Genomic DNA, 56,819 nt, shown 5'->3' on the forward strand with positions numbered 1-56,819 from the left:
GGTGTTCCGGTGCGTCGCGAGGGCGTCGTAACCCGCTTTGACTTTCGTATGCGGCGCTGACGCACCCTGTCTGTGCGCGACCGCGCGTCGCGCTTGATCCTTGCGGGCAGGGCGGTATCTCTGTGCCGGTGTCCTTCGGAGCCGTCATGTCCAGTCAGCCCATCCCCGTCCTGCGCAGTGCGGGTGCCGCCTACAGCTTCCTGTATGCCCATTGGCGCCGCTTCCTGCTGGCCGCTGCGCCCTTCACGCTGGCCTATGCCGTTCAGCTCTGGCTCGCCCAGAAGGCGCTGGGTGCGCCACTGTCCGGCTTCTGGCTGACCCTTGACGCCACGGCGATGATTGCCCTGACGGTGGGTAGCCTCGCCTTTTCGGCGATGAGTTTCCGGCTGGCGGTGCGCGGCGAATATGCGGGCCAGTGGGGTTTGCGCCTCGGCGGTGATGAGTGGCGATTGTTCGTGGTGGCGCTGCTCAATGCGGCCCTGGTGCTGATCGTCGCCCTGTTGACCGCGATGTTTGCCTTTGTCGTCTTCAGCACGATTGCCGGTGGTGCCATCGAGCAGGCCGGCATTGATCCGGAAGCGGCCGGCGTCGATCTGCCGACCGCCATGAGCTACATGTCGACCGCGGACTGGGTTGCCGCCTGGGTGGTCAACGGGATCGCCTTCCTGCTGGTCGCCTGGCTGGTCGCCCGCTTGTCGATGTCCTTCCCGGCCAGTTTCGCCCAACAGGCTGTGCGGGTGCTGTCGGTGTGGACGCTGAGCGAAGGCCAGGCCTGGCGGATTCTGGGGGCCATGGCGCTGGCGGCACTGCCCTTGATGCTGGTCCAGATCGGTCTTTACGAGCTTGTCTGTCTTGCCCTCGACGCACGCCCCCTGATGACGCCCGTGACCGTCGGCGACGAAGTCATGACGTCGGGCGGGTTTGCCCGGGCGCCGGAATATCTGCGGGTGACGGGGCTGTTCTCGGTCATCAACCTGCCGGTGATGGCAGGTCTCTATGCCCAGTTCTACAAGGTTCGCAGCGCCGAAACCGCCTAGCGGGACGGATCCAGCCCGCTTCCCGGTGGTGCTTTGCCCCGGATTGCGCATGATGGGACCATCATGACGCAAAGGCAGGGGGCTGACATGGCCACGCAGAGCTTTGATATCGGCAAGGGCATCTTCTGGTTTTTCATCCGCTTCGGCGAACGACCGGCCGGCGCGCTCTGGCTGATGCTGTTCCAGACCCTGTGTGTGCTGGCCCTGATGGGCGTTGGCGTGCTGGTGATGGGCCCGGCCTATCTCAACCTGTTCGAGCTGATCGGGGCCGATGCGACCGGCCATCTCGCGGACGCCGAGGCGGCCCGCCTGGTCCTCGACGTCATGATGCCATTCCTCACTTACGGCTTCCTGATTGTTCCGGTCACGCTGTTGCTTGCCGTGATGTTCCAGGCGGCCTGGTTGCGCTTCCTGACCAAGGGCGAGATCAAGCCGGTCATCCCGCTGCGCCTCGGTGGCGACGAGCTGCGCCTGATCGGCGTCAACCTGCTCTACCTCGCGGTGGCGGTCATGGCCTATTTCGGGATTGTCACCGTGCTGGGTCTATTCGGCTTCGGCGCCATCATGATGGCCCAGGATAGTGGCGGTTCCGCTGCGATGGGGATTAGTGCAGGCCTGTTGATCGGCACCGGGGTGCTCGGTGTCCTGATTGGCCTGGTCATTCTCGGCGTCCGCCTGGCCTCGGCACCGGCGCTGACCGTGCTGGATGGCCGTCTGCGCTTCTTCGAGAGCTGGGAGGCCAGCAAGGGCGTCTTCTGGGCACTGCTGGCCAGCTATGTTGTCGTTTATGTCCTGATGGGTCTTGTCGGCGGCATTCTGGGCGTCATCGTTCAACTCATTCTGCTCGCGGCTTTCCTGCCCATGATCATCGAATTCGTCGACCTGGCCGACCACGGCCAGATGGCGGACCCGGACGCCGTGCTCGCCAGCCTCCAGTCCAGCTTCACCGAGCCGGGCACGATTGTGGCGATGATCGCCGGTTTTGCGGTGCTCTACGCGATTCAGGTCCTTCTGGAAGGGATCTGGCATTCGGTCGGTGCCTATAACGCCGTGCGCGTCCGCAGCGGCGGCGAGGGCGAGGCGGGCGACGCTCCGGTCCTCGGCAAGGATCACCCGATGGGCGCCTCGCCCAGCGAGGGCTGACGGGCAGCGATCATGCCGGCAAACCGATGGGGGACGAACCCCGGTCTGGTTGCTTGCGTCTGGCCATGCTAGAGGCACACGAAGCGCTGGGGAAATTCATGAAAGACATCAATCCGATGAACGCGGTCGCCCTGTTCCTGGTTGTCGGGAAACTGCGGCCGAATTCGACGACCGTGCTGGCGGGCTGGACCTTCGTCTGGTTCTTTCTGGTCAGTCTCCTGCAGCTCACCCTGCAGCCAGTGCCGCCGGCCCCCGGCGCGGAAGTCGGTCCGGCCATGGCGTCCTATTTCGCCAGCCTGGCGGTGATGCTGCCGATCGGATTGATCAGCTGGGCGCTGCCCTTTGCAGCCTGGATGCGTCTGCTGACGACCGGCCAGGGTAATGGCCTCATTCCCTTCCGCTTTGGCGCCGAGGAATTCTGGGCGCTGGCAGTGCTTCTGGCGCTGTTCGCGACCTACCTGGTTGCGATGGTGGTCGTGACCGTCATCGCCGTGGTCCTCGTGAGCCTGGTTCCGCTGCTGGCTTTTCTGGGGATTTTTGTGGTTCCGGCCGTCACCGTGGCGGTGGTCTATATCGGCCTCCGGTTGACCCCGGCAGCCGCGCTCAGCGCAATGACGCACCGCTTTGCCATCACGGCGACCTGGCAGGCCATGAAGGGCCGGATCGGCTCCGTCCTGATGGCCTGGCTGGTCGTCGTCGCGGCCATGATTGCCGCCAGCATCGTAATGATGGCGCTCGGCCTGGTGATCCCCTCCTTCAACCTGCAGCAGGAAATGATGCAGATGCTGACCGGCGGGCCGCGGCCCGGCCTGGCTCAGCTGCTACCCTTTGCCTTCGTCAACATGGTGTTGAGCCTGCCGGTCACGCTGATGGGCTACAGCGTGACGGCCTACTACGCGATGGCGATCAGTGGCCGTGATGATGACTGGATGCGCGCGATTGCCGAGGCGGAAGCCCAAGCAGAGGGCGGGGTCGGGTAGCCAGGCTAACCCGCCTTCTTCCGCAATTCCTTCGCCCGCTCCAGCATCGGGGCTAGGTAACGCCCGGTCCAGCTGCGCTCGACCTTGGCGACGTCTTCCGGTGTGCCGACCGCGACGATCTCGCCGCCGCCATCACCGCCTTCGGGCCCGATATCGATCAGCCAGTCGGCGGTCTTGATCACGTCGAGATTGTGCTCGATGACCACGACCGTATTGCCGGCCTCGACCAGCTCGTGCAGGACTTCCAGCAGTTTGCGGACATCCTCAAAATGCAGGCCGGTGGTCGGCTCGTCGAGAATGTAGAGCGTCTTGCCGGTCGCGCGTTTGGACAATTCCTTGGACAGCTTGACCCGCTGGGCCTCACCGCCGGAGAGCTGGTTGGCCGGCTGGCCGATTTTCACATAGCCGAGACCAACGCGCTTGAGCGTCTCCATCTTGTCGCGCACCGCGGGCACGGCCTTGAAGAAGTCAGCGCCTTCCTCGACCGTCATGTCGAGCACGTCGGCGATCGACTTGCCCTTGAACTGGATTTCCAGCGTCTCGCGGTTGAAGCGTTTGCCGTGGCAGACATCACAGGGCACGAAGACGTCCGGCAGGAAGTGCATCTCGATCTTCACCACGCCATCGCCCTGGCAGGCCTCGCAGCGTCCGCCCTTCACATTGAAGGAGAAGCGGCCCGGCTTGTAACCGCGCGTCTTGGCTTCGGGCAGCTGGGCGAACCATTCGCGGATCGGGGTGAAGGCGCCGGTATAGGTGGCCGGGTTGGAGCGCGGGGTACGGCCGATCGGCGACTGGTCGATATCGATGACCTTGTCGAGCCGGTTGAGGCCCTCGATCCGGTCGTGCGGGGCGGGCACCTGCTGGGCCTTGGAGAGCTTGCGGGCCGCAGCCTTGTAGAAGGTCTCGATGGTCAGGGTCGACTTGCCGCCACCGGACACACCGGTAACACAGGACAACACACCGAGCGGGAATTCCGCATCGACGGTCTTGAGATTGTTGCCGGTGGCGCCGACGACTTTCACGGTGCGCTTCTTGTCGATCTTGCGGCGTTTGGTCGGCACCTCGATCCGGCGTGTGCCGCGCAGATACTGACCTGTCAGGCTGTCGGGATTGGCGGTGACTTCCTCGGGCGTTCCCGCCGCGACGACTTCGCCACCATGGACACCGGCGGCCGGGCCGAGATCGACCACATAATCGGCGGTCAGGATGGCCTCCTCGTCGTGTTCGACAATGATCACCGTATTGCCCAGATCACGCAGTCCGCGCAGGCTTTCCAGCAGGCGGGTATTGTCGCGCTGGTGCAGGCCGATCGAGGGCTCGTCGAGCACGTAGAGAACCCCGGTCAGGCCGGAGCCGATCTGGCTGGCCAGACGGATCCGCTGGCTCTCGCCGCCTGACAGCGTGCCCGAGGCCCGGTCGAGGGTGAGATAGTCCAGCCCGACATCAACGAGGAACTTCAGGCGTTCGCGGATTTCCTTGAGGATGCGTTCGGCGATCTGGCGCTGCTTGGGTGTCAGCGTGTCTTCCACGGCGCTGAACCAGTCACGCGCCTTGCGGATGGACAGCTTGGTCGCGTCGGCGATGTCATGGCCATCGATCTTGACGCTGAGCGCTTCCGGCTTGAGGCGTCGGCCGCCGCAGGTCTCGCAGGGCTGGGCCGACTGGAAGCGGGCGAGGTCTTCGCGCACCCAGCTCGAGTCGGTCTCGCGCCAGCGCCGCTCGAGATTGGGGATCACGCCCTCGAAGGGCTTCTGGGTCTCGAACTTCCTCAGCCCGTCCTCATAGACGAAGGTGACCTTCTCCTTGGTGCCGAACAGAACGATCTTGCGGAAAGGCTCCGGCAGGTCGCGCCAGGCCTGGAACATGTCACCGCCGAAATGGCCGGCGAGGGCCTGCAGGGTCTGCTGATAGAGTTTCGAGGTTGCCCGGCTCCACGGTGCGATGGCGCCGTCCGAGAGCGGTTTGTCGCGGTCCGGGACGACGAGGTCCTCGTCAAACTTGAGTGATTGGCCCAGCCCGTCACAGCTCGGGCAGGCGCCGAAGGGATTGTTGAAAGAGAAAAGTCGCGGTTCGATCTCGGAGATGGTGAATCCGGAGACCGGACAGGCAAACTTCTCGGAGAAGACCAGGCGTTCGGCCTTGTCGTCCGCGTCCTTGCGGTCGGCGAACTCGCCCACCGCAATGCCATCGGCCAGGCGCAGGGCGGTCTCGAGACTGTCGGCGAGGCGGCTTTCGATGTCCGGCTTGATCACGATCCGGTCGACCACGACGTCGATGTCGTGCTTGAACTTCTTGTCGAGCGCGGGGACGTCTTCCAGCGTGTAGAATTCGCCATCGACCTTGACCCGCTGGAAGCCGGCCTTCAGCCACTCGGAGAATTCCTTGCGGTACTCTCCCTTGCGGCCGCGCACGACCGGCGCCAGCAGATAGAGACGGGAGCCGTCCTCCAGCGCCATCAGCCGGTCGACCATCTGGCTCACCGTCTGGCTCTCGATCGGCAGGCCGGTCGCCGGCGAGTAGGGGATGCCGACGCGGGCCCAGAGCAGGCGCATATAGTCGTAGATCTCGGTGACGGTCCCGACCGTCGAGCGCGGATTCTTCGAGGTCGTCTTCTGCTCGATCGAGATGGCCGGCGACAGGCCCTCGATCGAATCCATGTCAGGCTTGGACATCAGCTCGAGAAATTGGCGGGCATAGGCCGACAGGCTCTCGACATAGCGGCGCTGGCCCTCGGCATAGATCGTATCGAAGGCGAGCGAAGACTTGCCGGAGCCGGACAGGCCGGTGAACACGATCAGCTTGTCGCGCGGCAGTTCGACGGAAACATTCTTGAGATTGTGCTCGCGTGCGCCTTGCACGCGGATTTTGTCGAGCGCCATGCGTCTGCCTGTCTCCGGTCGGTCGCGCCTGTCGGTTGGGAATCACAACCGGTCTGGAACGTTAGGGGAACATCGCACGATCTGTCCAGCGCACGACATGATCGCCCTGAAATAGGACGCACACGGGTCCGGGTCCAGCGCCGTACGCGGGACCCCTGACAGCGTTGTGGCAGCAGGGGGCGGGGCCAAATGTGATTGGCCTGAGTCGGTTGGCTGGACTCTCCTCGCCGCCTCCTTTCAAATCGCCCGACTCGCGGTCCGGAATTGACGCGCGGAACAGAATGTGAACACTAGGCGGCCCGCCCGGAGAGGCGAGGCTGCAAGGATGGAGAACGGGCGATGGCGGGAAGCGTCAACAAGGTAATTCTGGTCGGCAATCTGGGACGTGATCCGGAAATTCGCCGCATGAACAATGGCGACCCGGTCGTCAATCTCTCGGTCGCGACCTCCGAGAGCTGGCGCGACAAGTCCTCCGGCGAACGCCGCGAGAAGACCGAGTGGCACCGTGTCGTGATCTTCAACGACAATCTCGCCAAGGTCGCCGAGAATTACCTCAAGAAGGGCTCCAAGGTTTACGTCGAAGGCCAGCTGCAGACCCGCAAATGGACCGACCAGAACGGCCAGGAGAAATACTCCACCGAGGTCGTGCTGCAGCGTTTCCGGGGCGAGCTGACCATGCTGGACGGCCGCAATGAAGGTGGTTCCGGCGGCAGCTTTGGCGGCGGTAGCAGCGGCGGCTATGACGAGATGGGCGGCGGCTCCGGTGGCGGCCAGCGCTCGGTTGACGGACCCAAGGAAGACTTCCGCAATGCAGATCTCGATGATGAAATCCCGTTCTAGCCTTCTCAAGCAGATCGCGGCCGGCGTCCTCGCCACCAGCCTGGCGGGTGGTGCCGGTTTGGCCCAGGACCAGGCCACCGACCCCAATGCCCGGTCGCCCGAGATCGTGATCGTCCCGGTCGGCGAGGATGGCAGCGAGGCCCACTTCGTGGTCGGAGACATGGCCTGGGGTGATGTGCTGGGTATCCTGAACCAGCTCCAGAGCCAGCCGTCCGAACAGACCATCGAGGTTGCGCAGAGCCTTTGGACCTCGCGCGATGTCAATCCGCCCTTTTTCCTGTTTGAACTGGCGCGGCTGACAGCCGAATCCGATCCGACCTTTGCGGTTCAGGCCTATTTCCTGGGCCGGTCGCGGACGATGTATGACGCCGCCCGCTGCCTCGATTCCTCGGCACTGGATGTGATCAACGAAGCCTCGGCCTATGCGGGCGACGTGGTGGTCCAGGTCATCGCGAACCGTCCCGAGCTGACCATCGAGGCGATCGAGCACGTGATCGAGACCGAGGGCGCCTTCGCCAGCGAAGCCTCGCCCTGGTGGGCCTGTTCTTTCGGATCGAGTGCGTATTTTGCAGCCGTGAATGGCGACACGCTGGCAAGCGATGAATGGCTGATCGTCGAGAGCCGCTGGCCGTCGGTGCGCAGTCGGATTGAGGCCAATCTGCAGAACAACCTCACCATGATGCGCGACGCTGTCGCTGCGGCAACGGCGCAATAGCGCATCCGGGTCTCAGCGGGCCGGTCCGAACTGGACGGCAGCCTTGAATCGGTGCGCTCTGGGGCGTGTCCGGGGAGGGCGCTTCGATGAATGTTCTGATTGCCGGTGCCAGCGGTTTCATCGGCTCTCATATCGCGGCCCGCTTTCATGCGCTCGGCCATGACGTCCGGGCTGCAGCGCGCGGCGTCGATGCAGCGCAAAGGCGCTCGCCCTGGCTGGACTGGGTCGGCTGTGATTTCCGCCATGACCGGGTCGAGGACTGGCGTCCACGCCTCGTGGGCGTGGATGTCGTGGTCAATTGTGTCGGCGTCCTCCAGGACGGGCTCGGCGATGACAGCCGGGCCGCCCATGTCGATGGCGCCGCGGCGCTGTTCCGGGCTTGTGAGCAGGCGGGCGTCCGCCGGGTCATTCATCTCTCTGCCGTCGGGGTCGAGGCCGCTGCCCGGTCTGCCTACGCCGACGACAAGCTCGCCGGAGAGGCGGCACTCGCGGCCTGCGACCTGGACTGGTTGATCCTGCGCCCTTCGCTGGTGATCGCCCGCAATGTCTATGGCGGGACGGCACTGATCCGCAGCCTGTGCGGGCTTCCACTGGTGACGCCGGTTGTCGGTGGCGAGCAGGTGTTCCGGCCGATCGGCATGGACGATTTGTGCGAGGCCGTGGTCAGCCTCGCCGAGCCGGCTGCCCCGAGCCGGACCCGGTTCGACCTGGCCGGACCCGAGCGCGTCAGCCTGGCCGAAACGGTGCGGGCCTACCGCCGCTGGCTCGGCTTCGGTGAGAGCCGGATCTGGGCAGTCCCGCGCTGGCTGGCGCGTCCGGCCTTCCTGTTCGGCGACCTGCTCGGCTGGATGGGTATTCGCACCTCGATGCGCAGCAATGCGCTCAAGCAGCTGGACTTCGATGTCGAAGGCGACCCGACGGCCTGGCGCGCCGCGACCGGCGCCACCCCGCTTGGCTTCCATGACTGGCTGGCGGCCCATCCGGCCGGTGTTCAGGATCGCTGGCATGCGCGGCTCGGTCTCGTCCGGCCTCTCGCGCGCTGGGCGTTGGGTCTTTATTGGCTGATGACCGGTGTGCTCGCGCTGACCCTGGCGAAGTCGAATGGACTGGCGCTTCTGGAGGCCGGCGGGTTTGCCGACCCGGTCCAGCTGCCCGTGCTCTGGGCCACCTCGCTGTTTGATATCGCCCTGGGACTGGGCATGCTGGCCAAGTGGCGCGTGCGCGCGCTGGTCGCGATCATGCTCGCCGGCACGGTTGGTTATGTCGTCGTCCTGAGCGTCATGTCGCCCGCGCTCTGGGCTGATCCGCTCGGGCCGATACTCAAACTCCTGCCGATGATGGGGCTCGCCCTGATGATCGCCGCCACCGAGGATGAGCGCTGATGGAGCTCTACCCGGTCCTGCGCCTGGTCCATATCCTTGGCGCCGCCGTGCTGTTCGGCTCGGGCTCGGCCATCGCCTTCTTCATGCTGATGGCCTGGCGCAGCGGTGACCGCGCGGCCTTCGCCCTGGTGGCGCGCCACGTCGTGCTGGCCGACTGGGTGTTCACCGCAAGCGCGGTGATCGCCCAGCCACTGTCAGGGCTGGCGCTGGCGCATGTGGCCGGCTGGTCGTTGACTGCGCCCTGGCTGATGGCGAGCGTCGCGCTCTACCTTTTTATCGGCGCCTGCTGGCTCCCGGTGGTGTGGATCCAGATGCGGGTCAAGCAACGCCTGGCCGAGACCACCGGTGCGGACATCCCGGATGATGTGCATCGGCTGATGCGGGTCTGGTTTGCGCTGGGCTGGCCTGCCTTTGCGGCGCTCATTGCCATTGTCTGGCTGATGATCACCAAGCCGGGTTAGCCCATCAATCAGTCTGCAGGCCGCAGGCGTTCGACCCGATCGGTGGTGTTGCGACCGCTGGCGCTGGAGGCACCGCCGATGGCGTAAATCTCTCCATCAAGGCTGACCCCGCCGAGCCCGTGGCGCGGCGTCAGCATGGCGGGCCCGGCCTGCCACGCATCGGTTTGCGGATCATAGACCCAGACCTCCGGATAGACCCCGCCGCCATTCTCGAAATACTCGCCGCCAAAGGCATAGATCCGGCCGCCGACGACAGCCGCCGCGAGCCCGGCCTGGCCTTGCGGCAAGGGGGCAAGGCTGGACCAGCTGTCCGTGGTTGGATCATAGGCGTCATGATGGGTTTCATTGCCGGCATTGAACCGGCGCCCGCCGATGGTGTGGAAGCGGCCATCGAGCACAACCCCGGCAGCCGAGTTGCGCGGGTTGGGATTGGGCGCCCGGCCGCTCCAGCGATCCGCTGCCGGGTCATAGGCAAAGTGATCGCCGCGATCGCCGTGGTCGGGCCAGTTGGCATTGGTCGGACCGAGTGGCTGGCGCCCGGTGGCGACATGGATCAGACCACCCAGCGAAACGGCGCAGGTCTCGGCGAAAGGCACCGGCATGGGCGCCATCTCGCCCCAGCGATCGGTGGCGGGATCATAGCGGGTCGTGGTGTCGAGCATTTCCCAGATCCCGTCGGCTGACGGCCGGAAGCCGCCGACCGCATAAACGAAGCCGTCATGGCCAACGAGATTGGGGTGGTGGCGCGGCTCCGGGAGGGGCGCCCCGGTCTCCCAGGTGGCGCCCGGCTGGCCGGGATCGGACAGGATGAAGAGCTGATCGCTCACATTGTCGACATTGGGGCCGTCGCGCGCTTCCAGACCACCCGCGAGATAGATGCGGCCGTCCAGCACCGCCGGATAGATCTCCTGCACGCGGCGGGGCAGTGAGGCGCCGGGCTGCCAGCGGCTTCCGGCCTGTGATGTCGACGCCCAGGCCGGTATCGGCAGGCCTGAAGCGGCCAGGGCGGTGATGACCGTCCGTCGTGTTTGCTGCGTCATGTCCGGCTCTCTCCCTGTCGTCTATTCCGCCGGGCAACGCCCGCCGGTGATGCGTTCGACCTCTGCCGCGCTGCCATCAGTCTCGGCGGGCTCCAGGTCCAGGGCGCAGGCGATCAGGCCATAGACATTGACGTTCTCGAAAGCGGCCGGGCGGCTGCCTTCGGGGAAGATCGGGCCGACACCGATGAAGGTCGCGCCCATCGTCTCGGCATGGTTGTCATAGCCGTGGGTGGCAGCGAGGCTGGACAGGTAAGGGCTGCTGAGATCGGCGCTGGAGGCGGTGATCAGCCAGCCCGGATCCGCCACGACCAGCAGGTCCGGACCGCGATCCGGGTGGTCGAGATGCCAATGGGCGGGCATGTCCTGGCGGCGATAGGCCCGGATATGCGGGTCGGCCCCCTCGAGCTCGGCATGGATGCGTTCGACGACAGCCTCATCGCCATAGCCCATGACGAAGGGTTCCAGGCCGGCGCCGTATTGCCCGGCAAATTCCTCGATGAAGAGCCCGTCCAGGTCGGCCAGCGTGTCGAGCGCAACGGTCCGTTCGGTGGAGACATTCACCATGCCGTGGTCGGAGACGATGATCAGTGTCACCCGATCCATCAAGTCGCGGGCCTCCAGACCGGCGATCAGATCCCCGACCAGGCTGTCGACACGGGCCACGGCATCGCCCTCGGCCTCGGTCTCGACGCCATTGGCGTGCACGATGGTGTCGACATGGTCCATGTAGAAGGCGGCAAAGCGCGGCTGTTCCGCAACCGGGGCGTCGAACCAGGCGAGGACCTCGGACACACGCTCCTCATAGGGCTTGTTGTGCTCATAGGGGTGCCAGACCGTCGGGCGCGTGCCCTGGATCTCGACCTCGGAGCCGAGCCAGAACATGATGTGCGAGCGCAGGCCCTGCTGCTCGGCAGTGATCCAGATCGGCTCGCCACCCCACCAGCGCGGGTCCTGCGGGCTGCCACCGGAATTGGAGAAGGTCTCATTCAGGCGCCGGTCCCAGGGCGAGTTGGAGACCATGCCGTGATGCTCGGGGTAAAGGCCGGTCGCGATCGAGTAGAAGTTCACGAAGGTCTTGGACGGCATCACCGGATACATCCGCTCGGGCCGCATCCCGCGCGCCGCCAGGGCGCGCAGATTGGGCGCGTCGTGGCGGTCGATGGCGTCATAGCGCAGCCCGTCGAGCCCGATCATGATGACGATGGGCGGGCCGTCGCCGGTGTCCGGCGCTGGCAGGGGTCGGGCGCCCGGCATGTGCGAACAGGCTGCGAGCAGGCCGGTGAGGGCGGCGAGGGTGATAAGACGAGCGAACATGGACATCCCCGATTGGCGGTCATGGTGACACGCTGATGCCGCTAGTCAGGCAGCGCCGTCACCACAAGGCAAGTATTTGTGACGTTCGCACGTGATCTGGCGGCAGTTGATGGCGAGAGGTGACGAAAATTCATCAATAAAATCAATGTCCGGACGTTTAAATACGTGCGTCCGGACGGCAAATCGGTTCTGCTAAACGCCCAAGGTGTGGCGCTGTGTCGCTGCACCCAGGTCTTGGTGTGCAGGAAGGGCCGGCCCGGATGACGGGTCGGGGTTCGAGATGAAACGGCGTGAAAAACAGAGCGAAACCCTGGAAATCCGTATTGGTCACCGTACCAAGCAGGACTTCATGGAGGCGTGTCAGTCGCATGGCGTGACGGCCAGCGAAGTGCTTCGGGCCTATGTCGAGACCTACCCTGCTTCGCGACATCGCCGCCGGGTGCTCCCCCATCTCAATGTGAATGTGAAGGAGTACACCATGCCTGCCAGTTTTCTCGCTCTCGTGACCGCCGTGGCGGTCGTTTCCGGTCTGCAGACCACCGCCCCGGTCGATGCCCGTGACCCCGACCCGGAGGCCAGCTTCGCCTCGGTCGACCGCGACAACAGCAACGACTTCGACCTCGGCGAGCTCTTCCTCGAGGCCGGCCTGACCGCCGACGGACATCTCGGCCCGGAGCTGCGCGCCGACGTCACCGGCTCGGTCCAGACCGCCCTGGCCGAGCTCGGCATGGACGCCCAGCAGGGCGTATCCTCGCCGGACTATCTCGCCCGGGTCATCGCCAATGCGGAAGAGTCCGCCGTGCTAAGCGTGACGGCCGTCTTCCACATGATCGACACCGATGGCGACGGCCGGGTGACGCGCGACGAGTTCCTGAATTACCGCGTGGAGTGATGGCGCTGACGGACCCGGCCGCGCTGCGGCCGGGTTTGTTCGGGGGGCAGTGTGGGGATGGGGTTTGACCGGGGTCGGGACATGCCCGTCCGGTTTGTATCCCCGTCCGGCTGCCTTTTCCGACAGGCCACGGACCAAAGCGACATGCCTTTCAGCGCGCCCACGCGCCTTCGTCTCCGCACGCTGTCGCGCCGGAGGTGGGACGGAGCGGGATGCCGGTGGACACCGGGGTGTCCGGTTGGCTGGTCTGCGGTGTCCGTGGTGTCCTCGGCATCCCGCCAAGCCTTCCTGAAAAAAAAACGTGGGAGATGTCCCGGGCTATCTCCACCCCGTTTCCAATGCGACCGGTCGATGAGGTCGGTCGTTTAGTGCCCCGCGACCTGGTCGCACGCCCTGCCGGAGCTTCGGGTTGTCAGCCCCGAGGCGCGGACAGGCTCCGCTCGTTTCCGGGCATAAGTGACTGGGCCCGTGCCTCCCGTCCCGAAAACCGAGGGCATTATCGCCCCGGGTGGAGAGAGTGCGGATAAGTTTTCTGATTTTTCCGTGTGCGCCGCACTTCCTCTCTCCCTTGGGAGAGGGCCCGGATGATGGGCAAGTCCCTGTATTTCAGATATAATCCCCCTAATCCGCTCCTTCGGGGCACCGTCTCCCACGGGAGAAGGACGGGCGCGGGAGCGTCGGATAAAGTGCCGAACAGGCAAACTCCCCCAACCGCCCCGGGCGTTTGCCCTTGCCCCCCGCGATTGTTAAGACTTGCTGACAGGAAAGCCGCCTGATTCACGTTTCGATTCGCGCCCGCGCGCGCGGGCTTCGGACGGGGCGGCAATTTTCGTGATGCGCCGTCCGGTCAGTCCGGTCGCAGCGCCAACACAAAAATGAAAAGAGGGCCGCCTTGAGCGATCACGACGACACGCCGACCACACCTGAAGACGGGCCTGAAAACGCAGGCGGTCAGCCGCCAGCCTTGCCGGACGGGGTCGGCAATATCGCCATCGAAGACGAGATGAAATCGTCCTATCTCGATTATGCGATGAGCGTGATTGTCAGCCGCGCCATTCCCGATGCGCGTGACGGGCTCAAGCCGGTCCACCGCCGCATCCTCTACACGATGCACGAGAACGGGCAGACCCACGAGAAGTCCTACCGCAAGTGCGCGACCGCCGTCGGTGACGTGATGGGCCGCTATCACCCGCACGGTGACCAGGCGGTCTATGACGCGCTGGTCCGCCTGGCCCAGGAATGGTCGATGCGGATGCCGCTGATCGACGGTCAGGGCAATTTCGGCTCGGTCGATGGCGATCCGCCCGCTGCCTATCGTTACACCGAAGCGCGGATGCAGAAGGTGGCGCAATCGCTGCTGGCCGATATCGACAAGGATACGGTCAACTTCATCGAGAACTATTCGGCCGAACGTCGCGAGCCGGTGGTTCTGCCAGCCCGCTTCCCGAACCTTCTGGTCAATGGGGCCGGCGGTATCGCGGTCGGCATGGCGACCAATATCCCGCCGCACAATCCGGGCGAGGTGATCAATGGGACGCTGGCGCTGCTGGAAAACCCGGACCTCACCGAAGGCGAGCTGCTAGAGTATATTCCGGGCCCGGATTTCCCGACCGGTGGCCTGATCCTCGGCCGCACCGGCGCCCGCAATGCGGTGCTGACGGGGCGTGGCTCGATCGTGATGCGGTCACGCACGACGATCGAGGAAGTCCGCAAGGATCGCATGGCGATCATCGTCCACGAGATCCCCTACCAGGTGAACAAGGCGTCGATGATCGAGAAGATCGCCGACCTGGTCCGCGAGAAGAAGATCGAGGGTATTGCCGACCTGCGCGACGAGAGTGACCGCAACGGCATGCGCGTCGTGATCGAGCTCAAGCGCGACGCCAATGCCGATGTCATTCTCAACCAGCTGTTCCGCTGGTCGCCGATGCAGACCAGCTTCGGGGCCAACATGCTGTCGCTGGTGGGTGGTCGTCCGCAATTGCTGGGCGCGCTGGATATCCTCAAGGAATTCCTGCGCTTCCGCGAGGAGGTCGTGGCCCGACGGGCCAAGTTCGAGCTCAACAAGGCGCGCGACCGGGCGCACGTGATCGTCGGCCTGGCCCTCGCGGTCGCCAATATCGACGAAGTCATTGCCCTGATCCGCCGCGCCCCCAACCCGGCAACGGCCCGCGAGCAGCTGATGGCGCGGGACTGGCCGGCTATGGATGTGGCGCCGCTGGTCGAGCTGGTCGCCGATCCGCGCTCGATGCTGCGTGACGACAACACGCTGCGGCTCACCGAGGAACAGGCCCGTGCCATCCTCGAGCTGCGCCTCAACCGCCTGACCGGTCTCGGCCGCGAGGAGCTGGGCAATGAGGCCAAGACGCTGGCTGACCAGATCGCCGATCTGCTCGACCTTCTGCGTTCGCGTCAGCGCGTGCTCGACATCATCCGCGACGAGCTGATCGAGGTCCGCGACAATTACGCGACGCCGCGGCGCTCGGAATTCGTCGATGCCGAGTTCGATTTCGAGGACGAGGACCTGATCCCGCGTGAGGAGATGGTGGTGACGGTGACGCATGGCGGCTACGCCAAGCGCACGGCCCTGTCCGACTACCGGGCCCAGCGTCGCGGCGGCAAGGGCCGCTCGGGCATGGCGACCAAGGACGAGGACTTCATCTCGACCCTGTTCGTGGCCTCGACCCATGCCCCGCTGCTGTTCTTCTCCAATCGCGGCATGGTCTACAAGACCAAGACCTGGCGGCTGCCGCTGGGCGCGCCCAATACGCGCGGCAAGGCGCTGGTCAATCTCCTGCCGCTCGAGCAGGGCGAGACCATCACCTCGATCATGGCCTTGCCCGAGGATGAGAGCACCTGGGCCGACATGAATGTCATGTTCGCGACCAATAAGGGCACCGTCCGCCGCAACAAGCTGTCCGACTTCGTTCAGGTCAATCGCAATGGCAAGATTGCGATGAAGCTCGAGGAAGAGGACGATCGCATCGTCAATGTTGTGCTCTGCACCGAAGCCGACGACGTCTTCCTGACCACGCACAAGGGCCGCGCGATCCGCTTCCCGGCGACCGATGTCCGCGTCTTTGCCGGGCGCAATTCGGTTGGTGTGCGCGGTATCCGTCTCGCCGAGGGCGATACGCTGATCTCGATGGCCATCCTGCGCCATATCGACGTCACCTCGCCGGAAGCCCGCACCTATATGAAGCACGCCACGGCGATGCGCCGGGCACTGGGCGATGAGGACGAGACCGTCGACGTCGTGGCCCATGACGGTGATGATGACGGGGATGATGAAGCCGCGCTGAGCACAGAGCGTCTGGCCGAGCTGGGCGCCGCCGAGGAATTCCTCCTCACGGTCGCTTCCGACGGCATGGGCAAGCGCTCCTCGGCCTATGACTTCCGGGTCATGGGACGCGGCAATAACGGCGTTGCCGCAACCGACATCAAGCGGGAAATCCCGCTCTCTGCCAGCTTCCCGGTCGAGGATGCCGACCAGATCATGGCGGTTACCGATGGCGGACAGCTGATCCGCTTCCCGGTCGATACCGTCCGCATCGCCAGCCGCTCCTCACGCGGTGTCCGCCTCATTCGCCTGGCCGAGGGCGAGAATGTGGTGGCCGTCGTGCGGATCCAGGATGCCGGTGATGATGCGGTAGATGATGCAGACGGTGAAGCGGGTGAAACCCATGTCGGTCCGGACGACGGGATCGCGCCGGAAGCCGGCGACAGCCCGACCGAATAGCGCCGGTCGCGAGGCGGGATGATTGATCTCGCCTCGCCCTTCTGCCAGACAGGAGCCGGGCACCGGGGGGTGCGACAGGGGCGCAAAGCCCGGGGAGAGAATGGCCATGAACCGTACCGCGCTCTATCCGGGCACGTTCGACCCGCTGACCAATGGTCATATCGACATTATCGGTCGGGCCGTGAAACTGGTCGATCATCTGGTCATCGGCGTCGCGGTGAACGAGGGCAAGAAGCCGCTCTTCAGCCTCGATGAGCGCGTCGAGATGGTGCGCAAGGAAGTCGCCCACTTTGGCGATGGCGCCCAGATCGAGGTGCGCCCGTTCGATGGGCTTCTGATGCATTTCGCCGAAGAGATCGGGGCCCAGTCGATCGTCCGCGGGCTTCGGGCCGTGTCCGATTTCGAGTATGAATTCCAGATGGTTGCCATGAACCAGCAGCTCAATGATGATATTGAGACCGTGTTCCTGATGGCAGACCCGCGCCACCAGGCGATTGCGTCCCGCCTGGTCAAGGAAATCGCGAAACTGGGCGGAGATGTCTCCGCCTTTGTGACGCCGAGTATTGAACGCCTGTTGAAGGAGCGTCTTGCGTGATCATGCGTTTCACCCTGTCTGCCTCACTGGCGCTGGCCCTGACGGCCGGAGCCTGTGCCCGCGAAGCCGAGACCGCCGGCAGCGAGGCCGAAAGCCTCGCCAGCCAGTCTGCTGCAGCTGTCACCCAGGCTGAGACCGCACCCGCGGCCCCGCAATGGGATCTGCCCGACGAGGCCTGGCGCACGGCGGACCAGGAAGACCTGCTCTATATCGACACCGACCACGGCATGGTCATCGTCGAAATGGCACCGGAGTTTGCGCCCAACCATGTCGAGCGCATGCGGACCCTGGCCCATGAGCGCTTCTATGATTTCCTGGTCTGGCATCGCGTCATCGACGGCTTCATGGCGCAGGGCGGCGGCGCCCGGACCAATCCGGGGCATGCGGCCGATGTGGAGGGTCTGGAAGCCGAGTTTACCGTGCGCCGCTCCGGTGAGCCGGTGGTGACCGAGCTGCAGGACCGCATCATCAATCCGAGCGCCTTGCCGCAAATGGCGAAAGCCGGCTTCTGGGACGGCTTCCCGGCCGGGACCCAGACCGCAGCGCTGGCGGCCATTACCGGCGACGGACAGGTCCAGTCCTGGCTGCTGCATTGCCGGGGCGCGGCCGCGGCTGCGCGCACGGGTGACCCGAATTCGGCCCGGAGCCAGTTCTATCTGACGCGCGGCAATGCCGAGCATCTCAATGCGCAATACACATCCTGGGGTCGCGTGCGCGTCGGCCAGGAAGCTGTTGATGCCATCGCGGTCGGCTCGGCCATGGAAGACCCGGGTTTCCGTCCGGACAATATCCGCTCGATGCGGACGGGGGACGAACTCCCGGCCGAGGAGCAGGTGACCATCCAGGTCGCCGATACCGACAGCGCGGCCTTTGCCGCTTATCTCGACACGCTGCGCGACACGTCTGGAAATCTGCCGGACATCTGCGATATCACCGTGCCGACCCGGATTGTGGACTAGTCAATGAGACTAATTCGTGAGGCAGTGCGGTATGCGTCGTTGATGACCGTATTGTTCACGGTGGGCTTCGCGGGGGTCGGGATCGCCTCTGATCAGGTTGCGGAGTACCTCTTCGGTAATGCGCGAGGTTTGCTAGGGACTGTACAAAGACTGGGGATATTCTCGGTTATTGTTTGGTGCGCGTTCTTTGCTCTCGCGAGCTTGATTTTGAATGATAAGGGAATGAAACGGAATGGCTGAAGAACAACTCGTATTCACGCTTGAAGGCGGCGACGTCACCATCAAGCTGCGCCCGGACCTCGCGCCGAAGCATGTTGCCCGCATTACCGAGCTGGCCAAGGACGGCTTTTATGACGGGCTGACCTTCCACCGCGTGATCGACGGTTTCGTCGCTCAGGGTGGTTGCCCGAACGGCAATGGCATGGGTGGCTCCGGCCAGCATATCCCGGCCGAGTTCTCGCCCGAGAAGCACGTGCGGGGCACCATGTCGATGGCGCGCGCCTCTGATCCGGACAGCGCATCGAGCCAGTTCTTTATCTGTCTGGACGACGTGCCCTACCTCAACAACCAGTACACGGTCTGGGGTGAAGTGATCTCCGGCATGGAGCATGTCGATGCCCTGCCGAAGGGTGAGCCGCCGGCCAAGCCGGGCAAGATCATCAAGGCGAGCGTGGTCGAGGCCTGAGCCCGACATTCCACGAGACAACCTGACTGAAAGGCGGCCCCCGGGCCGCCTTTTTTCTATCTGGCGCTGTTGGATCTAGGAGCGGCCCGGTGCTGCACGGAGCCGGGCGACCAGCGGACGGTGGTCGGAACCGGTGTCGGGCCCGACCTCGATCGCGCGTGTCTGCCAGGCCGGTCCGGCGAAGACATGGTCGATCCCGATCAGCATCGGAGGGAGGGGAGGTGCGGACTGCCCGTTGGCGGTGAACAGGCCTTCGGAGGGCCAGCTGGGCAGGGCGATGGAGCGGCGCTCCAGGCCCAGATCGCGTTCGATCCGGGCGAGGGCGCGTGAGGGCGCTGCGGCGTTGAAGTCGCCCATCACAATCATCCGCTCCTGCGGCATCGTCGCCAGTGCGCGAGCCAGATTGCTGCGCTGGCAGGCCTGGGCCGCGCTGGGGAAGGGCCAGGTCAGATGAACCGAAACGATGATCGCCTCGCTGCCATCGGGCAATTCGACCCGGGCCCAGACTGCGGGCGGCAATTCCCAGTCACAGGGAACGGCGTTCTCGAAGCTGACCCCCGGCGGGTGGGTGACACAGCCGCTGTCCTGCACGGGCAGGCGCGAGAGCACCCTCACCGAGCGGCAGCGGGCATGGTGGGGAAAGGACGCCTCGAGCGCAGCAAGCGTGGCCCGGGCCCGCCCGGTCGCTTCCTGCAGCGCAAGAATGTCCGGGTCCAGTTCCGCCAGCACGCGCGTTGCGTCGGCCGGATCGGTGCTGAGCCCCCAGAGATTGTGCGTGACGACGGTCAGCGTGCCGGCGGTGCCCATGGTATCCGCATCGGCGTCCGCGAGGAGGCCGCCGCTCAGCTTGCGTGCCCATTCCGGCGCGGCCGGAAGCGCGATCATGACAAGGCCCAGCGAAAGCAGGATTGGCACGAAGCGGTGCCGGTTGCGGAGCGACACCAGGGTCACCATCGCTGCGAAGATCATCACCAGGGGCCAGATCTGCCGCCAGGCGTCGAAGCCGCGCCAGAGCGGCGCGAGGGTAATGAAAGCGGCCAGGCCGAGCACGGCGCACAGGGCGAATATGGCAGTAATGGTGTGACGCAAGACCGGAGCTCTCGTTTATTCAGCAGGCTTTCTACACGGGAAAGATTGCGAAGCCGTGTGTCCGAATATAGACCCCGCAGCCATGCGTGTTTCTGACTTTGATTTTCATCTCCCCGAGGAGCGGATCGCCCTGCGACCGGCCCGTCCGCGCGATGCGGCGCGGATGCTCCATGTTGCCTCCAACGGCGTGATCGCCGATTTCGGCGTGCGCGACCTTCCCGACCTGCTGCAGCCCGGCGACCTGATGGTGTTCAATGACACCCGCGTCATCCCGGCCGCCCTCAAGGGCGTGCGCCCGGCCCGTGCGGTGGGCGGCGGAGGGGCCGTCGAGGTCGAGGTCAATCTGCACAAGCGCGTGGATGCCGATACCTGGCGCGCCTTCGTGCGTCCGGCCAAACGCTTGCGCAGCGGCGACCTGATCGCCTTTAGCGACACGCTGTCTGCCGAGGTCACCGGCAAGTCGGAGGGCGGTGATGTCCGCCTCGTCTTCAATCAGTCCGGACCGGCTCTGGATGCGGCTATCGCGACCGCCGGCGAAATGCCGCTGCCGCCCTACATCGCCCGCAAGCGCGGCGTCGATGAGCAGGACGAGGCGGACTACCAGACCCTGTTTGCGACCCATGAGGGGTCTGTCGCCGCACCGACCGCCGGTCTGCATTTCACGCCGGAGCTGATGGCGGCGCTGGATGCCCGCGGGGTCGAACAGACCCGGGTCACCCTGCATGTCGGGGCGGGGACCTTCCTGCCGGTCAAGTCCGACGACACCGATGATCACCAGATGCATTCGGAATGGTGCACGATCTCGCCGCAGGCAGCCACCGCGATCAATGCCGCGAAGGCCGAGGGCCGCCGCGTCATTCCCGTCGGCACAACCGCGCTGCGCACGATCGAGAGCCTTGCGACCGGCCCCGGTGTGGTCGCGGCCGGATCGCGCGATACGGATATTTTCATCACGCCGGGCTCGAGCTTTGCCATCACCGACATGCTGATGACGAATTTCCACCTGCCCAAGTCAACGCTCTTCATGCTGGTCAGCGCCCTGTCGGGGCTGGATGTCATGCAGCGTGCCTACGCCCACGCCATCGCGGCGGAGTATCGCTTCTACTCCTATGGCGATGCCTGCCTACTGGAGCGGCGGTCATGACGACCTTTCCCTACGAGATCCACGCCACAGACGGCGCGGCGCGGACCGGCGTCCTGAAGACGCCGCGCGGCGATATCCGTACGCCGGCCTTCATGCCGGTCGGCACGGCGGCGACCGTGAAGGCGCTCTACATGGACCAGGTCAAGGCGACCGGGGCCGACATCATCCTGGGCAATACCTATCACCTCATGCTGCGCCCGGGCGCCGAGCGGGTGAAACGACTGGGCGGCCTGCACAAATTCTCGACCTGGAAAGGCCCGATGCTGACCGATAGCGGCGGCTTCCAGGTCTGGTCGCTGTCCAAGCTGCGCAAGATGACCGAGGAGGGGGTGAAGTTCCGCTCCCATATCGACGGGTCGGAGCATAATCTCACCCCGGAACGCTCGATCGAAATCCAGGCTGACCTCCTGGGCGCTGATATTTCGATGCAGCTGGACGAGTGCACGCCCTTTGGTTGTTCGGCAAAGGAAGCCCGCGCGAGCATGGAACTCTCCATCCGCTGGGGGCAGCGCTCCAAGGCCGCCTTCGGCACGCGCGACAGCCAGGCCCTGTTCGGGATCGTCCAGGGCTCGGTCTATGAGGGACTGCGCCGCGAAAGCGCCGAGCGCCTGATCGAGACCGGCTATGACGGCTATGCCATCGGTGGCCTCGCGGTCGGCGAGGGCTTCGAAAAAATGTGCGATGTGCTCGATTTCACCACGCCGCATCTTCCAAGCGAACGGCCGCGCTATCTGATGGGGGTGGGCAAACCGATCGATCTGGTCGAAGCCGTCGCCCGCGGGGTCGACATGTTCGACTGTGTCCTGCCGACCCGATCGGGGCGTCATGGCCAGGCCTGGTCGGATTATGGCCCGATCAATATCAAGCGCGCCGAATTCGCCGAGGATGACAGCCCGCTCAATCCGGACATCGACTGCCCGGCGAGCCGGGATTACTCCAAGGCCTATCTGCACCACCTGTTCCGCTCGGGCGAGTATCTCTCGGCCATGCTGCTCTCCTGGCACAATATCGCCTATTTCCAGCACCTCACCGCCCGCATGCGGACCGCGATCGCCGCCGGTGAGTTCGAGGTCTTCCGCCGCGACTTCCGCGCGCGTTGGGATGAGGGCCAGGCCGCCGCGGCCGAACGGGCGGGCTGATGGGCGACGTCGCGATCAGCCGGCTGGAGGCTCCGGCTGTGGATGCAGACATCCAGGCCTTTTCATCCCTGCTACGCGACTGTGTCGAGGCCGGCGCCTCGATCGGCTTTCTCGCGCCCTTCACGGCCTTGCAGGCCGAGGCGTTCTGGCGCGACATTGCCGAACAGCTGGCACGCGGCGAGAGGTCCCTGTGGGCGGCCCGTGATGCCGGGACCGGTACCCTTCTCGGGACGATCCAGCTGATCACGGCCCTGCCGGACAACCAGCCGCATCGCGGCGACGTCGCCAAGCTTATGGTCTCGCCGCGGGCCCGTCGCCTAGGGATTGCCCAAGCGCTTGTTGCGGCGCTGGAAAGCCATGCCCGCGAGATCAGTCTGCGCACCCTGGTGCTCGATACCGTGACCGGCTCGGCCGCCGACGGACTCTACCGCAAACTCGGCTGGGTCGAGGTCGGACATGTGCCTGACTATGCCCTCTACCCCGATGGTACGCCGTGCAGCACAACCTTCTTCTACAAGTCGTTATAGCGTCCGGACCCTATTGGACGTCTTCCTCGACCAGGCCGTAGGCTTCAAAAGCCCGGCGCATCTGGGCCGAAGGGCAGCCGAAACCGTCATAGAGGCCGCGCAGATAGGCGCGGCGACGCTGGGCCATGTCCTGCTGTTCGCGTGCCTCGCGCTCGATCCGGCCGGCACCGCCGAGAAAGCGGACGACGGGACGGGCCGGGTTCAGCCCGACAATGGTTGACCGGTAAAGGCCGCGCGCCCCATCGGCAGCCGCGTCCGGTGCCTGCGAGGCAATGTGGGCGCCATGGCCCATCCAGCTGTCATGGTTGTGGTCCTCTTCCTCGGCGAGGCGTTCCTCCTCCTCGATATCGGGCCCCAGAATCACGGTCAGTCGGGCAATATCCTGCGCGACGGTGGAGCAGCGCCGACGCGAGCCGTCGCCGCCGTAGGGTGTCGGGACGGTATCCTCGCCCTCGTCGACCATGATCTGGCCGGGACGCTGCCGCGGCAGGCCGACCGCATCGCCAAAGGCATCGGTGGTTTCCTCCCGCGCGAAACTGCCCGCATTGCCGGCCGACTCGCGCGTTGAACTGCAAGCGCTCGCGCAAATCGCCACGAGCAGACATGCCAAGAGACTCGATCTTCCCGTCATGGGCTGCAGCTTAATCGGCGATTACGGCAAAATCTCATCAAAAATGCTGAAATCCGCAGCCAAACCCCGATTGACCCTCCGGAATCGCGCGTATAGGTTCCGCGCTCCTCGTACGGGGAGCCGATAGCTCAGCTGGTAGAGCAACTGACTTTTAATCAGTAGGTCCAGGGTTCGAGCCCCTGTCGGCTCACCATTTCAGGACTTTCCAGACATTCCGCGGCGAGGAAAACCGGGTTTCGTGCCCGTTATCCTTGACCCGTGCCGCATACCGCACCAGCTTTTCGGCAAGACTCCGGGGAGGGGCATGATGCGTATCCGAATGATTGCGACGGTTGTGGCGGCACTGGCCGTGGTCGGATGTTCCGGCGACGAGGCAGGCTTTACGCCTGTGGTGGCAAGCGATCTGGTCCGGTCGATTGACCAGGGCGAGCTTGGTGGCTTCGAGAGCGAAGAGGGCGCGGCTGTCTGGATGGCGGTGCCCTATGCCGCGCCGCCTGTTGGCGAGCTTCGCTGGCGGTCGCCGCGTCCCGCGGTCGCGTTCGAGACCCGTATGGCCGCGCTTGAAGCCGGACCGGTCTGTCCGCAGATCACCAACAATCTGAGCGCAGTCGACGGTCAGGAGGTCGGTGAGCTGGTCGGCTCTGAAGACTGCCTGACCCTTGATATCTATGCGCCGCGCAATGCCGCGCCGGGTGACGACCTGCCGGTGATGATGTGGATCCATGGCGGTGCCAATGTCTGGGGTTCGTCCTCGGCCTATGATGGTTCGACCCTGGCGAGCGAACAGAATGTGATCATCGTCGCTGTGCAATACCGGCTCGGGCCGTTGGGCTTCCTGGCGCATCCGGCCTTGCGGGCCGAGCCTGGTATTGCCGACGATGCAGCCGCCAATTTTGCCTTGCTCGACCTGGTCGAGGCGCTGCGCTGGATCAATGGCAATATCGAGGCTTTCGGCGGCGATACCGGCCGGGTCACCATCTTCGGTGAGAGTGCGGGCGCCTATAATATTGCCGGCCTGATGGCGATGCCGCAGGCGCGCGGTCTTTTTCACGGGGCGATCATGCAGAGCGGCGGGACTGCATCCGTGCCGCTGACGATTGCCGAGAATGGTGGTGGAACAGACGCGCTAGCCGGGCTGGCCGCGGCGGCGGCGATCGCCGGGCCGGACGCCGACGGGGCAAGCTTGCGCGCCGCTTCGCTGGCGACCGTCTTCGACGCCTATCGTGATGGCAATAATGAGCTGACCTCGCTGCCGCGCATGATCGAGGACGGTGTGACGCTACGGGAGGGTGGTATTCTCGCGGCGGCCGCAGACCCGGACGGTTTTGCGCCGGTTCCCCTGATCTCGGGCACCAATCGCGACGAGATGAAGCTCTACACGGTGTTCGACCCCACCCTGACCCGGCGCCTTGGTCCGCTGGTCTGGCTGCGCGACCGCGACGCCTATGAGGCGGCGGTGGAGTATCCCAGCCGGATCTGGCGCTATAATGCGGTTGATAGCCTGCTCAACCGGCTCGCCGCCAATGGTCGCTCGGACCTCTGGTCGTACCGTTTTGACTGGGATGAGGGCGGCTCGGTGCTGGTCACCAATACGGGCGAGTTGCTCGGAGCCTCGCACGCCATGGAAATTCCATTCGTGTTCAATCATTTCGAACTGTTCGGCTCCTTCGACAGCGTCCTGTTCAATGATCGCAATGCGGAAGGACGGATCGAGCTGGCCCGGACCATGGGCGCCTATTGGGCGGCTTTCGCACGCCGCGGCAACCCGGGTGATGGCGAGGGAATCGGGGCGGACTGGCCCCGCTGGACCGATACCGGAGCGGCGATGCGCTTCGACACGCGTGATGGCGGTGGACCGGAAGTCTTCTCTCGGACCGAGGGCACGCTGGCGATTGCCTCAGAGCTGGCGGGCGATACGCGCATCGACGCGGCAGCCCGGTGCCGGATTGCTGGCGGGATCACCGGTCGGCAACCAAGCCTGAGCGAGGTCTTCGACGGCGCACTGGATTGCTGAGCACCGTCACGGCCTTTCATCGCTGCATCGCAACAACCGGCTGGTCGCGCTGATCAGGCACGCTATGCTGGCAAGGCCAGCGCATGGGGCCTGGCCGTGATTCGGTGGGCGTGATGGACACACTCCTCCTGCAGGCTGCGATCTATCTCGGTGCCGGCGTGATTGCCGTGCCGATCGCTCATCGGCTGGGTCTCGGTTCGGTGCTGGGCTATCTGCTGGCCGGGGTGGCGATCGCACCGATCCTCGACCTGGTCGGGTCGGATCCGGAGAATGTGCAGCACTTTGCCGAGTTTGGCGTGGTGATGATGCTGTTCCTGGTCGGTCTGGAATTGCAGCCGCGACTACTCTGGGACTTGCGTCTGCGCCTGTTCGGGCTGGGTGGATTGCAGGTCGGTGTAACCACTGCGGCGGTCGCGGCCTTCTGTCTGGTCATCGGACTGGACTGGCGGCTGGCCATCGCCCTCGGCCTGATCTTTGCCCTGTCCTCGACCGCCATCGTGCTTCAGACGCTGGGGGAGAAGGGTTGGCTGCGAACCGAGGGCGGCCAGTCCGCCTTCTCGGTTCTGCTCTTCCAGGACATCGCCGTCATCCCGATGCTGGCCCTGATGCCTTTCCTGGCCTTGCCGGGCGGCGAGGGCGTCGCCGGCGATCTTGCGGCCCATGGCGGGGGGGATACGCCCTTCGCGCACCTGCCGGCCTGGGCCCAGGGTCTCGTCACGCTCGGTGTTGTCGGCGGCATTATCCTGGGCGGGCGCTATCTGACCCGACCGGCTTTTCGCATCATTGCCCGCACCGGCCTGCATGAACTCTTCTTCTCGACCGCGCTCTTTCTCGTCATCGGCATCGCCGTGCTGATGAGCATGGTCGGACTGTCTCCGGCGCTGGGGACTTTCCTGGCCGGTGTCCTGCTCGCCGAGAGTGAATATCGTCACGAGCTGGTCAGTGACCTGGAGCCTTTCAAGGGGCTGCTGCTTGGCGTCTTCTTCATTACCGTCGGTGCCTCGATGGAGTTTGCCCTTCTGGGCGACCATCCGGGCCTGATCATCGGGCTGACGCTGGCGCTGATCGGGGTGAAGGGATTGATCCTGTTGGCCCTCGCCTTCGCCTTCCGGATGAAGGGGCGGGCGCGCTGGCTGTTCACCTTCTCTCTGGCCCAGAGCGGTGAGTTCGGTTTTGTGCTGCTGGCCTTTGCCGGCGGCGTCAACGTCATCCCGGACGCGATTGCCGGCATTGCCGGTCTGGTCGTGGCGCTCTCCATGATGGCGACGCCGCTCATCATGATCGTGTTCGAGCGCTGGGTTTCACCGCGCGTTCGCCGCCCCGCGAGTCCCGAGCGCGAGGAGGATACCATTGAGTCCGAAGCGCCGGTCATCATTGCCGGGATGGGACGCTTCGGCCAGATCATCCAGCGCCTGCTGGTGATGGATGGCTACAAGCCTGTCGTCCTCGACAATTCAGCCGAGCATATCGACGGTCTGCGCAAGTTCGGCATCCAGGTCTATTACGGCAATGCGATGCGCCCGGGTCTGTTGGAAGCGGCCGGTATCGCGCGCGCGAAGCTGCTGGTCGTGTGCACCGATAATCGCGAGCGGGCAGTGGAGCTGGTCCATCACGTCAAGCAACGCTATCCGCAGGTCTATGTTATCGCGCGGGCCGCCAGCCGGGAGCATGTCTACCAGTTGCGCGCCGCAGGGGCCGATCTGGCGATTCGCGAGATGTTCGGGTCGTCGCTGGATGCCGCGCGGCAGTCCCTGGAAGTGCTCGGTGAGACGCCTGCCCGTGCCCGCCGCAAGACCGAAGCCTTCGCCAGGCATGACGAGGAGAGTCTGCAGCAGCTGTTCGAGGTCTGGGACGCCGATACCGATGTCTTCGACAATGAAGCCTATATCGACAAGGCCCGCTCCCGCGTGGTCTCGCTGGCCGAGATCATGGCCGAGGATATCGGTGACCCGGATGAGAAGGCCTCTCGCGACGGCCCCGACTGAGCGCCGGTTTCGAGCGCCTCTTTGCGGACCCGCCGGCAGGTTGCACACCGGTTCGAAATGGTTAACGTGATCGTGGACTGGACAGGGGGACAGGGTGGTTCGACGGCATTTTCAGACGGCCATGTCAGGCGCGGCCCTGGCGCTGGTGACGTGCACGTCGGCTCTGGCCTTTCAGACTGCCAACAGTGCTGCCGACTCTGTCGTTGATACAGGTGCGGAGGCGGCCATCAGCCCCGCGCCGGTTGAAACCGCGCGTCCGCCGGCGGACCTGGCCCGATGGGCGGACCGTATTTCGGGGTGGACCGACGTCCATCGCGAGGCAATCGCCATCAGCCTCTTTGACGCCCCCAGTCACGGCCTGCCCGACCTTGATCACTATGCCCGGGCCATCCTCGACGGGACGCGGTCAGAGAGCGAGCGCAACCGTCTCGCCGGTTTGGCCTATCTGCGATATGCGGGGTGGCTGGAGCACGGCCTGATCGACGCGACCACGCGGGCACCCCGCCCACTCGTCGACGAAGAGGCGGAAGTCCTTGTCCGACGGCTGCAACGGGCCTTCGATGCGGGTGATGCGATCGAGGCGATCGAGGACAGCACGCCGCGTGTCCGCGACTATGACGCGCTGCGGCTGGAGATGATGCGGGTGATGGCGGTCACGCCGATCTGGTCCGGCGTCGCGCCCGGGGCCTCGCTTGCGGTGGGTGACCAGGGCGACCGGGTCGACCAGTTGCGCACCCGGATGACTGCAGAAGGTCTGCTCGACGCCGCCTGGCGCGATGGCGACCCGTTCGACGTGCGTCTCGAAACCGCGCTGAGGCGATATCAGGGCGGTGCCAATCTCGCACCGACCGGGCGTTTGGACCAGGCGACCTTGCGGCAGCTCAACCTGCCGCCGGACCGCCGCATCGGCCAGCTCATGGCCAATCTGGAGCAGCGCCGCTGGCGGACCCGCGATCTCGGGCGTCGGCATATCTGGGTCAACCTTGCCGATTTCCGGCTCGAGGCCTGGGAGAATGGCCAACTCGCCCGCGAGCATGAGGTGATGGTGGGCCAACAGGCCAGCTCGACGCCAGAATTCTCCGAAGACATGCAATATATTGTGCTCAATCCGTGGTGGGGCTTGCCGACCGGCTCGGCCCGTCCACGCTTCCAGTCCTTCCGCCGCAACCCGGCGCTTGTCCGCGAGTATGGCTTCCGGATCTATGACCGCTCCGGAGCGCCGATCTCGGTCTATGAGATCGACTGGAGCCGGTGGGACAATGACTGGCCGTACCGGATGTCCCAGCCGCCGGGACCGACCAATCCAATGGGCGAGGTGAAGTTCATTTTTCCCAACAGCAACAATATCTACATTCACGACACCACAGAGCGCGATCGCTTCGTCAGCACGCGCCGGGACTTTTCCGCGGGATGCATCCGCGTTCGAGATCCCCTGGCGCTGGCGGCATGGGTTCTTGCGGAGCAGGACGGTTGGGATCGCGAGCGAATTGACGAGGTCACGGCCGGGAGCTCTCCGAGGGTCATCTGGCTTGATGATCGCATCCCGGTTCACATCGCGTACTGGACCGTGGTCGGCGACAGCAATGGCGAGGTGCGATACCTCAATGACCTCTATCGACGTGATGGCGTTGTCATTGACGCCTATCTGGCAGCCTACGAATCCGAGTCAGGCGAGGCTATTGCTGCAGTGCGGGGTGGCGCTGGCGTGATCTCTGCCAGTTTTGATTGAAGCCGAACCGTTCCGGCTTAAGGCGATGTAATCTTGCTACAGCTTTTTGACCGGTCATTCAGTGGTCGGAGGCTTGCTGGAATCCGCAGCTCACTGAAATTACTGGCCTTTATGGATTGCAATCTGAGGGAATGATCTATGGGTGTCGCATTCCTGCAACGGGCACAAAATTAAACATCAAATGCCTGAAACGCCCGCCATCAGTATGGCGCTCGCGATCTAATTGTAGTAATCAAGGAATAGGAAATAACTCGTATCGGGTAGATCCTCGGGTTCGACATGCGGTCGAAAACGATCAGTCACACCAAGGGAGCGCGGCTCCCGAAGGGGGAATGATGAAGAAACGGCTTTTTACGGCGGTCGCCGTCGGGGCCTTCCTGGCAGCGGCTCCCGCGTTCGCTGATGAAGGCTGGTATGCGCGTGGCGCTGTCGGTTACGGCGGCCCGGGTGACACGGATGTCTCTGGTGCTTTGAATGGTGAAATCCAGGGCGAGAGCAATTACCGCGAAGCGGTCGCTCTCGGCTATGAATGGATGGATGGCTTCCGCCTTGAAGGCGAGCTGGCCCACCGTTACAATGACACCGGTGCTGTCGGTGGCTTCGAGAACAGTCAGAGCGACTTCCAGATCTGGTCGCTCATGGCCAACGCGATCTTCGACTTCAATCCGAATGGCACTTACCATCCGTATGTCGGCCTTGGCCTCGGTCTCGCCGAAACCAGTGGTACGCTGTCTGGCTGGACCACGGGCACCACGCCCCTGATCCCGACACCGGCTGATTACGTCGTTGTCGATGACAGCGACAATCCGTTCGCTTGGCAGGTCATGGCCGGCATCGGCTGGGATCTGACCCAGCGCCTGACCCTGGACACCGAGTACCGCTACTTCTCCACCGGCAGCTCGGATTATGTTCCGGGCGTGAGCGTCGATGGTCTGGGTGGTCACGAGCTGTGGGTTGGTCTGCGTTATTCCTTCGCAGCCCCGCCGCCGCCTCCGCCGCCTCCGCCGCCGCCGCCCCCGCCGCCGCCGCCTCCTCCGCCTCCGCCCCCGCCGCCTCCGCCGCCTCCGCCGGCGTGTGACGACGTGAGCTTCCCGGTCTACTTCGAATGGGATAGCTCAACGCTGACGGCTCAGGCGCGTGCAGTGATTGCACAGGCGTCCAACCAGCGTGGTTCCTGCGGCGTCACCCGCGTGACCGTCGCCGGCTTCACGGACCGTTCCGGTGCAGCGTCCTACAATGTGGGCCTGTCCGAGCGCCGTGCCCGCGTTGTTCGTGACGAACTGGTTCGCCTCGGCGTCCCGGCCAGCACGATCTCGATGGAAGCCTTTGGTGAGACCCGCAACGCTGTTGCGACCGCCGATGGTGCACGCGAGCCGCTGAACCGTCGTACGGAAGTGGTCATCGTTCTCGATTAATCGTCGAACGATCGCTGAAATGAGTGCGGCCCGGTGTTTGCCACCGGGCCGCATTTTTTTGTTTCGGGTTTCATGCTGGAATTTTCATGCGGGTTTCGGGCTGTGTGCGGGCATGATTGGGCGGAAATTCCGCCTTGCTGAGGACGGGCTTGACCGGGTCTTCCGAGCGGTTCACACCGGCTCAAACCTTCGGCGGCATCGAGGCCGCGAAGCGTCAGGAGGACACTGATGAGCAAGCCGGACAAATCCTATCGCAAGCGCGAAATCGCCGGGCATACGTTGAGCCCCGAGACCCAGATGATGAGCTATGGCTATGACCCCAAGCTCTCTGAAATGTCGATCAAGCCGCCAATCTTCCTGACCTCGACCTTCGCCTTCGCGACCGCCGAGGACGGCGCCGCCTTTTTCCGCGTCACGCTCGGCCAGGCCGAGGAGGGAGACCCGGAGGCCGCCGGCCTGATGTATTCGCGGTTCAACAATCCGAACATGGAAGTTCTGGAAGACCGTTTGGCGCTCTATGACGGCGCCGACGAGGCGGCTGTTTTCTCCTCCGGCATGGCCGCGATCTCAACGACCCTGATGGCGCTGACACATGCGGGCTCGGTGATCCTGCAGTCGACCCCGCTCTATGGCGGCACGGAAAGCCTGATCCGGAAATTCCTGCCCCATTACGGCATCAAGTCGGTGGACTTCTTTGCGGGTGCCCACGAAGACGAGCTGCGCCAAGCCGCGGAAGCCGCCATGGCGCAGGGGCCGGTCTCGGTCATCTATACCGAAACCCCGACCAATCCGACCAATGACCTCGTTGATCTGGCAGCCTGTCGCCGTATTGCCGACATGATCAAGGAAAAGCAGGGCACACGCCCGTGGATCGTCGTCGACAACACCTTCCTTGGGCCGGTCGGCCAGGCACCGATCTCGCTCGGCGCGGATGTCGTGATCTACTCGCTGACCAAGTATATCGGTGGCCATTCCGACCTGATCGCCGGTTCGGCGTCGGGATCGAGCGAGGCGATGGCCCAGATCCGCGGACTTCGCGGCTATCTCGGTACCAACCTCGACGCCCATACCTGTTGGATGCTGCTGCGCTCGCTTGAAACGGTGAAGATCCGGATGGAAGCGGCCGCCCTCGGGGCCCGCAAGGTAGCGGAATATCTCCGCGATCACCCCAAGGTCGGCCGGGTGCGGTATCTGGGCTTCCTCGAGAAGGGGACGCGCGACGGTGACGTCTTCCACGCCCAGGCCTCGATGGCAGGCTCGACCTTTGCCTTTGATCTCGCGGACGAGAAGGCGGCTTTCCGCATGCTGAATGCCCTGCAGGTCATGAAGCTTGCCGTCAGCCTCGGCGGGACCGAAACCCTGATTTGCCACCCCGGCTCGACGACCCACCGCGGTGTTGATCCGGAACTGCGCAAGCGCCAGGGCTTTTCCGATGGGCTGGTGCGTATTTCGGTGGGTATCGAGAACCCCGACGACCTTATTGCCGATCTCGAGCAGGCCCTTCAGCAGGCCTGATTGGCGGCCTCAACCCCCGGCTGACTCAACCTGTCGGCCGGGGGTGGACGGCCCCGTTTAAACGGCTATCACTGGGTCATGCACAGCAAACTGGACCTTAATCCGGACGAACGCGCCGTACTCGACTGGATCGATACGCGGGCAGACGGCATGATCGAAACCGTCAAGGCGTGGTCCGCGATCAACTCGGGAAGCCGCAATGCGGAAGGTCTCGAGATCATGCGGGCCGAGCTCGCACGGGCCTTCGCCGAGACCGGTGGTGAGATCAGCGCCATCGATCTGCCACCGACCACTGTTGTCGATCCGGACGGTACCGTTCGTGAGCAGGCGTTTACGCCATCCTTTCATTGCCGAATTCGGCCCCAGGCGCCGATCCGGATCGTGATGACCGGTCACCATGACACGGTGTTTCCGGCCGGCAGCCATTTCCAGACCACCGAGCTCTGGGATGATGACACGCTGAATGGGCCGGGCGTGGCGGACATGAAGGGCGGCATTCTCGTGATGCTGCACGGTATTCTTGGACTGCAGCGGTCGCCATGGAAGGACGAGATCGGCATTGATGTGCTGATCAGTCCGGATGAGGAGATCGGCTCGCTGGGTTCCGGTCCGATCCTCGCAGAGCTGGCCGCCGGCGCCGACATTGGCATGACCTATGAGCCGGCCCTTGCCGACGGATCACTGGCGGGCGCCCGCAAGGGATCAGGCAACTGGTCGCTGAAAGTGTCCGGCAAGTCGGCCCATGCCGGACGGGAGCATCATCTTGGCCGCAACGCCTTGGCCGCGGCCTGCCAGTTCGGGCTTGGCTTGGACCAGCTCAACGGCAAACGTCCCGATGTGACGTTCAATCTGGCTCGCATTGACGGTGGTGGCCCGCCGAATGTTGTGCCCGACAATGCCGTCGTTCGCTTCAATGTGCGGGTGAAAACGGAGAATGACCGGGTCTGGGTCGACGCTGAACTCGAGCGCCTCGTTGACGAGATCCGGGTTCGCGACGGTATCGAGGCCGAGTTGCACGGGGGCTTCACCCGCCCACCCAAGCCTATGTCACCGGCCAATGCGAAAATGTTTGAGTGGACGAAAGCGGCCGGATCAGCGCTGGGACTCGATATCCGGTGGCAGGACACCGGCGGCGTGTGTGAGGGCAATAATCTCTGGGCAGCCGGGTGTCCCAATGTCGATACGCTCGGGGTGCGCGGTGCCGACATCCATTCCGATCGCGAGATCGTCAAGCTGTCCAGCTTCAGCGAGCGAGCGAAACTTTCGGCCATCATGCTGATGAAGTTTGCGCAGGGCCAATTTGATGCGCGTGAAGCGCGGGCGCTGGCCAAGGGCCAGGGCTGAAGAGTGATCGGGGAGAGATCATGCTGATCGTACGTGCGGCCAAACGGTCGGATCTGGATGCGCTCGTCCGGCTCGCAGAGGAAGCCGGAACGGGCTTCACCTCGCTCGCCGTGCCGCCGGAGGTGCTCGAGGAGCGCCTGGTAAAGTCAGAGGCCGCGTTCGCCGGTCCCGGCGAAACCCAGACAGAAGATACCTACCAGCTGATGCTGGAAGATACGGAAACCGGCCGGATTGTCGGCTGCTCGGCCGTGAAGGCCATGGTGGGCGTCTCGAAACCCTATTGGGATTTCAAGATCATGACGCTTGCTCAGCATTCGACCGAAGCCGACCGCCGTTTCGACATGGACGCGATGTTGCTGGTCAATGACTTTGCCGGCGCATCCGAGGTCGGGACGCTGTTCGTGTCCGAGGCCGGTCGCGGCAGCGGGGCCGGTCGACTGGTTGCCCAGTCTCGCTACATGCTGATTGCGGCCGGGCCGAACCGGTTCGGCGAGAAGGTGCTGGCCGAGCTGCGCGGCGTCGTCCACGACGATGGATCCTCGCCCTTCTTCGATCATGTCTCGCGGCCCTTCTTCCGCATGGACTTTGATGATGCCGACCGACTGTCAGCGGCGACCGACAACCAGTTCATTCTCGACCTCGGGCCGCAGCATCTGATTTATGTCGATCTGCTCCCGGAGCCGGCGCGGGCTGTCATCGGCAAGACCCACAAGGACGGCGAGGGCGCCTATAATCTGCTGAAGTGGGAAGGGTTCCACTATGACCGCTATGTCGACATCTTCGACGGCGGGCCGCTGGTGTCGACCTGGACCGAAAACATCCGCACGCTTCGCGAAAGCCGTGAAGTGACGGTTCGGGCCGCGACCACGACAGGGGGCGCAGACGGTATTCTCTCGTCAGATCGTTTCGACGACTTCCGGACCAGCTATGCCGAGGTCGTGGATGACGGGGATGTTGTCGGCGTGTCCTACGACACCATGCAGGCACTCGATTTGCGCGAAGGCGATCGCGCCCGTTTCTGGCGACGCAAGAGGTAGGATCATGAATTTCATCCAGGGTGACTGGCATACGGGCAATGGCAGCGAGCTGATGTCGCACAACCCGGCCGACAACAGCGTGGTCTGGTCCGGGCACACCGCAACACCGGCTGATGTCGATGCGGCGTTCAAGGCCGCCCGTCAGGCGTTCTCCGCCTGGGGCCGTCGCCCGGTGGCCGAGCGCATCGCGATCGTCGAGCGCTACAAGGCTGAACTCGAGGCACGCAAGGCCGATATTGCCGAACTGATCTCCCGTGAGACTGGAAAGCCACGCTGGGAGGGTCTGGCCGAGGCTGGCGCCATGATCGGCAAGATCGACATCTCCGCGAAAGCCAATGCCGAGCGGACATCAGGCCATGAAGCCGAAACCGCGTTCGGCTATGCACGTCTGGCCCATAAGCCGCTGGGTGTGATGCTCGTCCTCGGGCCGTATAATTTCCCCGGCCACCTGCCCAATGGTCATATCGTTCCGGCGCTGATTGCCGGCAATACGATCGTTTTCAAACCGTCGGAGATCACGCCCGGTGTGGGCGAAGCGATGGTGAAGGCCTGGGACGCCGCCGGTCTCCCGGCCGGCGTTCTGAACCTGGTGCAGGGCGCCCGCGAAACCGGGGCTGCCGCGCTGGACCATTCCGAGCTCGATGGCGTCCTGTTCACCGGGGCCTGGGGAACCGGCAAGTTCATTCACGAAAAGTTTGCGGGCCGGACCGGTATCCAGCTGGCGCTGGAGATGGGCGGCAATAACCCGCTTGTGGTCTGGGACGCGGCTGACGCTGAGGCGGCGGCCCGTATCGCGGTGCATTCTGCCTATGTCACAGCCGGTCAACGCTGTTCCTGTGCGCGCCGCCTGATCCTGCCCGAGGGGGCATTCGGGGAGGCTGTCATAGCGGCCATCATCCGCATCGCTGGCCAGCTGACCATTGATCGCTGGGACGCGGATGAAGAGCCCTTCATCGGTCCGCTGGTCTCTGCCCGGGCCGCCCAGTCTGTGCTGGATGCCCAGAGTGACCTCGTTCGTCGCGGTGCCCAGCCTCTGCTTGAAGTCGCACGGGTTACCGAGCTGGGCGATGCCTTCGTCCGACCCGGACTGCTCGACGTGACCGGCATCGATGCCCCGGATGAAGAAGTCTTCGGGCCGCTTATCCAGGTCACTCGCGTGGCCAGTTTCGATGAGGCGATCGCGGCGGCCAACAAGACGGCCTATGGTCTGTCGTCCGGTCTCGTGTCTGACGACGAAGCCCTGTGGGACCGCTTCTGGGTCGAGAGCCGTGCCGGCATCGTCAATTGGAACCGACCGACCTGCGGCGCGGCGTCGAACATGCCCTTCGGTGGACCGGGTCAATCCGGCAATCTGCGGCCGAGCGCCTATTACGCCGCCGATTATTGCGCCTATCCGGTTGCGACGCAGGCGGCTCGAACGCCGGAGCGCATGGCCGTCAAAGGGGTTGATTGAGCATGTTCGCGCAGGAAGCCAATTTTGATGGCCTGATCGGGCCGACCCATAATTATGGTGGTCTCTCTGACGGCAATCTGGCGAGCGCCAGGAATGGCGGGCTGGTCTCCTCGCCGCGCCAAGGCGTGCTGGAAGGTCTGACCAAGATGAAGCGGCTGGCCGATGCCGGGCTGGTTCAGGGCCTTTTGCCACCACACGAGCGCCCCTTCCTGCCGCTCCTACGCCGCGCCGGCTTCTCCGGCAGTGACGCCCAGGTCGTGGAGGCGGCCTGGAAGCAGGCGCCGGGCCTGGTGCGCAAGGCGAGCTCTGCCTCGCCGATGTGGGCGGCAAATGCGGCGACTGTCTCACCCTCGGCCGACACAGCCGATGGCCGTGTTCATTTTACGCCGGCCAATCTCCTCACCACGCTACACCGCTCGATCGAGGGTCGGCAGACGCAACGCAGCCTGTCCTGGGCCTTTGCCGACACCTCCCGGTTCTCGGTTCACGATCCCTTGCCGATGCAGGCGGATTTCGCCGACGAGGGCGCGGCCAATCATGTCCGGCTGTGCGCCGAGCAGGGCGGCGAAGGGGTCGAGATTTTCGTCTATGGCCGGTCTGCCGGTGAGAGCTGGGCGGGGGCCTTCCCGGCCCGGCAGACACTGGAAGCGTGTCAGGCCGTGGCCCGGTCGCACGGTCTCGATCCCAAGCGCTGCGTCTTCCTGCGCCAGTCGCAGGCCGCCATTGATGCCGGTGCCTTCCACAATGATGTCGTGTGTGTGGGAACCCGGACCACGCTGTTCTTCCACGAGCTTGCCTTCGAGGACAGGCATGGCGCCCTCGAGGCCATCCGGCGGGCTGCCAACGGTCTGTTCGAGCCCGTGTTCGTCGAGGTCCCCGAGGCCGAGGTTCCGATCGGTGATGCGATCACCTCCTACCTCTTCAACTCGCAGCTTCTGGAGTGGCCCGGTGAGGATCGCCTCGCGCTGATTGCCCCCAAGGAAACCGAGGAGACCGAAACCACGCGGGGCTATTGCGCGGCGATGGTGGCCGGCAACGGGCCGATCGGCCGGGTCGAGTTTGTCGATGTCCGTCAGTCCATGCGCAATGGTGGCGGACCGGCCTGCCTCCGGCTGCGTGTCGTGCTGACACCGGAAGAGCGCGCCGCTGTTACGCCGGCCGCGTTGATGACGGACGCCTTGCATGATCAGCTGACCGTCTGGGCTTCAAAGCATTACCGCGATCGGCTGTCTCCGGACGAGCTGGGTGACCCCGCCTTGATGGTGGAGTCGCGGGCGGCGCTGGATGCGTTGACGCAAATTCTTGGATTGGGTCCGGATTTCTATCCATTCCAACGCGTCTGACGGCAGGGATCCGGGCGGAATAATCCTATTCTGAACTGGCCTACACAAACACAATTTTCGTGATAGTTTGCCGCCTTCAATTCGTCGGGGAGGACGCATTTGTCTGAGGTCAGGTCTGTTTCTGTCATTCTGGTGGACGATGATCCGGACGAGCACTTCCTGTTCCGGGCGGATCTTGAGGACGCTGGAATTGATTTTACATTCAATGGCTTCACGCGTCCCGAGGATGCGCTGAAGCATTTGGATGGGCTTGGCGGAGGCCCTGTCCTCGTGCTCTGCGATCTCAGCCTTGCCGGAAGCGATGCGATCCGTTTCATCGCGGATACCCAGTCACGTCTCGGGGGCGGCGCCATTGGCGTTTATTCCGGCGCCCGCAATCCCGAGATGGAAGAGAAGTGCCGCGCGGCGGGCGCCTCCTTCTACATCGTGAAACCGGTATCCCGGCAGAAACTGGTTGATGCACTTGCCAAGACGGGAACCGTCCGCCTCGCTGAAGTGGCGGAGGGACGGGTCAGCCCGGTCCTGAGCTGAGTTCAACTCGGCCGGGCTGTCCTCAGACAGCCTCAGCCTTGCCCGGCAGGCCGCCTGCCTTGGCGTATGCCTGGCTCCCGCGTGAATAGACCTTGTCACGATCGGTGAGATCCGACGGCTTGTACTCGGACAGGCCGGGAAGACGCTCGTATATGGGGGCGAAGTCGGCGTAGGTGGCCTCCATCAGCTCCTCATAACTGTCGATGACAAAATAGCTCTGCTGGAAGTCGTCATAGCGGTAGTCGGTCCGCATGATGCGCTCGAGATCGAAGTGCAGGCGATTGGGGGAGCGGGCTTCGAGGCTGAAAATCGATTCGGCCCGGGAGGAGACGATCCCGGCGCCATAGATCCGGCGTCCTTCCGGCGTGTTGATCAGCCCGAATTCCACCGTGTACCAGTACAGCCGCGCCATGTGCTTGATCGCATCGAACTGCAGTGAGCGAAGCCCGCCTTCGCCATAGGCCTGCATGTAATCCGCAAAAACCGGTTGGGTGAGCAGCGGCACATGACCGAAGACGTCATGGAAAATGTCGGGCTCCGGCAGATAGTCCAGTTTTTCGCCATCGCGAATGAAACGGCCGGAGACAAAGCGGCGGTTGGCCAGGTGCTCGTAGAAATCCTTTTCCGGTATCAGGCCCGGCACGGTGACAACGGTCCAGCCGGTCAGCTTCTCGAGCTTCTCATTGACCCGGCGAAAATCCGGAATGCCGCCCTCATTGAGATTGAGCATGTCGAGGCCGGCAAAATGCTCGGGTGCCGCGCGTCCCTTCAGGACTTTCATCTGGCGCTCGTACAGCGTCGTCCAGATGGCGTGCTCCTCGGCAGAATAGCGGTCCCACTTCTGGTCAATGGTAAAATCGGCAGCGGGGCTTTGTTCCGCCACCACAGGATCATTCACGGGCATGGGTCGGCTCCGGTCGCGCCTGACGGCGAGTTAGTTTCATATGTAACTATCATAGGGCATTTCGGCCGCCGACCCAACAGCAAGCTCTGACGCTTGCAGCCTTTGGTGCACGAAAAACGCCGCCCCCTTTCGGGAGCGGCGTCGGTTTTCAAGCCGGTATCGACCTATTGCGTACAGAGGACGTCAACGAGGGGCGCGCACTGTCCTGACGTGCAGGCGCGGTTGTCGCCAAGGAACCAGGTCCGGGCCCGATTATAGCGGTCGACGCTGTAGTAGGCGGCACGCCGCATGCCCGAAGCCTGGCACATGCGGTCCGCGGCGCTCTGGTCGCAGCCTCCGCCATAGCCGCCGAGGCAGCGGTCCACCGCATAGCCGTTGATCTCCGGGCGGGCGAAGAAGAGGCTGTTTACCCCGCGGACGCCGCCACGAATGTCGCCACCCGGGCCTCCCGGCCCAGGATAACCGCCACCCGGTGCGCCCCAGCTGTCATCAACGCGGCGCAGCGAGGTGATCCGGTTGCGCAGCCCGAGGCGGGATAGATCGCTGACTTCGCCCTCGACGCGTTGACAGCTGTCGGTGAAGCCTTCGTCGTCGCAGACGATCCAGGTCTCGCCGCGTGCCACGACCAGGCTTTCGGCGCGGTCATTGAAGCCGAGGCGGCTCAGATTGCTGATGTCAGAGTCGACATCCACGCGTTGCCCGCCAAAGCTCACGCCATCGTAGAGGAAGACACCGGACCGCGGCACATTCCCGCCGCCGCCCGGACGCCCGGGCCGACTGGGACGACCGTCATAATCGGGCTCGGCAGAGCTGATCTGGCCGCCCATGCCACCGCCTATATTGGCGATGTCACCGCTGACTTCCATGCAGGCGCCCTCGAAGTTGGCGTCCTGGCAAACAATCCAGGTCCGCCGGCCGCTATGACGGACCGAGCGCGCCTGGTCGTTGAATCCGATCTGCTGGAAATTGGTGATGCTGGAGGTGATCGTCACCGACCGACCCGTGTAGTTGGGACCGGAGAAAAATGTCAGGGACGGACCGGAATTGCCGCCGCTAGGCCGCCCGGGGCGTCCGGGGGCACCGGGCACGAGCGGCCGCAGGGAGGTGAGCTGGTCATTCATGCGGCCCATGCTGGCCTGGTCGGACGAATGGATCTCGCAGGTGCCGTTGTAATCATCGTGCTGACACAGCTCCCATTCGCCAGAGACGATGCGGAATGAGGAGGCGCGATCATTGAAACGCACGGAATCCAGATTACGCACATCGCCGGTCACCCGGACCTCGGCGCCGCGGAAGTTCGTATCCGCATAGAGGATGATGGACTGGGCCGCGGCCTGTCCTGCCAAGCCTGTCAGCACAAGGCTGAGTGCGGCCTGTCCCAAACGCTTCATATTCATGTCTGTCTCCCCTTGTGCGGGTCTCGAAATAGATGTCCCGACCCTGTCATGATGTCCCTGAACCCAGACCGGACGCCGGGTTCATCGGTCATTCATCCGGCGTCTATTGCGGGTCACCGGCCGGCTCTTCTGCCGGCTGCTGGTTCCGGTTGCGCCGCTGGTTCAGCAAGCCCCGCAGGAGTTGTTCGGCGGGATCGGGTTGGACTGCCGGTTCTTCCCCGGCTGGCGCCGCATCACCTTCGCCCTCCGGACCGATCCCGATGGCATTGAGCAGCCCGTCACGCAGGGCATCCCGGGGATTGGTTGTTCCCTGGCTGCCAAGCGCATTGCTCAGGGCGCCCTGTAGCAGTGCCTGGCCAACAGCCTCGGTGTCAACGCCGACCGAGACGGTGTTGAAGCCGCCGCGCAGACGAATCGGAACCGTGATGCCGCGCAGGTCGCGTTCGCCGCCCTGACCCTGGATCGAGGCCACGGCGCGCGGTTGAAGCCGGTAGTCGAGCGTCTGTGCGGCCAGGTTCACGGTCCCGGCGCCGGTCACGCGCAGGAGCGGAGACAACATCAGGAGATCCTGCTGGGACACTTGCCCGTTCGCCACGGTGAAGCTGCCGGTGAGTGCCGAGAAATCGGTGGTTTGCTCTTCGCCGGTGGTGGCGGCGTCGGCATCAGCCGTCTCGCCGTCAGTCTCGCCGCCGCCGACCAGACGGCTCACATTGCGGATGGTCTCGGCAATGTTGATGCCCACGATGGCACCATCCGCGAAACTGAAATTACCGCTGCCACCGAGCGAGTTCATGATCGCGGACTGTGATTGCCCGGCCGCCAGCAGGTTGATGGTGAGAGCACCGGTTCCGCGCAGCTTGTCGAAACCGGCAGCCGCTTCGAGGAAGGGGCCGGCATCGAGCCCGGTCAGTTGGGCCTCGACGGAATAGCTGGGCTGGCGGCCACGATTATTGGCCACCACCGTTGCACTGCCCTGGCCCTCGTAAAGCGCGATATTTTCCAGCCTCACCTCAAGCCGGCTATTGCGCAGGTTGACGCGCAAACGGGCATTGCCGATTTCCATCGCCTGAACGAGGAGGCGGTCGACAGACAGGCTGAGGTCGGCATCCACGATCCCGAGACCGGCCAGATCAATCGGTGCCTCACTCCAGGGCGGGATCCCGCCGGACGACGTTGGGGCCGCGGTGTCGTTTGCGGTTGGCAGGTAGGGGTTCACATCCAGTTCTGTCAGGACCAGTCCACCGCTGATCATGGGCCGCTGGCCGGCCAGGTTCACGGCGAGACTGCCCGAGCCGGAGATCGCGTCCAGCGCCAGCGTTCGGGCATTCAGGCTGATTTCACCCGGGGCGCCGCTCAGCTGGCCAGCAGCGCGAAAGCGTTCCAGATTCTCTCCGGCGGGCAGGGGCGCGCCGGCGAACGCCGCCAACGCACGAACAGAGGGGATTGTGGCATCCAGCTCACCATCATAGGCGATTGCTTCGCCGGCGAGGATGCGGCCGGCAAAGCTCAGATCAGCAAGATTGCCGCCGAGGCCCACCATGACCGGCGTCTCGCGGCCTTCGAAGAAGTCGCGGATCGAACCGATATTGGCCGAGAAGCTGAGGCTCTGGCCGTCAGCATTGAGGGCCCCGGTCACGCGGGTTTCGGTATCGAGCGAGGGTAGGGCCACCGACAGGTCGAGCCCGGTAATGGCTCGCGACTGGCTGCCATCGGTGAAGTAGAGCGCACCGTTCTCGATGCGGACATCCCCGAAGCTGGCCTCGATCGGCAGAGCGCCTTCGCGGCGGACAAAGCCGGTGCCCTCGGTTGACGGCGCGGCGGCGGCAGCATCCGGCGGCGTGAAGGTCCAGTTATTACCGCGGCGATTCTGTGCCAGCCGGATCGTCGGCTCGACGAGGACGAATTCGGTGATCTCGACCCGACGGCTGAGAAGCGGGATGAGCCGGACGCCGACCCGCATCTCCCGCATCTCGGCGAACGCGTCCTCTCCGAAGCCCTCGGCATTCGCGATCGAGACATTGCTGGCCCGAATCTGCAGTTGCGGGAAGATCTGCAAGGCGATGTCGCCGTCCAGCGATACCTCACGGTTGAGGGCGTCGCGGGCGGCGGTCTCGACCGGCTCGCGATAGGTCGAGGCCGGAATCACTGCGGGCAGGATGAAGATCGCGGCGACCAGAAGGACCACTATCAGACCGAGAGCGAGACCGAGGCTTTTCATGGGGAGGCTCCGAAATAGCTGAAATATCAAACTGGCAGGCGTCTTCGTCATTTTCTTGGCGAGACGCGAAAAACACTCTGGGGTAAGGTATCGCTGATTGCGTCAACACACGAGGGGGGAATTGCGATGTCCACAAAACCACCAGCTGATCTGGTCCGGCGCCGGGAGTTGATCATGGGTCTGGCGGCAGGAACCGTTCTGCCTTTCATTGCCGGTTGCGCGGATAATGCGGCCCTGGGGAGAAGCCAGCTCATGCTGGTCTCTGACGGCCAGCTGGCCCAGCTCTCCGAACAGGCCTGGCAAGACAGCCTGCAGCGCGAGCGTGTGCTGCGCGACCCGTCCTATCAGCGCCGCCTGCAGCGGGTCGGCGACCGGATCGTGCGGGCATCCGGACAGAGCCAGCTCAATTGGGAGTTCGTCGTTTTCGACAGCGACACCGTCAACGCCTGGGTTCTGCCCAATGGCAAGGTGGGGTTCTACAAGGGCATTCTCGACATCATGGAGACTGATGATCACGTCGCGACCGTGATGGGGCACGAGGTTGGCCATATCGCCGGACGCCACTCGGCCGAGCGGGCCAGCCAGCAACTGGCAGCGCAGATGGGCATCGGCCTTCTGGCCAGTGCCATCGGCTCGTCGGGGACCGAATATGCCCAATACAGCCAGGATATCGGCGCCGCGCTCGGCATGGGCGTGACCTATGGCGTCATCCTGCCCTATTCGCGCGAGCACGAATATGAGGCCGACCGGCTGGGTGTCGATTACATGGTCGGTGCCGGTTATGACGCGCGTCAGGCGGTGGATTTCTGGGTCGGTATGTCGTCGGCGAACAACCATCGCACGGCCGAGTTCGCCTCGACGCACCCGTCGGACGAGAACCGGATCGCCGCGATGCGCGCCCATATCCGTGACCGCGGCTACGCTGCATAGGCGGGTGTCGGGCCTGTCGGGACCTTGTGCAGGACGTGTGCAACACGCTCTGCAAAACGCCTGACAGGGTGGTTGCCAGAGGGGGGCGGGGAGGCTAGTTTCCCGCGCCTTACGAGCTGATCGGATGCGAAGTCCGGACACGCATCGTGATACCGAGTGCCGCCTTAGCTCAGTTGGTTAGAGCGCTAGATTGTGGATCTAGAGGTCTCCCGTTCAATCCGGGAAGGCGGTACCATTTCCCCAGGTTTCTGAGCAAAGAAAAAGCCGACCCGTTTGGGTCGGCTTTCCTGTTTCCGGCGTCTTCGGTGACAGCGCAGGACCGTCGGGTCAGCGCATTGTGCCCGCATCGGCGTCTGCGGCTTCCGCCGCTTCGGCGCGGGCCGCGATCAGGGCGCGCGCCTCGTCATTGCTTTCGACGGCTTCGATGGTGTCGAAATAGCAGCGGTCCTCCCGGGTCTCGACATATTCGAAATGCGGGTTGTGGATGGTGCTGAAGTTGCGCAGGCTCAGGCCGACTCCGGCGCTGCCGCGCAGCCCGAGACAGCGGCGCTGGAGCGTCACCAGATAACGGCGGCTGGCACCGGCGCGCAGGACCAGGTGCTGGCGGTCGAGCACGGCATATCCATTAACGTTGCGGATGCGTAGCGGCGTGTCTCGGCTGGCCGTTTCCCGGGGCGCCTCGGCGGCCGGTTCCGTGGTTGCCGCGGGATCCGTCTGCTGCGCCGCGACTGTCGGCACGGCTGTCATCGCGACCAGGGTCGCGGCGCCGAGAGCGGCGGCAAGGCTGTAACGAATCCGGGATCGATTGCGGGATCGATTGCGGGATCGATTGCGGGTCTGGCGTGTCATGCGTCGTCTCCTTCTTCGTCGTGCCCCGGTTCGAGGCTTGGTGTCGGTTCAGACGTCCCTCGTAACCAATATTGGTCTTTCGAGGGTGTGACGCAAGCGCGCTGCGAGCGGCGTTAACGCCGGGTTAGCCACGTTTCTGCGAGTCTGCGCAGGCGATTCGCATGCCGTGAGTCGCCAGCAACCGGCCGTCACGCCCGCGGAGACAGATGTGGTCAGCCCCGTCGATACCAGCAGCCAGGACTTCACCATGCGGGCCATTCGCCAGGCCGCGCAGGAAACCGGTACGGATTTCAACTTCCTGGTTGATACTGCGGCGCGTGAAAGCAATTTCGATGTGCGGGCTGAAGCGCGGACATCGAGTGCGGCCGGCATGTTCCAGTTTATCGAGCAGACCTGGCTCGGGGTTCTGGCCCGGCGCGGCGCCGATCATGGTTATGGCGACGCCGCCCAGGCGATCAGCCAGGATGCCAATGGCCGGTTTGTGGTCGCAGACCCGTCCCGGCGCCAGGAAATCCTCGACCTTCGCTTTGATGCGGTCGCGGCCTCGCGCATGGCCGGCGAGCTCGCGGCCGAGAATAACCGCGTGATCGAGTCGCGGATCGGCCGTCCGGCATCCGGCGGCGAGCTCTATGCGGCACACTTCCTTGGAGCCGGCGGTGCGGCCGAGCTGATCAGCGCGGCCCGGGATCGTCCGGACCAGCGTGCCGATACGCTGTTTCCCGCAGCAGCCCGCGCCAATCGCCCGATCTTTTTCGACGGGAACCGTCCCCGGTCGACCAGCGAGGTCCTGGCTGTCCTGACCCGTCAGGACAGTCCGCACGGCCAGTCCGGTGCGGGGGCGCGGCAGATGGCAAGTGCCACTGCTGTGCAGGCCGTCGGCGACATGCTGACGACACCGATCCCGAGCCTTGCGGAGGGCGGATATTCGGGGCCGTCGCCGGTGATCCAGTCGGTCGCGGCGATGCGCTCCAATCTGCGAGTTGGCAATGGCGAGCTCTCTCCCGCGCTGGTGGAGATCCTTGCTTCCCTCGAGGCGCCACGCAGCGCTCGTGGGCGGAATTCGTAAACCCGGCCCTGTCGTCGGCAAGCTTTCGTTAAGCATGTTTCGTCAAGATTTGGCCGAATGAACAACCTTTGAATCGGAAGCCCGATGAGTGTCGTTGCCCTTCGTAATCGCCTGACAAACGAGGATATCCGCCGTCTGGTGAAGGGCGAGAATGATGAGACGCGGGCGATGGCGGCTCGCAAGATCTGCCGTCGCATGGATTCGGCATCCCTGACCGAAGCCGAGCGGACCGCCGCGCGCGACATTCTCGATGTGATTTCCCGCGATGCGGCCGAGCTGGTCCGGCGCGCGATGGCCATCACGCTGCGCCAGTCACCCAATCTGCCGCGCGATGTCGCCCGCAAGCTGGCCGAGGATGTCGACAGTGTCGCAACGCCCGTTCTGGAATCATCGCCCGTCCTGACCGATGAGGACCTGTTGTCAGTCCTGCAGTCGGCTGACACGGCAAAGCGTTGTGCCATTGCCGGTCGCGAGCACGTGGCGCCAATTGTCGTTCACGAGCTGCTCGACAGTCGTGACGAGGCGGCGGTCTCCATCGCGGCATCGAATAATGGTGCCGAATTCGATGATGCCGCCTATCAGCGCGCTTTCGCGGAGTTCTGCGAGAGCAGTGGTGTGATGGATGCCTTCGTGGCTCGCTCGCACCTGCCACTGAGCGTGACAGAGCGTCTGATCGCCCATGTCAGTGATGTGGCCCTCAACCGCCTTGTGAAATCCCATGCCTTGCCGCCGCAGCTCGCCGTCGAGCTGTCCGAGGGCGCGCGCGAGCGGGCCACGCTTGATCTCGTCGACCAGGCCGGCCTGGCGCATGACCCCAAGCATTTCGTTCAGCAATTGCGGCTCAACAGCCGGCTGACGCCCTCGCTGATACTGCGGGCGCTACTGCGCGGGCACATTGAATTTGTCGAACATGCCTTTGCCGAGCTGGCCGGTGTGACTCACTCGCGCGCCTGGCTTCTGGTCCACGATGCCGGACCGCTGGGTCTGCGGGCGGTCTATGACCGGACCGGCATGCCGTCACGGCTCTACCCGGCGGTTCGGGCCGCGCTGGATGTCTATCACGGCATGGAGGTCCCGCAGGATGAGGCCGGGCGGGCGCAGTTCCGCCGCAATTTGGCCGAGCGCGCGATTACGCGCTTCCAGGGAATCCCGGAAGAAGACCTCGACTATGTCCTCAGCCGCTTTGACGAGGATGACGGATTGCAGAAGGTCGCCAGCTAGTCGCAGCCCTTTCGATCAGACACGAAAAAAGCCGGTGCAGGACACCGGCTTTTTTGTATCGGGTCGGGTGACAGCCTCGGGCGGTCAGTCGTCTTTCCAGGGCTCGGAGAAGGCCGTCGTCTGCTTTTCCAGCTCGTCCGCGAGCTCGGCGGCGACGCGGTCATTGTCATCGCGGATATTCTGCGACAGCGCGGCCCGGATGGCGCCGACATGGGCGAGGGCGAGTCCGAGCGGAGCCTTCTGCCGCTTTTCCGGCATGTCGATCATCTTGGTCAGCGATTTGGCCAGTCGCGTAATGATCGGAAACTCATACGTGGTGCCGAGGCCGCGCAGGTCGTGGGCGCGGACGAAGAGGGCCTCGCCCTCGTCGCCTTTCAGCCCGGTCTCGCGAACGAGCTTGGCCGCCGCCTCGAGCTTGACCACTTCTTCCTCCAGCCATTGGCCGAAGTCCGAACGCAGATCCTTCAGCGCTTCTTCCGCTTTCTGGATCATGTGCAGGTCGCCTTGGCTGACCGGGCCGCCAACCTTGATCTGCAGCATGTTCGGGGCGGAGATGACCTCCACATCCTTGTTATTGGCCATGAGACGTCCTCTTAGCTGGCAGTCGCGAGCGGGGCATCAGGAGCGCCGACACGTGCGTGGGAAGTGACACAGAGCGTTTCGCGCAGGGTCTGTGCGAGATTGGCTGCCGTGAAAGGTTTGGTCAGAAAGGCATCGACCCCCGTCTGGCGGGCCTGTCGAATGCGATCGTCCTCGGTATAGGCTGAAAGCATGATCACCGGCAGGTTCGGTGCCGGGCTGGCATGGCGGTCGCGAAGCGTCCGCACCAGATCGATCCCGTCGCGGGGCTTCATCTTCCAATCCGTGATGAGCAGGTCGACCGGCTTGGCCCGGAGCACATCCAGCGCGCGCTCGACGGTATCGGTCTCGATGACCCGGCCGCAGCCGAAGGCCTGCAGGGAAACCCGCAGCGCGCCGCGAAGGGCCGCGCTGTCGTCCACCAGCAGAATGGTGAGTCGCGATAATGTCTCGTCCAGCGCGAAGTCGCTCATCTCGGGCTCGGCTTGCTCGAATCTGTCGTATCGGAAGACTAGCGCGGCTTGCTTAACGCCAGCCTAAATCCGGTCAGTTTTCAAACTGCTCGACCAGAATGCGTTCGGCCAGGTCGCGGCCCGGGTCGAACAGCATGGTGAGAACCACGTCCTGGGCTTCCACGACATCAACCCGAGCGACTTCCCGGAACTCCTGATTGTCGGCAACGGCCGAGACCGGCCGGCGTGACGGCTCCATGATTTCGAAGCCAACCTTGATGTTGTGAGGGAGCAGGGCACCGCGCCAGCGTCGCGGCCGAAAGGCGCTGATCGGCGTCAGCGCAAGGACCTTGGAGTTGAGCGGCAGGATCGGACCATGGGCGGACAGGTTATAGGCGGTCGAGCCGGCCGGCGTGGCGACCATCACCCCGTCCGCCTGAAGCTCCGCCATCCGGCTCTTGCCATCGATGGTGATCTTGATCTTCGCCGTCTGACGGGTTTCGCGCAGGAGCGAGACCTCGTTGATGGCCAAGGCCTCGAACGGTTTGCAATGGATATCCTCGCCGATGGCGCGCAGCGGGTGGATCCGGGCGCGTTCGGCCCGCGCCAGCCGCTCGGTCAGCCCGTCTTCGCGGAACTCGTTCATGAGAAAGCCGACAGAGCCGAAATTCATGCCGTAGACGCGTGCGCCGGTCTTGATCGACAGGTGGAGTGCATCCAGCATCAGCCCGTCGCCGCCGAGCGCGACAATGATCTCGGCTTCTTCGATGGGGACATGTCCATAGACCTGTTCCAAGCGCGCTTTCGCGGCTTTGGCCTCAGGTCGGGGGCTGGCAAGGAAGGCGAGGGAGGCGGTGATGGCGGGCTCGAAGGAAAACCTGATGAAACAGGTTCTTATTCAAGCCCTCGTGCCCATCTGGCGCAAGACCTTCGCCGCTTTTTCCGGACCATACATGCGGAAGACATTCGCGGCGGCGGTCATGGCGTCGCCCTCGAGCGCCTGATGGATGCGTCCGGAGCGTTGCAGGGTCTTGTGGATAATCGGATAGGCGGTGCGGTCGAGTTGCGCCGCCTGGCAGGCCATGGCGGCGGCCCGGACACCATTCATCGCCAGGGCGACACGCCATTGCGAGGCCTTGATGTCGCAAAGGGCGGCAATCGCGTGATCGAACACAGCTTCCTTGCCAGCCTTGAGGGCGTCCATCGCGAAGCGACCGGTGAGTTTTCCGGCTTCGCGCGCATCCTGCACGATCCGTGCGGCTTCCTTGTCGACATTCTCGGGGGTCGCGCCAAGGGCGGCTTCGACGGCAAGGTTCTCGACCTTCGCCTTGTCGAGACCGAAGCGCCGATACAATTCCTCGCGCCAATTCTCAGGCAGCATGATGCACAGCTGGGTCGCATAGTCGGTAGACAGGTCGTGCCGTCGGGCCAACGCCTCGCGCAATTTCGGGTGCTCGCGCGCGACGTGCAGGCAAACATTGAGCGTATGCTCTGAGATTTCAGCGGTGTCGTTGTTGGCTAGGGCGCGCAGCACGAGGGCCTCGCCCGGTTTTGCCAGCGTATCGGTAACGGGCAGACACAGATTGGCGCGCATGGCGAGGTGACGGCGATGCTCGATCGTCCCGGTCTCTGCCAGCTCGATCATGTCCTTCTGCGTCAGCTGTTCGCTTTTCTCGATAATGATCGCGGAAATCTCGATCTGGTCGAAAGCGAAGTGCTTGATCGCAGCATGTGGCGCCCAATCGCAGGTTGCCAGCTTCTTCGCCATGGCCACTTTTGTGTTGAGATCAGACTTGCTTGACAGGGTGATCAGCAGGTCGCCGGCGATCGGTTCGGCACTGTCGGAGAGCGGCTGCGCCACGCACATCTCCGTAACGCCCAGCGCGATCTGCTGGCGTTTCTCGGGGTCGCGGACAGTCGCGAGAAGGTGGAGCGCTTCAGCTGGTTTTGCGGCCATGGGTCTTGAATTGTGATCAATTAGGATGACCTGTATTGCTGACACAAACGCCTTGAAAACTTGTTAATTGGCACCCGCTCCCGGAGGTGTTCGAGCCATGGAAGACATGATATCAACATCATATCTGGAACGCTATTCGGGTGTGCGCGAAAGAACGCAAGCCTTGGTAGCGGGTCTGTCCGATGAAGACATGCTGGTCCAGACGATGCCGGATGTCAGCCCGACCAAGTGGCACCTGGCGCACACGACATGGTTCTGGGAAACGTTCTTGCTGCGCGAATATCTCGATGGGTATCAGGAGTTCTCGGGCGAATTCAATTACCTGTTCAATTCCTATTATGACGGGATCGGCGAGCGGCACGCCCGCGCCGAGCGCGGCTATCTCAGCCGACCATCCCTGCGCGATGTCATGGCTTACCGGGCCCATGTTGATGACGCGATGGCGCGTTTACTGAGCGTTGACCAAGACCTCACAACGCAGGCGCTGACCCCCCTCATTGAGCTGGGCCTGGCCCATGAGGAGCAGCACCAGGAGCTGATCCTGACTGATATCAAGCATGTGCTGTCCCGCCACCCGTTCGCTCCGGGAGCCTTTGCCGCGCCGTCCCGCGGGCAGCCGGAAACCGCCGGCCCCCCGGGATGGGTCGAGTTCGCGGGCGGGATTGTCGAGATTGGTGCGGCGGGCTCCGGCTTCCATTTCGACAATGAAGGTCCGCGTCACCAGGCGATCCTGACTCCCTTCGCGCTTGCCGACCGGCTGGCAACCAATCGCGATTACGCTCAATTCGTGGCGGACGGCGGATATCAGACCGCCACGCTCTGGCTGTCCGAGGGCTGGGCCCGTGTCCAGGCGGAAGGGTGGAGCGCTCCGTTCTATTGGCGGCAGGGCGAAACCGGTTGGGAGGAGTTCACGCTGCACGGCCAGTATCCACTCGATCCTGATGCACCGGTGCTCCATCTTTCCTATTACGAGGCCAGTGCCTTCGCTGAATGGAGCGGTGCCCGTCTTCCCGATGAGCGGGAGTGGGAAATTGCGACCTTGGGCCTGCTCGACGGTGAGGGACGTTTCGCGGCGCCGGGTGCCTCCGCCCATCCCGATGTGGCGGCACAGGCCGCGCAGCCGGGCCGGGGATTGCGTCAGATGTTCGGCGATGCCTGGGAGTGGACGCGCTCGGCCTACTCGGCCTATCCGCGCTATCGCCCGGCCGCCGGCGCGGTCGGCGAGTACAATGGCAAATTCATGTGCGGCCAGTATGTGTTGCGCGGCGGATCCTGCGCCACGCCGCCGGGGCATGTCCGTCGCACATACCGAAATTTCTTTCCGCCGGACGCCCGCTGGCAATTTTCCGGTGTTCGACTGGCCAAGGACATTTGACGGCGCGGGCCAGAGGTCCGATCCTGCCGAAAGTTGGCGATAACAAGACAAACCATGGGGAGACCATCATGGACGATCAGGCAATCATTTCGGTCAAGGACCAGGTTTCGGCCGAGGAGTGGAAAGCGCGCTGCGATCTCGCGGCGCTGTACCGGCTGGTGCGCATGCATGGCTGGGACGATCTGTTTTTCACCCACATCTCGATGCGTGTCCCCGGGCCGGAGGAGCATTTCCTGCTGAACCCGTTCGGCCTGCTGTATGAAGATGTCACGGCGTCCAACCTCGTGAAGGTGGACTTGGACGGCAATGTCCTTCCGCCGTCGCAGTACGGAATCAATCCGGCCGGGTTCACGATCCACTCGGCGATCCATGCTGCCCGCCATGACGTAGCCGTGGCCCTGCACCTGCACTCGGATGCAGGGGTTGCGGTCGCTGCGCAGAAAGGGGGGCTGCGTCCGATCTCGCAGCTCGCCATGAATGTCTTCAATGATGTGAGCTATCACGATTATGAGGGCATTGCGCTGGAATCCGAGGAGAAGGAGCGGCTGGTCGCCGATCTCGGCGACAAGAATCTCATGATCCTGCGGAGTCATGGAACGTTGTCGGTTGGCGATCACCCTTTTAGCGCGTATATTCGCATCTATCTACTGGAGCGTGCCTGCAAGATCCAGGTCATGGCCCAGGCGGGTGGAGCGCTGATCGAATGGGACGAGACGATGCAGGATCGCGTCTTCGGGCAGTCCGGGGAGATCTCCTCGAACGAGTTCTTCAAGGAAATTGCCTGGGCCGCGATTCTCGATCGCGTCCGCCGCGAAAGCCCCGGCTTCGACGTCTGATCCAGTCGGCCTGCATGGCCGGCCTGTCGGGAGTGGTCCTGACGGCGCCGGCCCATGCCGGCGCCTGGCCGCAACCGCGCGGCGAGGGACTGCTGATCGTCACGACCCTCGCAGACCGGGCTGACCGATCCTACGACGCCGACCGTCAGTCAATCGATGATGGCTATTTCCACAAGGACGAAACGGCGGCCTATGTCGAATTCGGGCTGACCGATGTCGACACGCTGGTCGCCCGCCTGGCCTGGCAGGATGTCCGGAGGCTGCGCGGCCCGTCCTATGATCACGCACAGGGTCTTTCAGCCAGCGAGCTGGGTTGGCGGCGTCTGATCTGGCAGGGTGAGCGGGCCGTCCTGTCCGGGCAGCTGACCGCCTTGATTCCCGGTCAGGGCGAAAACGTCTCGAACCAGGCCTTTGGCTCGGGTGACATGGCTGGCGAGGTTCGCGCCCTGGCCGGACGCAGTCTTGGCCAGCGCGGCTTCGCGGAAGCGCAACTCGCATGGCGCTGGCGTGAAGGTCCTTGGCTCGATGAGGCCCGGCTTGATCTCACCGCAGGATGGCAGCTGACCGAGAGCTGGCAGGTTCTGGCCCAAAGCTTTTCGGTGTGGAGTATCGAGGACGACCAGCCGGGCCTTCGCAGCTTCGACCAGCACAAGCTGCAGCTCTCTCTCAGCCGCGCAATCGGACGCCAGACACTCCAGCTTGGCGCGTCGATCACTCCCAGTGGCCGCAACGCGATCGAGCAAGAGGCGGTCTTCCTGTCAGTCTGGCGCCGTTTCTAGCTCCCAGTCGTTGGCCGTCAGCCCTCAGTCGTCGCTTGTCTGGACCGCAATATAGGCAATCACGTCGCGGCGATCTTCCGGGTCGCGCAAGCCGACAAAGCTCATCCGGTTTCCGGCGACGAGGGCGCGCGGGTTCTCGATCCAGGCGTCCAACGTCGCAAGATCCCAGACCAGGCCGGCGTCCGAGAGCTGGCTGGAATAGCTGAACTGGGCGTGACTGGCTGCGGGCTGACCGATGACCCCGTAGAGGTTCGGGCCAACAGAGTTGCGGCCACCCTCATTCAGTGTGTGGCAGGACTGGCAGCGGCGAAACTGTCGGGCTCCATTGCTCAGATCGGCATTCACATAGTCGCCGCCAAGGCTGGCCAGAATGACGGACGCATCTGTGTCCCCGTCATCATCGCCTTCACGGTCGTCATCATCACGGTCTCGGGACGACGACATGGAAGCCGGGCTCGCGGCCGCCATGCTTGTGTCGGTTGATGCCGGGCTGGCGGCGTCGTCATTGCCGCAGCCAACAAGTGCGACCGAGGCGAGAAGGACGAGAAGGGCACGTGTCATGGATCATCGCTCCTTGGCGGACCAGTTCGGATTGGCCTGAGGTTATACCGCTGCAGGTCTGCTTCAACATGCGGCACGATGACACCATGATGCAAAACCGCGACGCAGCGGGTCACCTGCGCAGCCCGTCCCCTCTTTTTTGCTTGTCTCCCACAACACAATCGCGAACAAGGATCGTCAGGGACCCAACAGAGGCATCGGGACAGGATGCATGACCGCGCACGGCTGTCGGCCGTCATGATATGTGGAGCCGGTCATTCCGGCTCGACCCTGCTGGGCATGGTGCTCGGTAGTCATACCGACACCTTTTACATGGGCGAGGGCGGCAAGGCCCGGTATCTCGGTGACGAGAAGAAGCCGCTTCGCAAGCGTGTGTGCAAGATCTGTGGTGAGGACTGTCCGGTCTGGGCCGGCTTCCAGTGGGATGGCAGCACGCCACTCTATGCCAAGGTCGCCGCGCATGTCGGCAAGTCGGTCATTATCGACTCGACCAAGGATGAGCGCTGGATCGAGACCCGGGCGGCGGAAGTGCGAGCGGGCGGCGGTATACCTGTCCTTCTCCTGCTGAGCCGCGACGGACGTGCCGTGGTCAATTCCCGGCTGCGCAAATATCCCGATCGCGACCCGGCAGAGCAGGTCCAGGCCTGGGTCGACAAGATGGCGACCTCGCAAGCCCTGTTCGACGCTTTCGACGGACCCAAGATGCGGATCCGGTACGAGGACCTGGCCGAGAACACGGAGGCGACGCTTAAGGCGCTCTGCGATCTGATCGGCCTCGACTACCAGCCGGCTATGGCCAATTTCGCCGCGGTCGAGCACCACGTCCTCGGCGGCAATAGCGGAACCCAGTTTATCGCAGCGCGGTCGCGCTATGAGGATCCGGACGAGGCTTTTGTCAGCCTCGGTTCACGTACCCGCGATTACTACGAGAATCATTCCGGTGAGATCGAGCTTGATCTGCGCTGGATGCAGGAAATGAAGCCCGAACATCGCGCCTTGTTCGAGCAGATGGCGGCAACGGCCAATGCGCCGTTCCGTTGGGGGGACTAGACAATGGCGAAAGTAGACCTGGTATTCCGTCAGATCGACGAGCGCACGCGGGACGTGGCGCTCCAGCTGGCGATCGAGAATATCCAGCCCGATGCAGTGCATGTCATTGACGACGTCCGGCCGTTTACCGAATGCGTCGCCCAGATGCTGCGGATCGAGCATGACTGTGACTATGTCGTCTATGTCGACGCGGACTGCCTGATCCTCGAGAACATCCGTCCGTTTATCGACAGCTGCGATGCGCCTTACGTCGACGCCTATGTCTCCGACCGTTTCCGTGGGCGCCTGCACTGCGGCGTTCACATCACCCGGATCGACCTTGTTCGCGCCATGGCGGCGGTCGAGGTGCCGGAGGATGATCTGAAATACGTGCTGCGTCCGGAATCCCGGTTGAGAAACCTGGCGATGAAGCCGATGGGGTCGGCCAAGCAGTTCCGCAATTTCGACATCCTGCATGATCACTTCCAGGCCAATCACCACATCTTCATGAAATACGCGCTGCGTGAATTGCGCAGCCGGACCAAGGATCAGCGCCAGCGCCTGACCCGCTCGATGAAGAAGTGGGTCACCAAGGAAGGCGAGTTCTGCGATCTCACCATTGCCCGCCACGCGGTCGAGTATGCCCGCCGGATGGTGCCGCTCACCGCGACCCCTGACGAGGTGCATGACTTTATCGTGGCGCTGCCGCGGCATGCCGACGCCGAACTGTCCCAGCTCGGCCTGGCCGGCGAGACGCCCTTCACGCGCGCTGACCTGGATCACTGGCTGGCCAGCAATGCCGACCGGATCCGCTATGGCCAGAAGGCTGACAAGCCCAAGGTGTTCGGGCTCGGTCTGTCGCGCACGGGGACCCGCAGCCTGACCTCGGGCCTGCAGATGCTTGGCTTCGACTGCAGTCACTACCCGATCGATGAAGACACCTATATCGAGATTGCCAACGCCCAGTATGACCTGACCCTGCTGCGCTATTTCGATGGTTTGACCGACATCACCACGATCCCGATCTACCAGCAGCTCGACAAGCAGTATCCCGGCTCGAAATTCATTCTGACCGTGCGCGAGAAGGAAAGCTGGCTCGGCTCGGTCTCGCGGCATTACTATAATCGCCCGGCCTTCAAGGACGTCGAGGATCCGGACGAGGAGGTGCATCTGCGCATGCGCCAGTTCCTGCGGGCCGCGGTCTATGGCTGTTACAATTTCTGCCGCGACCGCTTTTCCTGGGTCTATGACCAGCACGTTCGCGACGTCCAGGCTTATTTCAAGGACCGGCCGGAGGATCTCCTGGTCATCAATATCTGCGACGGTGAAGGCTTCGAGCGGCTTGCGCCGTTCCTGGACCGACCGATCCCGGCCGAAGGCTTCCCGCACAAGGGCGCCGTCCTGTCTCGCCGCCTTGCCGAAGAGGCCGAGGCCCAGAAGGCCCGGGTCGCCTGATCCTTCATGCCCGATCCTGATACGGCCATCGCAGACGACCCGGTGCCGCCCTGGCGGGATCGGGTCTCTGCCGCGGCCCGCACGCTGGCCATCATCGCCCGGACACGGCCGGGCCTGACGGCAGCCATTGCCGCGCTCACCATCATTGCTGCACTGCTGCCGCCCGCGGCCCTGTTCATCTCCAAGCTCCTGATTGACGCTGTCGTGGCGGCAATCGATACCGGGCTTGATGCCGACCGCATGGTGGCCCTGCGCTGGGTCGTCGTGGAGGCCGCACTCCTCGCTGTCCTGCTGGTGGTCCGCCGGCTGTTGCTGTTCCAGAAGGCACGCCTGCATGCCGAGCTCGGTTTCGCGGTGGCCCGCCTGATCCTGGACAAGGCCAGCCGTTTCTCGCTGGCCCGGATCGAGCTGCCCCGGGTCCAGGAAATGTTGATCCACGCCAAGCAGTTTGCGGCGGCTCGGCCCTATGCCCTCGTGGTGCGCGGCTTTGATGTCCTGCAGGCTGCGGTGACGCTGATTTCGATCACCGCGCTGCTGGCCGCCAGCGCCCCGTGGCTGATCATCCTGATGCTGCTCGGCGGGCTCCCGGCCTTTATCGGCAATCTGCGGTTTTCCGGCGACGCCTATCGTTTCTACACCGCCCGTTCGCCGCAAATGCGCGAGCGCAACTATCTCGAAAGCCTGGTGACCAATGAGGCCGCGGCGCGTGAGCGTCTCCACTACGGTCTGGGCGATGCCCTGCTGGGCCGCTACTCCGGCCTTTTCCGTGACATGTACCACGGGGACCAGAAGCTGCAGGGTCGTCAGGCCGTGATCGGTTCTCTGCTGGGGGTGCTCGGTTCGGCGGTCTTTCTCGGCGGCAAGCTCTGGATTGTCGCTGTGACGATTGCGGGGCGTTTCAGCCTGGGTCAGATGACGATGCTCATCGGCTTGCTCAAGCAGGGGCAGAATGCGGTCAACGCCTTGCTGGGCGCCTTCACCGGCAGCTATGAGGACATCCTCTATGTGACACGGTTGTTCGCGCTGCTCGACCTGGAGGAGGGGCGGAACGCCGGGACGCTGATGGCCGGCCCGGCGCCGGGTGATGGGCTGCGCTTTGACGCTGTGAGCTTTACCTATCCCGGTGCGCCGGGCCCGGCGCTGGATCGGGTCAGCTTCCACCTCTCTCCGGGCACGCGCCTCGGGCTTGTGGGCATCAATGGTTCGGGCAAGACGACCCTGGTCAAGCTGGCCGCCGGTCTCTACCAGCCCGACGCGGGCCGGGTGTTGCTCGACGGGCTCAGCCTGGCGGAATGGGAACCGACCGCCCTGGCGCGCCGGATCGGTGTGATGTTTCAGCCGCATGTGAATTTCAAACTCTCGGTCCGTGACAATATCGAGGCGGGCATCGGCCTGTCGTCGCTGTCGCCGGACGCGATGGAACGCGCGCTGGCTTCCGGGCTGGCGACCGAGCTTGTGGGCTCCCTAGCCGAAGGTGTCGAAACGCGCCTGTCAAAACGGTTCGCCGAAGGGGTCGAGCTGTCCGGTGGCCAGTGGCAACGCCTCGCCATGGCGCGAGCTCACGCCAACGAGGACGCCGATATCCTGATCCTCGACGAGCCCACGGCGGCGCTCGATGCCGAGGCGGAAGCGGCGTTCATGGCCGCACCGCTGG

Annotated in this window: 49 protein-coding genes and 2 tRNA genes (2 of these 51 cut by a window edge); 37 read left to right on the top strand and 14 right to left on the bottom strand. The window is 64.2% G+C overall.

Annotation, left to right across the window (positions count from 1 at the left end; all coding sequences use genetic code 11):
- The 4 genes from AAA969_RS03570 to AAA969_RS03585 all read left to right on the top strand — a co-directional run.
- Nucleotides 1-60, top strand: the 3' portion of a protein-coding gene (locus AAA969_RS03570; protein WP_338243719.1) for an energy transducer TonB. 1,113 nt of this gene lie to the left of the window's left edge; 60 of the gene's 1,173 nt are visible here — the last part of the coding sequence; its start codon lies beyond the left edge, outside the window; the stop codon is at nt 58-60.
- A gap of 86 nt (nt 61-146) precedes the next feature.
- Nucleotides 147-1,037, top strand: a complete 891-nt coding sequence (locus AAA969_RS03575) for a hypothetical protein (RefSeq protein ID WP_338243721.1) — start codon at nt 147-149, stop codon at nt 1,035-1,037.
- An 87-nt stretch (nt 1,038-1,124) separates the two neighbouring features.
- A complete protein-coding gene (locus AAA969_RS03580; protein WP_338243724.1) occupies nt 1,125-2,180 on the top strand; it encodes a hypothetical protein in 1,056 nt (351 codons plus the stop codon).
- 98 nt (nt 2,181-2,278) lie between these two features.
- The gene (locus tag AAA969_RS03585) at nt 2,279-3,160 is read left to right on the top strand and encodes a hypothetical protein (protein WP_338243726.1); all 882 of its coding nucleotides are present in this window, start codon (nt 2,279-2,281) and stop codon (nt 3,158-3,160) included.
- Nucleotides 3,161-3,165: 5 nt separating this feature from the next.
- Here AAA969_RS03585 and uvrA read toward each other — a convergent pair whose 3' ends face one another.
- Nucleotides 3,166-6,039, bottom strand: coding sequence for an excinuclease ABC subunit UvrA (gene uvrA / locus AAA969_RS03590; RefSeq protein WP_338243728.1), 2,874 nt, complete (start codon nt 6,037-6,039; stop codon nt 3,166-3,168).
- Nucleotides 6,040-6,378: 339 nt separating this feature from the next.
- Here uvrA and AAA969_RS03595 point away from each other — a divergent pair, with 339 nt between their 5' ends.
- The 4 genes from AAA969_RS03595 (at nt 6,379) to AAA969_RS03610 (ending at nt 9,437) form a co-directional block, all read left to right on the top strand.
- Complete coding sequence (locus AAA969_RS03595; protein ID WP_338243730.1) at nt 6,379-6,879, top strand: single-stranded DNA-binding protein; 501 nt, start codon at nt 6,379-6,381, stop codon at nt 6,877-6,879.
- Nucleotides 6,863-7,594, top strand: a complete 732-nt coding sequence (locus AAA969_RS03600; protein ID WP_338243733.1) for a hypothetical protein — start codon at nt 6,863-6,865, stop codon at nt 7,592-7,594. The genes AAA969_RS03595 and AAA969_RS03600 overlap by 17 nt, the downstream gene beginning before the upstream one ends.
- A gap of 86 nt (nt 7,595-7,680) precedes the next feature.
- Complete coding sequence (locus tag AAA969_RS03605; protein WP_338243734.1) at nt 7,681-8,976, top strand: SDR family oxidoreductase; 1,296 nt, start codon at nt 7,681-7,683, stop codon at nt 8,974-8,976.
- The gene (locus tag AAA969_RS03610) at nt 8,976-9,437 is read left to right on the top strand and encodes a DUF2269 family protein (protein WP_338243736.1); all 462 of its coding nucleotides are present in this window, start codon (nt 8,976-8,978) and stop codon (nt 9,435-9,437) included. The genes AAA969_RS03605 and AAA969_RS03610 overlap by 1 nt, the downstream gene beginning before the upstream one ends.
- Before the next feature lie 8 nt (nt 9,438-9,445).
- Here the strand turns inward: AAA969_RS03610 and AAA969_RS03615 are convergent, their stop codons facing one another.
- Nucleotides 9,446-10,477, bottom strand: coding sequence for a Kelch repeat-containing protein (locus AAA969_RS03615; protein WP_338243738.1), 1,032 nt, complete (start codon nt 10,475-10,477; stop codon nt 9,446-9,448).
- A 21-nt stretch (nt 10,478-10,498) separates the two neighbouring features.
- Nucleotides 10,499-11,791, bottom strand: coding sequence for an alkaline phosphatase family protein (locus tag AAA969_RS03620; protein ID WP_338243740.1), 1,293 nt, complete (start codon nt 11,789-11,791; stop codon nt 10,499-10,501).
- A 280-nt stretch (nt 11,792-12,071) separates the two neighbouring features.
- Between AAA969_RS03620 and AAA969_RS03625 the strand changes: the two genes are divergently transcribed.
- From AAA969_RS03625 to AAA969_RS03645, 5 genes are all read left to right on the top strand, one after another.
- The gene (locus tag AAA969_RS03625; RefSeq protein WP_338243742.1) at nt 12,072-12,683 is read left to right on the top strand and encodes an EF-hand domain-containing protein; all 612 of its coding nucleotides are present in this window, start codon (nt 12,072-12,074) and stop codon (nt 12,681-12,683) included.
- 892 nt (nt 12,684-13,575) lie between these two features.
- Nucleotides 13,576-16,422: a DNA gyrase subunit A gene (gene gyrA, locus AAA969_RS03630; RefSeq protein ID WP_338243744.1), complete on the top strand. Its 2,847-nt coding sequence runs from the start codon at nt 13,576-13,578 to the stop codon at nt 16,420-16,422.
- A 106-nt stretch (nt 16,423-16,528) separates the two neighbouring features.
- Nucleotides 16,529-17,017: a pantetheine-phosphate adenylyltransferase gene (coaD, locus tag AAA969_RS03635; protein ID WP_338243746.1), complete on the top strand. Its 489-nt coding sequence runs from the start codon at nt 16,529-16,531 to the stop codon at nt 17,015-17,017.
- 2 nt (nt 17,018-17,019) lie between these two features.
- Nucleotides 17,020-17,976 (top strand): peptidylprolyl isomerase, encoded by a 957-nt coding sequence (locus AAA969_RS03640; RefSeq protein WP_338247210.1) that lies wholly within the window; start codon nt 17,020-17,022, stop codon nt 17,974-17,976.
- 232 nt (nt 17,977-18,208) lie between these two features.
- Complete coding sequence (locus AAA969_RS03645) at nt 18,209-18,661, top strand: peptidylprolyl isomerase (RefSeq protein ID WP_338243748.1); 453 nt, start codon at nt 18,209-18,211, stop codon at nt 18,659-18,661.
- 75 nt (nt 18,662-18,736) lie between these two features.
- Here AAA969_RS03645 and AAA969_RS03650 read toward each other — a convergent pair whose 3' ends face one another.
- A complete protein-coding gene (locus tag AAA969_RS03650; RefSeq protein ID WP_338243750.1) occupies nt 18,737-19,750 on the bottom strand; it encodes an endonuclease/exonuclease/phosphatase family protein in 1,014 nt (337 codons plus the stop codon).
- A gap of 82 nt (nt 19,751-19,832) precedes the next feature.
- On the opposite strand from AAA969_RS03650, the gene queA reads away from it, so the two are divergent.
- From queA to AAA969_RS03665, 3 genes are read left to right on the top strand one after another with little or no spacing between them, the layout of a single operon-like run.
- The gene (gene queA, locus AAA969_RS03655; RefSeq protein WP_338243752.1) at nt 19,833-20,894 is read left to right on the top strand and encodes a tRNA preQ1(34) S-adenosylmethionine ribosyltransferase-isomerase QueA; all 1,062 of its coding nucleotides are present in this window, start codon (nt 19,833-19,835) and stop codon (nt 20,892-20,894) included.
- Complete coding sequence (gene tgt / locus AAA969_RS03660; RefSeq protein ID WP_338243754.1) at nt 20,891-22,033, top strand: tRNA guanosine(34) transglycosylase Tgt; 1,143 nt, start codon at nt 20,891-20,893, stop codon at nt 22,031-22,033. Before queA ends, tgt begins: the two co-directional genes overlap by 4 nt.
- Nucleotides 22,033-22,560 (top strand): GNAT family N-acetyltransferase, encoded by a 528-nt coding sequence (locus AAA969_RS03665; protein WP_338243756.1) that lies wholly within the window; start codon nt 22,033-22,035, stop codon nt 22,558-22,560. Before tgt ends, AAA969_RS03665 begins: the two co-directional genes overlap by 1 nt.
- A gap of 10 nt (nt 22,561-22,570) precedes the next feature.
- Here AAA969_RS03665 and AAA969_RS03670 read toward each other — a convergent pair whose 3' ends face one another.
- Nucleotides 22,571-23,170: a hypothetical protein gene (locus AAA969_RS03670; RefSeq protein ID WP_338243758.1), complete on the bottom strand. Its 600-nt coding sequence runs from the start codon at nt 23,168-23,170 to the stop codon at nt 22,571-22,573.
- A 138-nt stretch (nt 23,171-23,308) separates the two neighbouring features.
- Between AAA969_RS03670 and AAA969_RS03675 the strand changes: the two genes are divergently transcribed.
- The 11 genes from AAA969_RS03675 (at nt 23,309) to AAA969_RS03725 (ending at nt 37,557) form a co-directional block, all read left to right on the top strand.
- Nucleotides 23,309-23,384: transfer RNA gene (locus AAA969_RS03675), tRNA-Lys, on the top strand.
- 111 nt (nt 23,385-23,495) lie between these two features.
- On the top strand, nt 23,496-25,205 hold the full coding sequence (locus tag AAA969_RS03680; RefSeq protein ID WP_338243760.1) for a carboxylesterase/lipase family protein: 1,710 nt from the start codon (nt 23,496-23,498) through the stop codon (nt 25,203-25,205).
- 113 nt (nt 25,206-25,318) lie between these two features.
- Nucleotides 25,319-27,190 carry a monovalent cation:proton antiporter-2 (CPA2) family protein gene (locus AAA969_RS03685; protein WP_338243762.1) on the top strand — a complete coding sequence of 624 codons (1,872 nt, stop codon included), beginning with the start codon at nt 25,319-25,321 and terminating at the stop codon, nt 27,188-27,190.
- A gap of 121 nt (nt 27,191-27,311) precedes the next feature.
- Nucleotides 27,312-28,919 (top strand): L,D-transpeptidase family protein, encoded by a 1,608-nt coding sequence (locus AAA969_RS03690; protein WP_338243763.1) that lies wholly within the window; start codon nt 27,312-27,314, stop codon nt 28,917-28,919.
- Between the two features lie 335 nt (nt 28,920-29,254).
- Nucleotides 29,255-30,334 (top strand): OmpA family protein, encoded by a 1,080-nt coding sequence (locus AAA969_RS03695; RefSeq protein WP_338243765.1) that lies wholly within the window; start codon nt 29,255-29,257, stop codon nt 30,332-30,334.
- A gap of 228 nt (nt 30,335-30,562) precedes the next feature.
- Nucleotides 30,563-31,849 (top strand): cystathionine gamma-synthase family protein, encoded by a 1,287-nt coding sequence (locus tag AAA969_RS03700; RefSeq protein ID WP_338243767.1) that lies wholly within the window; start codon nt 30,563-30,565, stop codon nt 31,847-31,849.
- A 78-nt stretch (nt 31,850-31,927) separates the two neighbouring features.
- Nucleotides 31,928-33,193 carry a hydrolase gene (locus tag AAA969_RS03705; protein ID WP_338243770.1) on the top strand — a complete coding sequence of 422 codons (1,266 nt, stop codon included), beginning with the start codon at nt 31,928-31,930 and terminating at the stop codon, nt 33,191-33,193.
- Between the two features lie 20 nt (nt 33,194-33,213).
- Nucleotides 33,214-34,230, top strand: coding sequence for an arginine N-succinyltransferase (locus AAA969_RS03710; protein ID WP_338243772.1), 1,017 nt, complete (start codon nt 33,214-33,216; stop codon nt 34,228-34,230).
- A gap of 4 nt (nt 34,231-34,234) precedes the next feature.
- Entirely contained in the window at nt 34,235-35,683 is a 1,449-nt protein-coding gene (gene astD / locus AAA969_RS03715; RefSeq protein WP_338243774.1) for a succinylglutamate-semialdehyde dehydrogenase, read from the top strand.
- 2 nt (nt 35,684-35,685) lie between these two features.
- Entirely contained in the window at nt 35,686-37,026 is a 1,341-nt protein-coding gene (gene astB, locus AAA969_RS03720; protein WP_338243776.1) for an N-succinylarginine dihydrolase, read from the top strand.
- Between the two features lie 99 nt (nt 37,027-37,125).
- The gene (locus AAA969_RS03725; protein ID WP_338243779.1) at nt 37,126-37,557 is read left to right on the top strand and encodes a response regulator; all 432 of its coding nucleotides are present in this window, start codon (nt 37,126-37,128) and stop codon (nt 37,555-37,557) included.
- A gap of 22 nt (nt 37,558-37,579) precedes the next feature.
- On the opposite strand, the gene phhA is transcribed toward AAA969_RS03725, so the two are convergent.
- From phhA to AAA969_RS03740, 3 genes are all read right to left on the bottom strand, one after another.
- Complete coding sequence (gene phhA, locus AAA969_RS03730; RefSeq protein ID WP_338243781.1) at nt 37,580-38,461, bottom strand: phenylalanine 4-monooxygenase; 882 nt, start codon at nt 38,459-38,461, stop codon at nt 37,580-37,582.
- 164 nt (nt 38,462-38,625) lie between these two features.
- The gene (locus AAA969_RS03735; RefSeq protein WP_338243783.1) at nt 38,626-39,858 is read right to left on the bottom strand and encodes a beta/gamma crystallin-related protein; all 1,233 of its coding nucleotides are present in this window, start codon (nt 39,856-39,858) and stop codon (nt 38,626-38,628) included.
- A gap of 103 nt (nt 39,859-39,961) precedes the next feature.
- Entirely contained in the window at nt 39,962-42,076 is a 2,115-nt protein-coding gene (locus AAA969_RS03740; protein WP_338243785.1) for an AsmA family protein, read from the bottom strand.
- Nucleotides 42,077-42,328: 252 nt separating this feature from the next.
- Here AAA969_RS03740 and AAA969_RS03745 point away from each other — a divergent pair, with 252 nt between their 5' ends.
- Nucleotides 42,329-43,006, top strand: a complete 678-nt coding sequence (locus AAA969_RS03745) for a M48 family metallopeptidase (RefSeq protein WP_338243787.1) — start codon at nt 42,329-42,331, stop codon at nt 43,004-43,006.
- Nucleotides 43,007-43,164: 158 nt separating this feature from the next.
- Nucleotides 43,165-43,241 (top strand) — tRNA-His (locus AAA969_RS03750).
- A 92-nt stretch (nt 43,242-43,333) separates the two neighbouring features.
- Here AAA969_RS03750 and AAA969_RS03755 read toward each other — a convergent pair.
- Nucleotides 43,334-43,855: a DUF6491 family protein gene (locus AAA969_RS03755; RefSeq protein ID WP_338243790.1), complete on the bottom strand. Its 522-nt coding sequence runs from the start codon at nt 43,853-43,855 to the stop codon at nt 43,334-43,336.
- 208 nt (nt 43,856-44,063) lie between these two features.
- Between AAA969_RS03755 and AAA969_RS03760 the strand changes: the two genes are divergently transcribed.
- Together AAA969_RS03760 and AAA969_RS03765 are read left to right on the top strand one after the other, a co-directional pair.
- Nucleotides 44,064-44,921 (top strand): hypothetical protein, encoded by an 858-nt coding sequence (locus AAA969_RS03760; protein ID WP_338243792.1) that lies wholly within the window; start codon nt 44,064-44,066, stop codon nt 44,919-44,921.
- A gap of 84 nt (nt 44,922-45,005) precedes the next feature.
- The gene (locus AAA969_RS03765) at nt 45,006-46,142 is read left to right on the top strand and encodes a DUF2336 domain-containing protein (protein ID WP_338243794.1); all 1,137 of its coding nucleotides are present in this window, start codon (nt 45,006-45,008) and stop codon (nt 46,140-46,142) included.
- Nucleotides 46,143-46,226: 84 nt separating this feature from the next.
- Here AAA969_RS03765 and AAA969_RS03770 read toward each other — a convergent pair whose 3' ends face one another.
- The 4 genes from AAA969_RS03770 to AAA969_RS03785 form a co-directional block, all read right to left on the bottom strand.
- Nucleotides 46,227-46,724, bottom strand: coding sequence for an Hpt domain-containing protein (locus AAA969_RS03770; protein ID WP_338243796.1), 498 nt, complete (start codon nt 46,722-46,724; stop codon nt 46,227-46,229).
- Nucleotides 46,725-46,735: 11 nt separating this feature from the next.
- Entirely contained in the window at nt 46,736-47,194 is a 459-nt protein-coding gene (locus AAA969_RS03775; protein ID WP_338243799.1) for a response regulator, read from the bottom strand.
- A gap of 73 nt (nt 47,195-47,267) precedes the next feature.
- Nucleotides 47,268-48,056 (bottom strand): NAD kinase, encoded by a 789-nt coding sequence (locus AAA969_RS03780; RefSeq protein ID WP_425325029.1) that lies wholly within the window; start codon nt 48,054-48,056, stop codon nt 47,268-47,270.
- A gap of 15 nt (nt 48,057-48,071) precedes the next feature.
- Entirely contained in the window at nt 48,072-49,130 is a 1,059-nt protein-coding gene (locus AAA969_RS03785) for a DUF2336 domain-containing protein (RefSeq protein ID WP_338243801.1), read from the bottom strand.
- Nucleotides 49,131-49,227: 97 nt separating this feature from the next.
- Here AAA969_RS03785 and egtB point away from each other — a divergent pair, with 97 nt between their 5' ends.
- The 3 genes from egtB (at nt 49,228) to AAA969_RS03800 (ending at nt 52,120) form a co-directional block, all read left to right on the top strand.
- Entirely contained in the window at nt 49,228-50,505 is a 1,278-nt protein-coding gene (egtB, locus tag AAA969_RS03790; RefSeq protein WP_425324988.1) for an ergothioneine biosynthesis protein EgtB, read from the top strand.
- 68 nt (nt 50,506-50,573) lie between these two features.
- A complete protein-coding gene (locus AAA969_RS03795) occupies nt 50,574-51,341 on the top strand; it encodes a class II aldolase/adducin family protein (RefSeq protein WP_425325030.1) in 768 nt (255 codons plus the stop codon).
- 14 nt (nt 51,342-51,355) lie between these two features.
- Complete coding sequence (locus AAA969_RS03800) at nt 51,356-52,120, top strand: hypothetical protein (protein WP_338243807.1); 765 nt, start codon at nt 51,356-51,358, stop codon at nt 52,118-52,120.
- 24 nt (nt 52,121-52,144) lie between these two features.
- Here the strand turns inward: AAA969_RS03800 and AAA969_RS03805 are convergent, their stop codons facing one another.
- Entirely contained in the window at nt 52,145-52,681 is a 537-nt protein-coding gene (locus tag AAA969_RS03805; protein ID WP_338243809.1) for a c-type cytochrome, read from the bottom strand.
- 207 nt (nt 52,682-52,888) lie between these two features.
- Here AAA969_RS03805 and AAA969_RS03810 point away from each other — a divergent pair, with 207 nt between their 5' ends.
- The 3 genes in view from AAA969_RS03810 to AAA969_RS03820 are tightly spaced (at most 6 nt apart) and all read left to right on the top strand, a layout consistent with a single transcriptional unit that may run on beyond the window.
- Nucleotides 52,889-53,731: a sulfotransferase gene (locus AAA969_RS03810; protein WP_338243812.1), complete on the top strand. Its 843-nt coding sequence runs from the start codon at nt 52,889-52,891 to the stop codon at nt 53,729-53,731.
- Between the two features lie 3 nt (nt 53,732-53,734).
- A complete protein-coding gene (locus AAA969_RS03815; RefSeq protein ID WP_338243814.1) occupies nt 53,735-55,165 on the top strand; it encodes a sulfotransferase family protein in 1,431 nt (476 codons plus the stop codon).
- 6 nt (nt 55,166-55,171) lie between these two features.
- On the top strand, nt 55,172-56,819 hold the 5' portion of the coding sequence (locus AAA969_RS03820) for an ATP-binding cassette domain-containing protein (RefSeq protein WP_338243816.1). It continues 179 nt past the right edge of the window; the window shows 1,648 of its 1,827 coding nt (coding positions 1-1,648); its start codon is at nt 55,172-55,174; the stop codon falls past the right edge of the window.

The organism is Maricaulis maris (assembly GCF_036322705.1).
Lineage (GTDB): Bacteria > Pseudomonadota > Alphaproteobacteria > Caulobacterales > Maricaulaceae > Maricaulis > Maricaulis maris_B.

What these genes read in the sequence shown, in the direction of transcription:
- AAA969_RS03575 (WP_338243721.1), top strand. Translation starts at nt 147, where the DNA reads ATGTCCAGTCAGCCCATCCCCGTCCTGCGCAGTGCGGGTGCCGCCTAC.
- AAA969_RS03580 (WP_338243724.1), top strand. Translation starts at nt 1,125, where the DNA reads ATGGCCACGCAGAGCTTTGATATCGGCAAGGGCATCTTCTGGTTTTTC.
- AAA969_RS03585 (WP_338243726.1), top strand. Translation starts at nt 2,279, where the DNA reads ATGAAAGACATCAATCCGATGAACGCGGTCGCCCTGTTCCTGGTTGTC.
- uvrA (WP_338243728.1), bottom strand. Translation starts at nt 6,039, where the DNA reads ATGGCGCTCGACAAAATCCGCGTGCAAGGCGCACGCGAGCACAATCTC.
- AAA969_RS03595 (WP_338243730.1), top strand. Translation starts at nt 6,379, where the DNA reads ATGGCGGGAAGCGTCAACAAGGTAATTCTGGTCGGCAATCTGGGACGT.
- AAA969_RS03600 (WP_338243733.1), top strand. Translation starts at nt 6,863, where the DNA reads ATGAAATCCCGTTCTAGCCTTCTCAAGCAGATCGCGGCCGGCGTCCTC.
- AAA969_RS03605 (WP_338243734.1), top strand. Translation starts at nt 7,681, where the DNA reads ATGAATGTTCTGATTGCCGGTGCCAGCGGTTTCATCGGCTCTCATATC.
- AAA969_RS03610 (WP_338243736.1), top strand. Translation starts at nt 8,976, where the DNA reads ATGGAGCTCTACCCGGTCCTGCGCCTGGTCCATATCCTTGGCGCCGCC.
- AAA969_RS03615 (WP_338243738.1), bottom strand. Translation starts at nt 10,477, where the DNA reads ATGACGCAGCAAACACGACGGACGGTCATCACCGCCCTGGCCGCTTCA.
- AAA969_RS03620 (WP_338243740.1), bottom strand. Translation starts at nt 11,791, where the DNA reads ATGTTCGCTCGTCTTATCACCCTCGCCGCCCTCACCGGCCTGCTCGCA.
- AAA969_RS03625 (WP_338243742.1), top strand. Translation starts at nt 12,072, where the DNA reads ATGAAACGGCGTGAAAAACAGAGCGAAACCCTGGAAATCCGTATTGGT.
- coaD (WP_338243746.1), top strand. Translation starts at nt 16,529, where the DNA reads ATGAACCGTACCGCGCTCTATCCGGGCACGTTCGACCCGCTGACCAAT.
- AAA969_RS03640 (WP_338247210.1), top strand. Translation starts at nt 17,020, where the DNA reads ATGCGTTTCACCCTGTCTGCCTCACTGGCGCTGGCCCTGACGGCCGGA.
- AAA969_RS03645 (WP_338243748.1), top strand. Translation starts at nt 18,209, where the DNA reads ATGGCTGAAGAACAACTCGTATTCACGCTTGAAGGCGGCGACGTCACC.
- queA (WP_338243752.1), top strand. Translation starts at nt 19,833, where the DNA reads ATGCGTGTTTCTGACTTTGATTTTCATCTCCCCGAGGAGCGGATCGCC.
- tgt (WP_338243754.1), top strand. Translation starts at nt 20,891, where the DNA reads ATGACGACCTTTCCCTACGAGATCCACGCCACAGACGGCGCGGCGCGG.
- AAA969_RS03665 (WP_338243756.1), top strand. Translation starts at nt 22,033, where the DNA reads ATGGGCGACGTCGCGATCAGCCGGCTGGAGGCTCCGGCTGTGGATGCA.
- AAA969_RS03680 (WP_338243760.1), top strand. Translation starts at nt 23,496, where the DNA reads ATGATGCGTATCCGAATGATTGCGACGGTTGTGGCGGCACTGGCCGTG.
- AAA969_RS03685 (WP_338243762.1), top strand. Translation starts at nt 25,319, where the DNA reads ATGGACACACTCCTCCTGCAGGCTGCGATCTATCTCGGTGCCGGCGTG.
- AAA969_RS03690 (WP_338243763.1), top strand. Translation starts at nt 27,312, where the DNA reads ATGTCAGGCGCGGCCCTGGCGCTGGTGACGTGCACGTCGGCTCTGGCC.
- AAA969_RS03695 (WP_338243765.1), top strand. Translation starts at nt 29,255, where the DNA reads ATGAAGAAACGGCTTTTTACGGCGGTCGCCGTCGGGGCCTTCCTGGCA.
- AAA969_RS03700 (WP_338243767.1), top strand. Translation starts at nt 30,563, where the DNA reads ATGAGCAAGCCGGACAAATCCTATCGCAAGCGCGAAATCGCCGGGCAT.
- AAA969_RS03705 (WP_338243770.1), top strand. Translation starts at nt 31,928, where the DNA reads ATGCACAGCAAACTGGACCTTAATCCGGACGAACGCGCCGTACTCGAC.
- AAA969_RS03710 (WP_338243772.1), top strand. Translation starts at nt 33,214, where the DNA reads ATGCTGATCGTACGTGCGGCCAAACGGTCGGATCTGGATGCGCTCGTC.
- astD (WP_338243774.1), top strand. Translation starts at nt 34,235, where the DNA reads ATGAATTTCATCCAGGGTGACTGGCATACGGGCAATGGCAGCGAGCTG.
- astB (WP_338243776.1), top strand. Translation starts at nt 35,686, where the DNA reads ATGTTCGCGCAGGAAGCCAATTTTGATGGCCTGATCGGGCCGACCCAT.
- phhA (WP_338243781.1), bottom strand. Translation starts at nt 38,461, where the DNA reads ATGCCCGTGAATGATCCTGTGGTGGCGGAACAAAGCCCCGCTGCCGAT.
- AAA969_RS03735 (WP_338243783.1), bottom strand. Translation starts at nt 39,858, where the DNA reads ATGAATATGAAGCGTTTGGGACAGGCCGCACTCAGCCTTGTGCTGACA.
- AAA969_RS03740 (WP_338243785.1), bottom strand. Translation starts at nt 42,076, where the DNA reads ATGAAAAGCCTCGGTCTCGCTCTCGGTCTGATAGTGGTCCTTCTGGTC.
- AAA969_RS03745 (WP_338243787.1), top strand. Translation starts at nt 42,329, where the DNA reads ATGCTGGTCTCTGACGGCCAGCTGGCCCAGCTCTCCGAACAGGCCTGG.
- AAA969_RS03755 (WP_338243790.1), bottom strand. Translation starts at nt 43,855, where the DNA reads ATGACACGCCAGACCCGCAATCGATCCCGCAATCGATCCCGCAATCGA.
- AAA969_RS03765 (WP_338243794.1), top strand. Translation starts at nt 45,006, where the DNA reads ATGAGTGTCGTTGCCCTTCGTAATCGCCTGACAAACGAGGATATCCGC.
- AAA969_RS03770 (WP_338243796.1), bottom strand. Translation starts at nt 46,724, where the DNA reads ATGGCCAATAACAAGGATGTGGAGGTCATCTCCGCCCCGAACATGCTG.
- AAA969_RS03775 (WP_338243799.1), bottom strand. Translation starts at nt 47,194, where the DNA reads ATGAGCGACTTCGCGCTGGACGAGACATTATCGCGACTCACCATTCTG.
- AAA969_RS03785 (WP_338243801.1), bottom strand. Translation starts at nt 49,130, where the DNA reads ATGGCCGCAAAACCAGCTGAAGCGCTCCACCTTCTCGCGACTGTCCGC.
- egtB (WP_425324988.1), top strand. Translation starts at nt 49,228, where the DNA reads ATGGAAGACATGATATCAACATCATATCTGGAACGCTATTCGGGTGTG.
- AAA969_RS03795 (WP_425325030.1), top strand. Translation starts at nt 50,574, where the DNA reads ATGGACGATCAGGCAATCATTTCGGTCAAGGACCAGGTTTCGGCCGAG.
- AAA969_RS03800 (WP_338243807.1), top strand. Translation starts at nt 51,356, where the DNA reads ATGGCCGGCCTGTCGGGAGTGGTCCTGACGGCGCCGGCCCATGCCGGC.
- AAA969_RS03805 (WP_338243809.1), bottom strand. Translation starts at nt 52,681, where the DNA reads ATGACACGTGCCCTTCTCGTCCTTCTCGCCTCGGTCGCACTTGTTGGC.
- AAA969_RS03810 (WP_338243812.1), top strand. Translation starts at nt 52,889, where the DNA reads ATGCATGACCGCGCACGGCTGTCGGCCGTCATGATATGTGGAGCCGGT.
- AAA969_RS03815 (WP_338243814.1), top strand. Translation starts at nt 53,735, where the DNA reads ATGGCGAAAGTAGACCTGGTATTCCGTCAGATCGACGAGCGCACGCGG.